General features: G+C 69.9%; 49 protein-coding genes. 25 read left to right on the plus strand and 24 right to left on the minus strand.

Going from position 1 to position 48,419, the window contains the following annotated elements:
- Nucleotides 1-187 precede the first annotated feature (187 nt).
- From J2851_RS33710 to J2851_RS33750, 9 genes are all read right to left on the minus strand, one after another.
- Nucleotides 188-550 (minus strand): RidA family protein, encoded by a 363-nt coding sequence (locus J2851_RS33710; protein ID WP_209772996.1) that lies wholly within the window; start codon nt 548-550, stop codon nt 188-190.
- Between the two features lie 31 nt (nt 551-581).
- Entirely contained in the window at nt 582-1,709 is a 1,128-nt protein-coding gene (locus J2851_RS33715) for an NAD(P)/FAD-dependent oxidoreductase (RefSeq protein WP_209772998.1), read from the minus strand.
- A 13-nt stretch (nt 1,710-1,722) separates the two neighbouring features.
- Nucleotides 1,723-3,141: an FAD/NAD(P)-dependent oxidoreductase gene (locus J2851_RS33720; protein WP_307420892.1), complete on the minus strand. Its 1,419-nt coding sequence runs from the start codon at nt 3,139-3,141 to the stop codon at nt 1,723-1,725.
- Nucleotides 3,138-3,434, minus strand: coding sequence for a (2Fe-2S)-binding protein (locus tag J2851_RS33725; RefSeq protein WP_209773000.1), 297 nt, complete (start codon nt 3,432-3,434; stop codon nt 3,138-3,140). Before J2851_RS33725 ends, J2851_RS33720 begins: the two co-directional genes overlap by 4 nt.
- Complete coding sequence (locus J2851_RS33730; protein WP_209773010.1) at nt 3,415-4,545, minus strand: NAD(P)/FAD-dependent oxidoreductase; 1,131 nt, start codon at nt 4,543-4,545, stop codon at nt 3,415-3,417. The genes J2851_RS33725 and J2851_RS33730 overlap by 20 nt, the downstream gene beginning before the upstream one ends.
- Before the next feature lie 8 nt (nt 4,546-4,553).
- Nucleotides 4,554-5,354 (minus strand): ABC transporter permease, encoded by an 801-nt coding sequence (locus J2851_RS33735; protein WP_209773013.1) that lies wholly within the window; start codon nt 5,352-5,354, stop codon nt 4,554-4,556.
- Entirely contained in the window at nt 5,351-6,283 is a 933-nt protein-coding gene (locus tag J2851_RS33740; protein WP_209773025.1) for an ABC transporter permease, read from the minus strand. The genes J2851_RS33735 and J2851_RS33740 overlap by 4 nt, the downstream gene beginning before the upstream one ends.
- A complete protein-coding gene (locus tag J2851_RS33745) occupies nt 6,280-7,332 on the minus strand; it encodes an ABC transporter ATP-binding protein (RefSeq protein ID WP_209773027.1) in 1,053 nt (350 codons plus the stop codon). The genes J2851_RS33740 and J2851_RS33745 overlap by 4 nt, the downstream gene beginning before the upstream one ends.
- Before the next feature lie 168 nt (nt 7,333-7,500).
- Nucleotides 7,501-8,535, minus strand: a complete 1,035-nt coding sequence (locus J2851_RS33750; protein ID WP_209773036.1) for an ABC transporter substrate-binding protein — start codon at nt 8,533-8,535, stop codon at nt 7,501-7,503.
- Nucleotides 8,536-8,736: 201 nt separating this feature from the next.
- Here J2851_RS33750 and J2851_RS33755 point away from each other — a divergent pair, with 201 nt between their 5' ends.
- The 3 genes from J2851_RS33755 to J2851_RS33765 all read left to right on the plus strand — a co-directional run bounded on the left by J2851_RS33755 (nt 8,737) and on the right by J2851_RS33765 (nt 11,498).
- On the plus strand, nt 8,737-9,651 hold the full coding sequence (locus J2851_RS33755; protein ID WP_209773038.1) for a LysR substrate-binding domain-containing protein: 915 nt from the start codon (nt 8,737-8,739) through the stop codon (nt 9,649-9,651).
- 598 nt (nt 9,652-10,249) lie between these two features.
- On the plus strand, nt 10,250-10,498 hold the full coding sequence (locus J2851_RS33760) for a CBU_0592 family membrane protein (RefSeq protein WP_209773040.1): 249 nt from the start codon (nt 10,250-10,252) through the stop codon (nt 10,496-10,498).
- Between the two features lie 13 nt (nt 10,499-10,511).
- Nucleotides 10,512-11,498, plus strand: a complete 987-nt coding sequence (locus J2851_RS33765; protein WP_209773043.1) for a M23 family metallopeptidase — start codon at nt 10,512-10,514, stop codon at nt 11,496-11,498.
- Between the two features lie 5 nt (nt 11,499-11,503).
- Here the strand turns inward: J2851_RS33765 and J2851_RS33770 are convergent, their stop codons facing one another.
- Both J2851_RS33770 and J2851_RS33775 read right to left on the minus strand, forming a co-directional pair.
- Nucleotides 11,504-12,070: a GNAT family N-acetyltransferase gene (locus tag J2851_RS33770; protein ID WP_246501115.1), complete on the minus strand. Its 567-nt coding sequence runs from the start codon at nt 12,068-12,070 to the stop codon at nt 11,504-11,506.
- 11 nt (nt 12,071-12,081) lie between these two features.
- A complete protein-coding gene (locus J2851_RS33775) occupies nt 12,082-12,435 on the minus strand; it encodes a hypothetical protein (protein WP_209773045.1) in 354 nt (117 codons plus the stop codon).
- A 248-nt stretch (nt 12,436-12,683) separates the two neighbouring features.
- Here J2851_RS33775 and J2851_RS33780 point away from each other — a divergent pair, with 248 nt between their 5' ends.
- Nucleotides 12,684-13,670, plus strand: a complete 987-nt coding sequence (locus J2851_RS33780; RefSeq protein ID WP_209773047.1) for an aldo/keto reductase — start codon at nt 12,684-12,686, stop codon at nt 13,668-13,670.
- Between the two features lie 21 nt (nt 13,671-13,691).
- On the opposite strand, the gene J2851_RS33785 is transcribed toward J2851_RS33780, so the two are convergent.
- Entirely contained in the window at nt 13,692-15,062 is a 1,371-nt protein-coding gene (locus tag J2851_RS33785; protein ID WP_209773049.1) for an ELWxxDGT repeat protein, read from the minus strand.
- Nucleotides 15,063-15,195: 133 nt separating this feature from the next.
- Between J2851_RS33785 and J2851_RS33790 the strand changes: the two genes are divergently transcribed.
- On the plus strand, nt 15,196-15,474 hold the full coding sequence (locus J2851_RS33790) for a hypothetical protein (protein WP_209773051.1): 279 nt from the start codon (nt 15,196-15,198) through the stop codon (nt 15,472-15,474).
- A 22-nt stretch (nt 15,475-15,496) separates the two neighbouring features.
- Here the strand turns inward: J2851_RS33790 and J2851_RS33795 are convergent, their stop codons facing one another.
- The 3 genes from J2851_RS33795 to J2851_RS33805 all read right to left on the minus strand — a co-directional run bounded on the left by J2851_RS33795 (nt 15,497) and on the right by J2851_RS33805 (nt 18,120).
- Nucleotides 15,497-16,357, minus strand: a complete 861-nt coding sequence (locus tag J2851_RS33795; protein WP_209773053.1) for a Crp/Fnr family transcriptional regulator — start codon at nt 16,355-16,357, stop codon at nt 15,497-15,499.
- Nucleotides 16,358-16,531: 174 nt separating this feature from the next.
- Nucleotides 16,532-17,011 carry a hypothetical protein gene (locus J2851_RS33800; protein WP_209773055.1) on the minus strand — a complete coding sequence of 160 codons (480 nt, stop codon included), beginning with the start codon at nt 17,009-17,011 and terminating at the stop codon, nt 16,532-16,534.
- Between the two features lie 197 nt (nt 17,012-17,208).
- Nucleotides 17,209-18,120 (minus strand): LysR family transcriptional regulator, encoded by a 912-nt coding sequence (locus tag J2851_RS33805; protein ID WP_209773058.1) that lies wholly within the window; start codon nt 18,118-18,120, stop codon nt 17,209-17,211.
- A gap of 107 nt (nt 18,121-18,227) precedes the next feature.
- Between J2851_RS33805 and J2851_RS33810 the strand changes: the two genes are divergently transcribed.
- Nucleotides 18,228-19,067: an SDR family oxidoreductase gene (locus J2851_RS33810; protein WP_209773071.1), complete on the plus strand. Its 840-nt coding sequence runs from the start codon at nt 18,228-18,230 to the stop codon at nt 19,065-19,067.
- 32 nt (nt 19,068-19,099) lie between these two features.
- Here J2851_RS33810 and J2851_RS33815 read toward each other — a convergent pair whose 3' ends face one another.
- Complete coding sequence (locus tag J2851_RS33815; RefSeq protein ID WP_209773073.1) at nt 19,100-20,152, minus strand: AraC-like ligand-binding domain-containing protein; 1,053 nt, start codon at nt 20,150-20,152, stop codon at nt 19,100-19,102.
- Nucleotides 20,153-20,717: 565 nt separating this feature from the next.
- Here J2851_RS33815 and J2851_RS33820 point away from each other — a divergent pair.
- The 15 genes from J2851_RS33820 (at nt 20,718) to J2851_RS33890 (ending at nt 33,870) form a co-directional block, all read left to right on the plus strand.
- Entirely contained in the window at nt 20,718-20,915 is a 198-nt protein-coding gene (locus J2851_RS33820; RefSeq protein WP_209773075.1) for a hypothetical protein, read from the plus strand.
- Between the two features lie 293 nt (nt 20,916-21,208).
- Nucleotides 21,209-21,679, plus strand: coding sequence for a DUF2589 domain-containing protein (locus tag J2851_RS33825; protein ID WP_209773077.1), 471 nt, complete (start codon nt 21,209-21,211; stop codon nt 21,677-21,679).
- Between the two features lie 36 nt (nt 21,680-21,715).
- Nucleotides 21,716-22,351: a DUF2589 domain-containing protein gene (locus J2851_RS33830; protein WP_209773079.1), complete on the plus strand. Its 636-nt coding sequence runs from the start codon at nt 21,716-21,718 to the stop codon at nt 22,349-22,351.
- A 71-nt stretch (nt 22,352-22,422) separates the two neighbouring features.
- Nucleotides 22,423-22,680: a hypothetical protein gene (locus J2851_RS33835; protein WP_209773082.1), complete on the plus strand. Its 258-nt coding sequence runs from the start codon at nt 22,423-22,425 to the stop codon at nt 22,678-22,680.
- 23 nt (nt 22,681-22,703) lie between these two features.
- Entirely contained in the window at nt 22,704-23,225 is a 522-nt protein-coding gene (locus J2851_RS33840; protein WP_209773084.1) for a hypothetical protein, read from the plus strand.
- A complete protein-coding gene (locus J2851_RS33845) occupies nt 23,212-23,649 on the plus strand; it encodes a hypothetical protein (protein ID WP_209773085.1) in 438 nt (145 codons plus the stop codon). The genes J2851_RS33840 and J2851_RS33845 overlap by 14 nt, the downstream gene beginning before the upstream one ends.
- 12 nt (nt 23,650-23,661) lie before the next feature.
- The gene (locus tag J2851_RS33850; protein ID WP_209773087.1) at nt 23,662-24,129 is read left to right on the plus strand and encodes a hypothetical protein; all 468 of its coding nucleotides are present in this window, start codon (nt 23,662-23,664) and stop codon (nt 24,127-24,129) included.
- Nucleotides 24,130-24,173: 44 nt separating this feature from the next.
- Nucleotides 24,174-24,959 carry a glycoside hydrolase family 19 protein gene (locus J2851_RS33855; protein WP_209773090.1) on the plus strand — a complete coding sequence of 262 codons (786 nt, stop codon included), beginning with the start codon at nt 24,174-24,176 and terminating at the stop codon, nt 24,957-24,959.
- A 162-nt stretch (nt 24,960-25,121) separates the two neighbouring features.
- Nucleotides 25,122-25,595: a hypothetical protein gene (locus J2851_RS33860; RefSeq protein WP_209773093.1), complete on the plus strand. Its 474-nt coding sequence runs from the start codon at nt 25,122-25,124 to the stop codon at nt 25,593-25,595.
- Nucleotides 25,596-25,688: 93 nt separating this feature from the next.
- Nucleotides 25,689-26,825: a hypothetical protein gene (locus J2851_RS33865; protein ID WP_209773095.1), complete on the plus strand. Its 1,137-nt coding sequence runs from the start codon at nt 25,689-25,691 to the stop codon at nt 26,823-26,825.
- Between the two features lie 88 nt (nt 26,826-26,913).
- On the plus strand, nt 26,914-27,789 hold the full coding sequence (locus tag J2851_RS33870) for a class I SAM-dependent methyltransferase (protein ID WP_209773098.1): 876 nt from the start codon (nt 26,914-26,916) through the stop codon (nt 27,787-27,789).
- 4 nt (nt 27,790-27,793) lie between these two features.
- Complete coding sequence (locus J2851_RS33875; protein ID WP_209773100.1) at nt 27,794-29,404, plus strand: transporter substrate-binding domain-containing protein; 1,611 nt, start codon at nt 27,794-27,796, stop codon at nt 29,402-29,404.
- A complete protein-coding gene (locus J2851_RS33880; RefSeq protein ID WP_209773103.1) occupies nt 29,391-30,074 on the plus strand; it encodes an ABC transporter permease subunit in 684 nt (227 codons plus the stop codon). Before J2851_RS33875 ends, J2851_RS33880 begins: the two co-directional genes overlap by 14 nt.
- Nucleotides 30,075-30,087: 13 nt before the next feature.
- A complete protein-coding gene (locus J2851_RS33885) occupies nt 30,088-33,033 on the plus strand; it encodes an ABC transporter substrate-binding protein (RefSeq protein WP_209773107.1) in 2,946 nt (981 codons plus the stop codon).
- Nucleotides 33,034-33,162: 129 nt separating this feature from the next.
- The gene (locus tag J2851_RS33890) at nt 33,163-33,870 is read left to right on the plus strand and encodes a glutathione S-transferase N-terminal domain-containing protein (RefSeq protein ID WP_209773109.1); all 708 of its coding nucleotides are present in this window, start codon (nt 33,163-33,165) and stop codon (nt 33,868-33,870) included.
- Nucleotides 33,871-34,053: 183 nt separating this feature from the next.
- Here J2851_RS33890 and J2851_RS33895 read toward each other — a convergent pair whose 3' ends face one another.
- Together J2851_RS33895 and J2851_RS33900 are read right to left on the minus strand one after the other, a co-directional pair.
- Entirely contained in the window at nt 34,054-34,395 is a 342-nt protein-coding gene (locus J2851_RS33895) for a hypothetical protein (protein WP_209773112.1), read from the minus strand.
- Nucleotides 34,396-34,684: 289 nt separating this feature from the next.
- Nucleotides 34,685-38,194 (minus strand): indolepyruvate ferredoxin oxidoreductase family protein, encoded by a 3,510-nt coding sequence (locus J2851_RS33900; RefSeq protein ID WP_209773114.1) that lies wholly within the window; start codon nt 38,192-38,194, stop codon nt 34,685-34,687.
- Nucleotides 38,195-38,392: 198 nt separating this feature from the next.
- On the opposite strand from J2851_RS33900, the gene J2851_RS33905 reads away from it, so the two are divergent.
- Complete coding sequence (locus J2851_RS33905; RefSeq protein ID WP_209773117.1) at nt 38,393-38,869, plus strand: Lrp/AsnC family transcriptional regulator; 477 nt, start codon at nt 38,393-38,395, stop codon at nt 38,867-38,869.
- An 80-nt stretch (nt 38,870-38,949) separates the two neighbouring features.
- The gene (locus J2851_RS33910; RefSeq protein WP_209773119.1) at nt 38,950-39,723 is read left to right on the plus strand and encodes an FkbM family methyltransferase; all 774 of its coding nucleotides are present in this window, start codon (nt 38,950-38,952) and stop codon (nt 39,721-39,723) included.
- 210 nt (nt 39,724-39,933) lie between these two features.
- On the opposite strand, the gene paaE is transcribed toward J2851_RS33910, so the two are convergent.
- The 6 genes from paaE to J2851_RS33940 form a co-directional block, all read right to left on the minus strand.
- Nucleotides 39,934-41,013 (minus strand): 1,2-phenylacetyl-CoA epoxidase subunit PaaE, encoded by a 1,080-nt coding sequence (gene paaE, locus J2851_RS33915; RefSeq protein ID WP_209773123.1) that lies wholly within the window; start codon nt 41,011-41,013, stop codon nt 39,934-39,936.
- An 8-nt stretch (nt 41,014-41,021) separates the two neighbouring features.
- Complete coding sequence (gene paaD, locus J2851_RS33920; protein ID WP_209773125.1) at nt 41,022-41,561, minus strand: 1,2-phenylacetyl-CoA epoxidase subunit PaaD; 540 nt, start codon at nt 41,559-41,561, stop codon at nt 41,022-41,024.
- A gap of 4 nt (nt 41,562-41,565) precedes the next feature.
- On the minus strand, nt 41,566-42,321 hold the full coding sequence (gene paaC / locus J2851_RS33925; RefSeq protein ID WP_209773130.1) for a 1,2-phenylacetyl-CoA epoxidase subunit PaaC: 756 nt from the start codon (nt 42,319-42,321) through the stop codon (nt 41,566-41,568).
- Between the two features lie 13 nt (nt 42,322-42,334).
- Entirely contained in the window at nt 42,335-42,622 is a 288-nt protein-coding gene (paaB, locus tag J2851_RS33930; protein ID WP_209773133.1) for a 1,2-phenylacetyl-CoA epoxidase subunit PaaB, read from the minus strand.
- Between the two features lie 14 nt (nt 42,623-42,636).
- Nucleotides 42,637-43,638 carry a 1,2-phenylacetyl-CoA epoxidase subunit PaaA gene (gene paaA, locus J2851_RS33935; protein ID WP_209773136.1) on the minus strand — a complete coding sequence of 334 codons (1,002 nt, stop codon included), beginning with the start codon at nt 43,636-43,638 and terminating at the stop codon, nt 42,637-42,639.
- 291 nt (nt 43,639-43,929) lie between these two features.
- A complete protein-coding gene (locus tag J2851_RS33940; RefSeq protein WP_307420906.1) occupies nt 43,930-45,975 on the minus strand; it encodes an ATP-binding response regulator in 2,046 nt (681 codons plus the stop codon).
- A 139-nt stretch (nt 45,976-46,114) separates the two neighbouring features.
- On the opposite strand from J2851_RS33940, the gene J2851_RS33945 reads away from it, so the two are divergent.
- Nucleotides 46,115-47,152: a chemotaxis protein CheB gene (locus J2851_RS33945; RefSeq protein WP_209773139.1), complete on the plus strand. Its 1,038-nt coding sequence runs from the start codon at nt 46,115-46,117 to the stop codon at nt 47,150-47,152.
- Nucleotides 47,153-47,232: 80 nt separating this feature from the next.
- Complete coding sequence (locus J2851_RS33950; RefSeq protein ID WP_246501116.1) at nt 47,233-48,216, plus strand: chemotaxis protein CheB; 984 nt, start codon at nt 47,233-47,235, stop codon at nt 48,214-48,216.
- Nucleotides 48,217-48,419 lie beyond the last annotated feature (203 nt).

Consider the following 48,419-nt stretch of genomic DNA (forward strand, 5'->3'; position numbering starts at 1 on the left):
TGGGTCCGGCCGCCCGGCGCCCCCCCCCGCCCCCCCCCCCCGGCCCCCCCCCCCCCCCCCCCCCCCCCCCCCCCCCCGCCCGAAGGGCGACACAGCACTGCAATGAGCGTGCGTTTCCGGCCTGCGGCCGCCCCCTCACCCTAACCCTCTCCCCAGAGGGGAGAGGGAATTTAGGAAGGGCGTCGCCTTACCGCGCGGCGATCACCTGGATCTCGACCAGCAGGTCGGGGTTGGCGAGCTTTGCCTCCACGGTGGCGCGGGCGGGGGCGTTGGCGCGGTCGACCCAGGCGTCCCAGGCGGCGTTCATCTTCGCGAACGCGCTCATGTCGGCGAGGTAGACGGTCGCGGTCAGCAGCTTGCTCTTGTCCGTGCCGGCGCGCTCCAGCAGCACGTCGATCTGGCGCAGCACGTCGCGGGTCTGGGCCTCCACGTCGCTGGTCACGCCGCCCATGGCCTCGAAGTCGGCGATCTGGCCGCAGAGGTAGACGGTATCGTTGTGGATGACCATCTCGCTCATCCGCGGGCCGCAATCGAAACGCTGAATCGGCAAGGCTCTCACTCCTGAATGCAAAGGGGATCCGTCAGGCCGCGACCGCGTCGCGGCGGAAGCGCTGGATCCGGAAGGGCTCGATGGGCAGGTCGGTCTGCCCCTGCGTTATTAGGTCGGCGGTGATCCGCCCGACAATGGGGCCGAGCTGGAAACCGTGCGCGGAGAAGCCGAAGGCGTGGTACACGCCCTCCTCCGTGCCGCTGGGGCCGATCACCGGGATGTCGTCGGGCATGCGCGCCTCGATCCCCGCCCAGGCGCGGACGATGGTCGCGCTGCGCATGACCGGGAACAGGTCCCACACCGTGCGGGCGTTGGTCCGGATCTGGGCGAAGTCCAGGTCGGTCCGGTTCTCGTCGCGGTAGGCGCGGCCCAGCAGCCCGCCGCCGATCAGCACCGTCCCGTTCGGGAACTGCTTGAAGGACAGCGTCCGTCCCGTGGCCCCGACCACCGGCTTGATGAAGGGCGGCACGCGCGCGGTGATCATCAGCATGGGCGCGATAGCCTCCAGCGGCACCGGCTCCCCCAGTTGGGCGGCGATGCGGTCGGCCCAGGCGCCCGCGCAGTTGACGAGGATCGGTGCGGCGTGGCGTGCCCCGTCCGACGTCTCGACCGCCCAATTTTTGCCGTCGCGGGCGATCTTGGTGACCGTCACCCCTTCCACGAAGCGCGCGCCCAGGCTCTCCGCCTTGCGCTTGAAGGCGAAGGTGGTGCGGTAGGGGATGGCCGCGCCGTCCCGGCGGGAGACCAGCGCGCCGACGCAGTGCTCCGCGATGGCCGGGACGAGGCGGCGCAGCTCCGCCTGGTCCACCACCTCCTCGTGCGTGAAGCCCAGCGCGCGGAGCTGGTCGGCGCGGGCTTGGCAAATCGCCAGCTCCGCCTCCGTCTCCGCGACCTTGACCTGGCCGTGGCTTTCGAAGCCGCAGTCGTCGTCCACGAGGTCCCGGATGCCGTGCCACAGCGCCATGGAGGCGACGGTCAGCGGCACCTCCGCCACATGGCGGCCGAGCTGGCGCACGCCGCCCGCGTTCACGCCGGAGGCGTGGCGGCCGATGTGGTCCTTCTCCAGCACCAGCACCTTCACCCCGCGAAGGCTGAGGTGCAGGGCGGCGGAGCAGCCGTGCAGGCCGCCGCCGATGACGATGACATCCGGGCTCGACATAGGGCGCCTGTCCTCAGTGGTGCATCACGGCGGCGATCTCGTCCTCGGCCTTGGGCAGGGAGGCGAGTTCGGCCAGCGTGATCGGCTTCACCGGCGGGCGCAGGCGGTAGTAGCCGACCTCGGCCGGAGAGACGCCGCGGGCGTCGGCGATCACCTCCACCACCGTCGGGCCGCAGAGGCGCCCCTGGCAGGGGCCCATGCCGCAGCGCAGGAAGGACTTGGTCTGATTCGGACCGCTGACTCCCAGCTTCACCGCGTCGCGGACCTGTTTGGCGGTCACCTCCTCGCAGCGGCAGACGATGGTCTCGTCCTGCGGCACACGGAAGTCCTTGGCCGGGCTGTAGAGCGTGTCGAGGAATTCGCGCCCGCGCTGCGCCTTGTCCAGCGCCTCCCGGTGCGGGGCGGCGTCGCGGTCGCGCGTCGCGCGGTCGAGAACGCCGAGGCGGTGCAGCGCATCCAGCGCCGCCAGACGGCCGCGATGCTCCGCCGCCAGCGCGCCGCCGATGCCGGCGCCGTCGCCGGCGATGGACACGCCCTCCACCGAGGTGGCGCCCCAGGCGTCCACGGTGGGGACCCAGCAGCGCTGCGCCTCGTCCCAGTTCTGGGCGCAGCCGGTGGCGTTGGCGAGGTTGATGTTGGGGATCACGCCATGATGCAGCAGCAGCGTGTCGGCCGGAAGGCGCTGCTCCGCCCCGTCGCCCTGGCGGTAGAGGACGGACTGCACGCGCCCATCGCCCTCGGCCTTCAGGCTGGTGACGTTGCCGATCACCTTGACCTTGCGGCGGACCTCCAGCAGCAGCTTCAGGCCCTTGGCCACATAGCCGGAGCGCGCGAAGGCGCCCATGTGCGGCATGGCCTGACGCCAGTTCTCCCGCGGGGTGGTGTCGAGGATCACGTCGATCCGCGCACCGGCACGCAGATACTGCCAGGCCAGCAGCCACAGGAGCGGCCCCGTCCCGGCCAGCACCACGTTGCCCGAGGCGACGAGGCCGGAGGTCTTCAGCAGGATCTGCGCGGCCCCCGCGCCCATCACGCCCGGCAGCGTCCAGCCCGGAATCGGGAAGGGGCGCTCGATGGCGCCGGTCGCCAGGATGATGTGGCGGGCCGGCAGCACGCGCGCCGCACCGTCGCGCGACAGGCCGATGTCCAGGCTGCGCGAGACGCTCCACACCGTGGAACCGGGCGCGTAGTCGGCGCCGCTGTCGCGGAACGGCCCGACGAGGTCGGCGCCGTGCCAGTAGTCGGAGCCCAGCACGCTGGGGTTCTTCACCGGCGTCTGCGTGACGGCGCGGTAGATCTGGCCGCCGGGGGCGCGCTGCTCGTCCAGCAGCACCGTGGACAGGCCGCGCTGGGCGGCGAGCGTCGCGGCGGCAAGGCCGGCCGGGCCGGCACCGATCACGGCGAGGTCATAGCGAGGCTTCAGGTCACTCACCGTTCGATCTCCCGCTTGCCGTTCTGGGTCTCGACCCGCATGCCGGGGCGCACCCGCACCAGACAGCCCTGCTGGTTGCCGACGTCGTCGATGGTCACCAGGCAGTCGAAGCACACGCCCATCATGCAATAGGGCGCGCGCGGGGCGCCGGACACCGGGGTGGCCCGGCAGGTCTGCACGCCATTGGCGATCAGCGCCGCGGCGACGCTGTCGCCCGACAACGCCTCGGCCGCGCGGCCGTCGATGGTGAAGGACACGCGCTCTCCGGACGCGTTAGGCAGCCGCTGGAACATGGAACCTCCGGGCGCTGAAAGCCGTGAACTCGTCCGGCAGGCCGCCGGCCGCGATGTGCGGGGCCAGCGCCAGCGCGTGGTTGGCGGCGAGCGTCACGCCGCTGTGGCAGGTGGCGACGAAGGCGCCGGGCATGCTGGTGGACTGCTCGTAGATCGGGAAGCCGTCCGGCGTCAGCACGCGCAGCGCCGCCCAGGTCCGCACCACGTTCAGCTTGCCCAGCAACGGGAAGATGCGGATGGCGCGGTCGGCGATGGTGGAGGTGACGCCGTTGCGCACCGTGGTGTCGAGCCCGACGTCCTCAAAAGAGTCGCCGATCATCACCCCGCCCTCGTCGGTCTGGCGGATGAAGCCGACCGGGAACTTCAGGAAGGGGGCGGTCTTCTCCGTCACGATGATGTGGCCGCGCTCCGGCCGCACGGGGGCGTCCAGCCCGACCATCGGCGCCAGCCGGCGGCCGTCGTGCCCGGCGGCGATCACCACCTTGCCCGACCGCACCTCGCCCGAGGCCGTGACCATGCGGAAGCCGCCCTCACGCTGCTCGATCCGCTCCACGCGGTGGTTCGGCAGGTAGGCGACGCCGCTGAGGCTGATGCCGGTGTGCAGCGCGCGCAGCAGCTTCAGCGAGTTGCAATGGCCGTCCAACGGGCAATAGCTCGCCCCGACCACGTCCTTACCGATGAAGGGCATCTCCTTCGCCACGGCGGCGCGGTCCATCATCTCGTAGTCGTAGCGGACGACGTTCGGCTGGTTGTGCAGGCGCTTCAGCTGGTTGGCGCGGTGCTCCATCTCCGCCTCCGACAGGAGGGGGAGGAAGCCGCCGGGCCGTTCGTAGCAGACGTCGATGCCGGTCTGCTCGCGCAGCTGGGCGGAAAAGCCGGTCCAGTTGTCGGCGGACCGCTTGGTCCAGCCGGCGTATTCCGGCAGCCCCAGCCCCTTGCCCTGCACCCAGACGAGCGCGAAGTTGCCGCGCGACGGGCGGACGGCGATGTCCCCCTCGTCCAGGATCGCCACCTTCTGCCCGTGCTGGGCGAGGCCCCAGGCGATGGCCGATCCGACCAGCCCGCCGCCGATCACCGCGACGTCGTAGTCGGACCTCGTTGTTTGGGTCATGGTGAAGGTCACTCCTGTCCGCGGCCGACCAGCAGCCGCTCAAGCCCGTAGAGCCGATCCAGCACCAGCATCGCGCCCACCGTCATGAAGATCAGCGCGGCGGAAACCGCAGCCACCAGCGGGTCGATGTTGTCCTGGATGTAGAGGAAGAGGCGGACCGGCAGGGTCGTCGTTTCCGGCGAGGCGATGAAGACGGTCATCGTCACCTCGTCGAAGCTGTTGATGAAGGCCAGCACCCAGCCGCTCGCCACGCCCGGCAGGATCAGCGGCAGCGTCACGCGCCGGAAGGTCGTCCAGGAGGTGGCGCCGAGCGAGGCCGCCGCGTTCTCGATGGACCGGTCCATACCGGTGGAGGCCGCCAGGATCAGCCGCAGCGCGAAGGGAAGGATGATGACCACGTGGCTCAGCACCAGCCCGGCGAAGGTGCCGCCAAGGCCGATCTGCGTGAAGAAGCGCAGGAAGGCGATGCCCAGCACGATGTGCGGCACCATCAGCGGCGACAGGAACAGCGCCGTGATCGCCTCCCGCCCCGGGAACTGGTGGCGGGCGATGGCGAGTGCCGCCGGGATGGAGAAGCCGACCGCCAGCGTGGAGCTGATGGCCCCCAGCACGAGGCTGTCGCGGAAGGCGCGCACGAATTCCGGGTTGTCGGCGATGGCCTTGAACCAGCGCAGCGATAGACCTTCCGTCGGCAGCGACAGGTAGCCCTGCGAGGTGAAGGCGACCACGCAGACGATCAGGATCGGCGCCAGCAGGAAGCCCAGGAACAGTGTGTGGAAGATCAGCGCGATGGGGCCGTTGCGGTTCATTCGAACACCTGCTTGTAGCGACGCTCGATCAGCCGGTTGCAGCCGACGATGATGACCACGTTGGCGATCAGCAGCAGGATCGCGACCGCGGCACCGAGAGGCCAGTTGAGCGTGTTCAGGAACTCGTCGTAGGCCAGCGTCGCCGCGACCTTCAGGCGCCGCCCGCCGATGATGGCCGGGGTGGCGAAGGCGCTGGCGGCCAGCGCGAAGACGATGATGGAACCGGACAGGATGCCCGGCACGACCTGCGGCAGCACCACGCGGCGCAGCACCGTGAAGGGCTTGGCGCCCAGCGACAGGGCCGCGTTCTCCACCTGCGGGTCGAGCCTTTGAAGGGAGGCCCACACCGACAGCACCATGAAGGGCACCAGCACGTGGGTCAGCGCGATGACCACGCCGGTTTCCGTGTACATGAACTCGATGGGCGTCGCGATCAGCCCGATGCCCATCAGCGCCGTGTTGATGATGCCGGTGGAGCCGAACAGCAGCGCCCAGCCCAGCGTGCGCGACACCACCGAGATCAGCAGCGGACCCAGCACGACCAGCAGGCAGAGGCCGCGCCACGGCGACTTCATGCGGCGCAGGACGTAGGCCTCCGGCGCGCCGAGCACGGCGCAGAGCAACGTCACCAGCACGGCGATGCGGAAGGTCCGCAGGAAGATCTCGTGGAAATAGTCGTCGGTGACGATGTCGGTGTAGTTGCCGAGCTGCCAGACGTCCTGGATGCCGGTGTAGAAGCCGAAGCTGTTCAGCGACAGCAGAAGCGTCATCGCCAGCGGCACGACCAGCAGCACCGCGTAGAGCGCCAGCGCCGGCAGGCTGAGGAGGTAGGGCGCCCAATTTCGGCGCTCCGGCTTGTCGGGCGGCGGTGCGGCGGTATCGGCCGCCGGGTCCATGCTGAGGGCGTTCTGGCTGTCCACGGCGGTCATGCCCCACCCGCCGTGCCGGCCATCACCCGCATGTCCTCCGCGCGCCAGCCGACCGTCACCCGCTCGTTCTCGGCGGGGAGGATCTGGCCGTCGTGCTGGCGGATGACCGTCAGGGGGCCGGCGTCGGTCTGGATCTCGAACAGCCACTGCGTGCCCTGGAAGACCCGCGCCCGGACGAAGCCCGGCACGCCGGCACCGTCAACAAACGTCACCTTCTCCGGCCGGACGGTCAGCACGCCGGGGCCGGCGGGCAGCTCCGCCGCGACCGGCCAGGCGGTGCCGGCCACGTCGATGCGGCAGCCGCCGCCATCCTGGCGCAGCGTGCCCTGGAGCAGGTTGGTGCGGCCGAGGAAGTTGGCGACGAAGGCGCTGGCCGGGTTGTCATAGGCATCCTGCGGGGCGGCGACCTGCTCCACCTTGCCCTTGTTCATGATCACCACGCGGTCGGACAGGGCCATGGCCTCCGCCTGGTCGTGGGTGACGAGGATCATGGTGGTGCCGACGGTGCGCTGGATGCGCCGCAGCTCGATCTGCATCTCCTCGCGCATCTTGGCGTCGAGGTTGGACAGCGGCTCGTCGAGCAGGAGCAGGCTCGGCTTGATGACCAGAGCGCGGGCGAGCGCCACGCGCTGCTGCTGGCCGCCGGACATGCGCCGCGGGTAGCGGTCGCCGAAGGCGCCCAGACCCACCAGCTGCAAGGCGTCCTTGACCATCCGGTCGCGGTCGGCGCGGGGGATGCTGCGCATCTCCAGCCCGAAGGCGACGTTTTCCGCCGCGGTCATGTGCGGGAAAAGCGCGTAGCTCTGGAAGACGATGCCGAGGCCGCGCTCGTTCGGCTTCTTGGCCAAGAGGTCGGCGCCGTCCAGCGTGACGCGCCCGCCGCTGGGGTCGAGGAAGCCGGCGATCATCTGCAAGGTCGTGGTCTTGCCGCAGCCCGACGGCCCGAGCAGGGAGATCAGCTCCCCCTTCTCCACCGTCAGCGACAGGTTGTCCACGGCCAGCCACTGGCCGAACCGCTTGGTCAGCTTGTCCAGGACAAGGTAAGGCATGGTTCCGTCTCCGCCTCTGGCCCTTCTCCCCTTGTGGGAGAAGGGTTGGGATGAGGGGTCGTTACGCCCGGCAGGGCGGAAAAAAACCGAAGTTCGCCAATTGCCGACGTTTCACCCTCACCCCAACCCCTCTCCCATCAAGGGAGAGGGGCTTTCGAAAAATGCGCGTCAGCGCTCGATTTCGCGGGTCCAGCGCTTGTTCCAGGCCTCGCGGTTGGCGTTGATGGTGTCCCAATCCACGACCAGCAGCTTGCCCATCTGCTCCGGCCCGTAGGGGATGCCGGTCTGCTGCTCGGGCGAGAGGGTCACCTTCTTGTTCACCGGGCCGAAGCCGGCGCTGACGGCCATGGCGGTCTGCACCTCCGGCGTCAGCATGTGCTGGATGAACTGCTGGGCCTCCGCCGCCTGCTTGCTGCCGGCGATCTGGCAGGCCGCCGAGGCCAGCACGATGCCGCCTTCCTTCGGGTAGACGAAGGCCGCCGGGAAGCCGGTGTCGGCCAGCGCCTTGGCGCGGCCCGAGCCCCAGACGGCGATGTCCGCCTGGCCGCTCTGGAACAGCTCGGTCATCTTGCCCGGCGACGGCTCGTAGGCGAGCACGTTCGGGTTGACCTTGTCCTTGAACTCCTTGAAGCCCGGATCGATGTTCTTCTCGCCGCCGCCGTTCAGCCGCGCCATCATCACCAGCGCGTGCAGGCCGTAGGAGTTGTTGATCGGCGGAACGACCAGCTTCTTCTTGAACTTGGCGTCCTCGATGTCCTTCCAGGAGGACGGGGCCGGCCACTTGTTCTCGTCGAAGACCTTCTTGTTGTAGACGATGCCGGTGCCGACGGCGCCGAAGTTCACCGCCTTGCCCGACGGGATCCGGGCGAGGTCGTACAGGTCGTCGTAGATCGGCGCCTTGGCGAGGTCGGAACAGAAGCCCAGCGCCACGGCCTGGTACATCGGGCCGTCGTCCAGCATGACCACGTCGATCTGCTGGTTGCCCTTCTGCGCCTGGAGCTTGGCGAGGTTGTCGGTGGAGTTGCCGGCGACGTATTCGATCTTCACGCCCGTCTTCTGCTCGAAGGGCGGAATGACGTCCTTGCGCATGGTCTGTTCGAAGGAACCGCCGTAGGCGGCGACGTACAGCGTCTTCTGCTGGGCCTGAGCCGTGCCGCACCACACGGCGGCGGTCGCCATCAAGCCGTAGACCAATGCCCGCATCTGCCCTCTCCTGTTCCGGTTCGTTCGTTGCGTCTGTTCGCCGTGACTCGTTCGTTGCGGCCGTTCGCCGCGGTGCGCACTTTGTCGCACGACCCAGAGCGTTGCGTCCCGACGGCATAATCGTCAAATCGAAATGTTGGGGGTGTCCATGACGAAATGTTATGCTGCAACGCATCCGCAGCATTCCGACCGGCCCTTACGATGCTCAACCCGCGCCAGATCGAAGCCTTCCGCGCCGTCATGCTGACCGGCGGAATCACCGCGGCGGCGGAGCTGCTGAACATCTCGCAGCCCGCGGTCAGCCGCCTGATCGCCGACCTGCAATACGCGCTGAAACTGACCCTGTTCGAACGCCGCGGCTCGCGCATCGCGCCGACCAGCGAGGCGCTGTCGCTGTACCAGGAGGTCGAACGGTCCTTCGTCGGGCTGGAGCGGATCGAGCAGGCGGCCCGCGACCTTCAGGAACGCCGCACAGGCACGCTGCGCATCGGGGCCATGCCGGCGCTCGCCATCGGATTCCTGCCGCGCTTCGTCGCACGCTTCCTGGACCAGCGGCCGCGCGTGGACGTGTCGCTGTGGGGCAGCAGCTCGACCGTCATTCTGGACTGGGTGGCGGCCGGGCAGTGCGAGCTTGGCTTCGTCCAGACGCCGGTGGAGCACACGACGGTGCTGAGCGAGAAGCTGCCGCCCGTCCCCGTGGTCGCCGTCGTGCCAAGCCAGCATCCGCTGGCGGAACGCAGCCACCTGACGCCGGAGGATTTTGCGGGAGAAGCCTTCATTTCCCTCGGCCCATCGACGCTGCTGCGCTACCGCATCGACGCGGTGTTCGCCGACCATGGCGTGACGCGGACGATGCACGTGGAAACGCAGCTGACCATGATCGCCTGCGCGATGGTGGCCTCCGGCGTGGGCGTGGCCATCGTCGATCCCTTCACGGCGGAGGAATACGCCGGGCGCGGCATCGCCATCCGCCCGTTCGTGCCGACGATCAATTTCGAGATGGCCGTGCTGCATTCCGCCCAGCGCTCCCTGTCCACGCTGGCTCAGGATTTCCTGAGCGGGTTCCGCTCGGCCGTCGCCACCTCCGGCCGGAGGGAACGGGGTGCGCACGGCTGACGCGCATTCCAAGTTCCCTCTCCCCTCTGGGGAGAGGGTTAGGGTGAGGGGGTTGCGCTTTTGCCGAATACACCACCACGCACAGCCCCCTCACCCTGCCCTCTCCCCAGAGGGGAGAGGGTTAAGAACGGCCGCGTGCGAGCGCTTTGTCCGTTGACGCGATCAGACCGCTTCCAGCGGGGCGTTCAGCAGGGTGCCCGGCACGATGATGCCGCCGCGCTCCCCCGGCGTGACCGTGCCGAAACGTTCCGCGAAGACGGGCGGCAGCGGGCGCAATCCGGCCGCGAGCCAGAGCCGCAGCAGGTGCCGGCGGCGACGGCGCGCTCCACCTCCGCAACCTCGGCGGCGGTCAGGGGCCTGACCCACGCGCCGTCCGCGGCCATGTCCGGGCCGTACCAGGCGGCTGGCCCGGTGATCTCCGGCGGCAAGTCCTCGGCCGGCGTGGCGTGCGGCATGGGGGCGTCTCCATTCTCGTTCTTGGTTCGTAACGATTGTGCAGTTTAGCACGCGGCACGGCCCGCCCGGCAAAGGCCACTTCCCCCCGACGGGCGGAAAATGTGATGCTGACGCCCGGCGGGGAGGCTTTCGGGACCGTGTGATGAGCGTGGCGAACGTTGTCGGATTGATCGGGGTCGCGGCCTATCTGTCGGCCTACGGCCTGCTGCAACTCGGCCGGCTGAAGGTCGAGGACAGCCGGTACGCGCTGCTCAACGGCGTCGGCGCCGTGGCGATCCTGTATTCGCTGGCGTTCGACTTCAACATGCCGTCCTTCATCACCCAGTCCGCCTGGCTGCTCTTCACGATCGTCGGCTACGCGCGGTCGCGCTCCAAGCCGGCGCAGCCGTAATACAGGGTTCCGCATGTTTCGCCATCTGACCGTCGCCGCCCTGGTCCTGCTCGCCCCGCTCGCGCTTGCCGCGGCGGGGGAGCCGCGTTTCGAACTGCCGATCGACTGCCGCGTCGGGGAGGTCTGCTTCGTCCAGAACTATGTGGACGAGGATCCCGGGCCGGGCTGGCGGGACCACGCCTGCGGGCGGCTGAGCTACGACGGGCACGACGGCACGGACTTCCGCCTGCCCGACTACCGCATGATGGACCGGGGGGTGCCGGTGCTCGCCGCCGCCGCGGGCACCGTGCTGCGCGTGCGCGACGGGATGGAGGACGTGAACGCCAGGATCGTCGGCCGCGACAAAGTGACGAACGTCGGGGCCGGCAACGCCGTCATCATCGACCACGGCGACGGCTGGCAGACCGCCTACCTGCACATGAAGCGCGGCAGCGTCGCCGTGACGCCCGGCCAGCGGGTGGAGAGCGGGCAGAAACTCGGCCTCGTCGGGCTGTCGGGGCTGACGGAGTTCCCGCACGTCCATTTCGGCGTGCGCCACAACGGCAAGGTGGTCGATCCCTTCGTCGGGGAGGAACCGCCCGCCGCCTGCGGCCAGCCCGGCCATGCGCTGTGGAGCGCCGCGGCGGCCAAGGATCTTGCCTACAAGCCCACGGCGGGGCTCGGCGCCGGCTTCGCGGTCCGCATCCCGGAGGACGAGGCCGCGCGCCATGGCGAGTACGACGCCGACCGGTTGACCGCCGACGCCCCGCTTCTGGTGATGTGGTCGGACATCATGGGTGCCAAGGCCGGCGACAGCCAGCGCGTGCGGATCGAGGCGGCGGACGGCCGCGTGCTGTTCGAGCACACGACCGCGCTGACCGGCGACAAGGCGGCCTGGTTCGGCTACCAGGGGCTGAAGCGCCCGGCCGGCGGCTGGCCCCGGGGGCCCTACCGCGGCACCGTCACGCTGATCCGCGGCGGCGAAGCGGTGGTCACCCTGGAGCGCAGCATCGCGCCATAGGACGTTTACAGGCTTGCGCGGCGCGCCCGCCACTGCTCGCGCGTCTGGCCCCAGATCTCGATGGGCGCGGCCTCGAAGGGCGCCGGAAGGCGGCCGGGGCCGCGCAGGTCCGACCCGAGCCGGCGCGCCACGGCCTGCGACGGGGCGTTGTCCGGGTCGATGGAGTGGATGACCTCCGTCCAGCCCAGCACGTCGAAGGCCCAGTCGATGGCCGCGGCGGCGCCCTCGGTCGCGTAGCCCTTGCCCCAGGAATCCCGCGACAGGCCCCAGCCGATCTCCGGCCCCGGCCAGCCCTCGGGCATCCAGGGGCCGAGGCGGCCGACCCAGCGCCCGGTCGCCTTCTCGATGACCGAGAACATGCCGAAGCCCTGCATCGACCAGGCGCCGGCCATGGTCAGGAAATCCCGCCACGCCTGGGAGCGCGCCTGCGGGCCGCCGACGAAGCGGGTGGCCTCCGGGTCGGACCGCCAGGCGGCCCAGCCCTCGAAATCCTCCGCGCGCGTGGGACGGAGGACCAGCCGCGCGGTTTCCAGCACCGGTTCCGCCATGGTCCCAAGCAGAGTCTGGGGCATGGTCCGGGGCCTTACCCGACCAGGGCCGACTTGACGAGCACGGCGGCGCTTTCCGTGGAATCGCGCTTGTCCAGCTTCTTCGCGACTTCCTCGATATCGGCCAGCGGCATGACGCGGCGGGCCCGCTTGGCGACGTCGGTCAGCCGGCGCTGCGCCAGCCGGACGCGGTCGCCCAGCTCGGTCAGCGCCTGGTAGGCCTTGCGGCGGGCGGCGGTGTCGATGCTGCCGCTCGTCTCGGTCGCGCGTTCCGTCGCGGCCGCCAGCTCCTTGCACGCCTGCAGGTACGCGGTGATGGCCTCGGTGATCTGGCGGCGGGCTTCGGACTTGGGGTCGATGGGGGTGCTGCTCGACGCGGACACGGACACTGGACTCGGCTCCTGGCTGTTGCTTGTGCAATTTCCTAAAGACAGTCGGCGAAAATGGGAAGTCTGCAGCCATATGTCGAGCGTCATTGATCGGCAGGACAGTCGCGCGGGCCGCATGGCTGGCTGTTCGGGGAAGGGCAGCGCGCCGGCCGACACCGGGGCGCTTGGAACGGTGCCGCCGTCCGCCATGTTGATTGGGCCAGGTTTTTGGAACACCCGCCGCCGGGCCGAGAGACACGAGGATCACCATGCCCAACACCCAGCATTTCGCCCCGCCGGGCCCGCTCGGCTTCGGGGGCGCGCCCCTCGGCAACATGTTCGAGGAGGTGCCGGACGACGTCGCGGAGGCGACACTGGTCGCCGCCTGGGACGCCGGCATCCGCTATTTCGACACGGCCCCCGAATACGGCCCCGGCATCTCCGAGCACCGTTTCGGGCATGTCCTGCGGAACTATCCGCGGGATGAGTTCGTGCTGTCCACCAAGGTCGGCCGGCTGCTGCGCGCCGACGCCAGCAAGGGCGGCAAGCACGGTCCCTTCGTGAAGGGCCTGCCCTTCCGCGTCGACTACGACTACACCGCCGACGGCGTCCGCCGCTCCATCGAGGACAGTTTGCAGCGGCTGGGCATGGCGCGGATCGACATCGCCTACATCCACGACTGCGCGGAGGACGCGCACGGCGACCGCTGGCTGGAGGTGTTCGACACCGCCATGAAGGGCGCCGCCGTCGCCCTGACCAAGCTGCGCGAGGAGGGGGTGATCCGCGCCTGGGGCCTGGGCGTGAACCGGGTGGAGCCCTGCGTGATGGCGCTGGAGCGGGCGGATCCGGACGTCTTCCTGCTCGCCGGGCGATACAGCCTGCTGAACCAGCCGGCGCTGGACGAACTGTTCCCCCGCTGCCAGGAACGCGGCGTGCACGTCGTGGTGGGCGGCCCCTACAACTCCGGCATCATCGCCGGGGGGAAGAACTTCGAATACCAGGAGGCGTCGCCCGACAAGGTCGCGGCCCGCGACCGGCTGGCGGAGATCGCGAACCGGCACGGCGTGGACCTGCGCGCGGCGGCGCTCCAGTTCTGCGCGGCGCACCCGGTGGTGGCCTCGGTCATTCCCGGCACGAAGAACCCGCCGCGCGTGCAGGAGAACGTGCGCCTGATGAACGCGCCGATCCCCGCCGCCTTCTGGCAGGAGCTGAAGCAATCCGGCATCCTGCCGCAACAGGCGCCGACGCCGGCGTGACCCTGACCAGACCGGCGAGCCTCAGATCGGCGTCACCGAGTGCGGGTCGAAGGACGGAAAGGCCGGGTCGGCGCTGCCGATCCGGGTTACATGCGACCCGCCGGCGTCGACCGAGAACAGCACGCGGTCCTGGTTCAGGTCGGTTGCGCTGAAGAACAGCCTGTTGTCGACCACGCTGAGGTCGGAAGGCGAGGACCAGCCGTCGTTGGAGGCGACGTCCCTGACCCTGTGGGTGCCGGCGGCGGTGCCGTCGCTCATCCACAGGTCCGGGGTGCCATGCCCTTCCGCCGCCGTGAAGAACAGCTCCTTCCCGAGCGCGGTCAGGTCCCCGACCCCGGAACTCTCGCTGCCCGGCGTGATGTCCTTCACGAGGTGCGTGCCGTCCGTGGTGCCGTCGGAGAACCACAGCTCCCGCCCATGCACGCCGTCGTTGGCGGTGAAGAACAGGTCCTTGCCGGCGGCGGTCAGGTTGTTCGGGTTCGTTTCCGGCAGGGCGGCGAAGGACTTCACCGTCTGCGTGCCCTCCGGCGTGCCGTCCGACTTCCACAGCGCGAAGCCTGTGTTGAAGAACAGCGTGTTTCCGGCGGCTTCCAGGTTGGTGAAGAATCCGCTGTGCGGGTCGTCGTACAGGTCGTTCTTCAGCAGGACGGTGCCCTGCGGCGTGCCGTCGGTCTTCCACAGGCCGATGTTCAGACCGCCCTGCCGCGAGGTCAGGAACAGGTCCTTGCCGACGGCGGTCAGGTGCTGCGGCGCCTGGCTGTAGGGCGTCGGCGGGTCGAAGCCGCCGGGGATGAAGTCCTTGACCAGCGTGGTGCCGGATGCCGTGCCGTTGGTCTTCCACAGCGCCACCCCGTGGGTGCCGTCGTTGGCGCTGAAATACAGATCGCGCCCCACCGCCGTCAGCTCGGTCGGGAAGGCGCTGGCCCCGCCGGGCCGGAGGTCGGTGACCATCCGCGTCCCGGCGGCGGTGCCGTCGCTCGTCCACAGCTCGGTCCCGTGCGTGCCGTCGTCGGCGGTGAAGTAGAGCCTGCGGCCGACCGCGGTCAGCTGGCCGGGATCATAATAGGCGCCGGGCGGCTGGATGTCCTTGACCAGCGACGTGCCGGACCGCGTGCCGTCGGTCTTCCACAGCTCCACCCCATGCGTGCTGTCGTCGGCCGTGAAGAAGACGGACTTCCCGACCTCCGTCAGCTCCTGCGGGTCCGAGGAGTCCGATCCCGGCGCGATGTCCTTCACCCGGCGCGCGGAGCGGCCGTCGGTCGCCCAGATCTCCCGGCCATGGGCGGAGTCCCATCCGGTGAACACCGCCCGGACGTGCGCCGGGTTGGCCGACCTGGCTTCGAAGCAGCGGGCGCTGTCTTTTGTCCTGCTGGGAGTGTGCTGGCGGTCCATCGGTTCCTCCTCCGCGGCGGGCCAGCATGGCGCCGGAGGGCACGCGCGAACTTGATCTGGTTTAATGCGGCAGTCCGCCATGGGTCGAAAATCGCAGGGAGCAGCGCCCACTTCCGACAGCCGCGAGAGTGCCATGAACACCGAGACCGCCGCACACACACTCGTCGAACGCCCGGCCGTGACCAAGGACGCGATCGCCGGCCTTGTGGACTCGCTGGCCAAGTCCGCGGCCCAGGACGGCACGGACGGCGTGATCCTGGCGGCCTACCTGCGGCACCTGTACGGCGGCCCCGATCCGGAGCTGATCCACGAGATCGGCCGGCGGCATCTGGACGCCTTGAACAAGGGCCTGCGGGCGCGCGGCCTGCCCGCCGTCAGCTGCGACGAGCACTGCTTCCGCTTCCTGACCTGAGCCGGCTGACCTGAACCGGGCGTCAGGCGACCGCAGACGCGCCGATGTTGGAACCGGGGTCGGGGCCGATATCGGGATCCAGTTGCGCGATCCGGGCCAGGCGGCCGGGGTCGAGCAGCACCAGATCCCCCTTGCGGAATTCCAGGAGGCGCTCCGCCTTCAGCTGCTTCAGCGTTCGGCAGACGTGGACGGGGGTCAGCCCCGTCGCGTCGGCGATGTGGATCTGGCTGAGCGGCAGGTGCAGGACCGTGTCGGCCCTTTGCCGGTTCCCGTCCGTCCGGCCGTCCCGGTGCGACGTGATGCGCCGGTGCAGGTCGAGCAGGAGGTTGGCGACCCGCCCCAAGGCCGCCTGCTGCCCCAGCGCGCCGACGTGGTTCCAGGCGGCCAGGGCCTCGCGCGTCACGATCGACGCGAAGTTCATGGCAAGCCGGGGGGACTCCGCGCAGACCCGGTAGAACACCGCCCGCTTGATGGCGCAGACCGTCATGTCGGTGATGGCGTCGGCGCTGTAGGCCATGCCGGCGTCCCCGGACCCCTCGAACCCGATCAGGTCGCCGGGCATGGCGAAGCGGATGATCTGCCGCCGCCCGTCCTCGAACAGCTTGTAGATCACCGCCCAGCCCGACTGCACGATCAGGATGTGGTCGAACGGCTCGCCCTGGTGGAACAGCGGGACCCCGGCCTTCCGGGCGCTCGTCCGCGCGCCATGCGGAAACAGGCGGTCGATGTCGTGCCGGTCGACGCGACGGCACACGCTGACGTCGTGGACCGGGCATTGGCCGCAGGACAGCCAGTGCACGGGCGCCGGCCCGAAATCGGGTGCCAACCCGAGATCAGGTGTCCGATCCGACCGTGCGATGCGTGCACCGGCTTCATCACGCATGATGAGCCTCCCAGCAGGGGCAGCATTCGCGACAGGCTTGGCCCGAAAGCCAAAAACCACTGCGAATGAAGGAAATGCTAGGCCGGCGCGGTCGCCCCCGTCCATTCTTCGTACGGGGTAGACCTGGGATATGACATCAGTAACGAATGCGCGGATTGTCTTTCACCAACCGCGTCAAGGCCCCACACCGACTTGCCAGGGCTCCGGCGCCGGCTCCATCAGGGGGCCGGCGACGCCGCCCAGCGACAGGGCGTGCAGGGAGTTGCGCGCGAAGCCGCAAGCCCCCGCGGGCACCGCCGCGACGTCCGGCCGGAAGGCGTAGGGGCGCGGCGCCTCGCGCGTCGCGGCGGTGTCCACCGTCGTGATGGGATAGCCGATCCGGGCCGGCGCGCTCTCTTCCGCCCACACCCACAGGACGCGGGGATCGCTGCGGAACTCGCTGAGCACGGTGGCCAGCGTGGAGCGGCATTCGGCGGGGTCGAGGTTGTGCACGCCCTGGTCGACGACGTCGGTGGCCGCCACCGGGCTCGCCGCGGCGAGCGACCACCAGCCGGCCATGACGAGGCCGGAGACGACCACGCCGGCCGCGGCGGTGGCGGTCAGAAAGTTCAAGTCCTGCCCGGCGTCGTCCCACCGGTTCGATCCGTCCTGCATGCTGATCCCTCGCCTGCGCACCGGCGGCTTTCACGCCCTTCGGCCAAACGGCCGACAAGCCCACGGCGCTGCGTTCCGGGGCACCCGCCCCATCGTCCAAGCCCATCGTCCAGACCTGGAAAATTTATGCTGCAACGCACAAAAGCACACCCTTGGACTCCGGTGGGGAGCCGTGCGGTGAGCGCATGGCCATGGAGTTAGGCGTGGAGTTGGGCGTGCCGTTGGCCATGACGCTGGACATGGGCGATGAAGGCGCGCAGCCCCGCCGACGGAAGGCGCTGGCGCGGGTAGTAGAGGCACAGCCCCGGAAAGGGCGGGGTCCAGTCCGCCAGCACGCGCACCAGCCGCCCGGCCGCGAGGTCCGCGCGCGCCGCGCGCTCGGTGACGTAGGCCAGCCCCGCGCCGGCCAGGGCGGCGCGCAGACTCAGCTCGTGACTGCCGAGCGTCAGGCGGCCGGGCGGGTCGATGCGGATTTCCTCCCCCTGGCGTTCGAATTCCCAGCGGTGGATGGCGCCGCTCGGCATGCGGGTGCGGATGCAGTCGTGGGCGAACAGGTCGGCCGGCACCCGCGGCGGCGGGCGCGTCGCGAAGCACTCGGGCGCGGCCACGACGGCGAACGCCTCCGGCATGTTCAGCGGAACCGCCACCATGTCCTGCGGCACCGCCTCCGCCAGGCGCAGCCCGGCGTCGAACCCGGCCTCGACGATGTCGACCATCCGGCCCTCGCTGACCAGGTCCACGCGCATGTCCGGATAGGTGGCCATGAAGTCCAGCACGATGGGCAGCACCCGCTCCGCCCCGCCCTCCGACGTGTTCAGGCGCAGCAGGCCGGCCGGCGTGTCGCGGAAGCGGTTGACCGTCTCCACCGCGTCGGCAATCTCCCGCATCGCCGGGCGGACGCGCGCCAGGAAATTCTCCCCCGCCTCGGTCAGGGAGACGCTGCGGGTCGTGCGGTTGAACAGCCGCACGCCGAGCCGCCGCTCCAGCCCGGCGACGGCGTGGCTGAGGGCGGAGGGCGACATGCCCAACTCCGCCGCGGCGGCGCGGAAGCTGCGGTGGGCCGCCACCGCGGACAGCGCCTTCAGATCCCCCAGGCTCAGGTCGGTCATTGTGCGAAATCCTGCATCACCACATGCGGCTTTGCGCGGATTATCACACCAATGGGGCGTGCGCATATGGACGGAACGTCAGCAAAGGAGGATCCGTGACAGATTTCATGACTGGGACCGTTCTCATCACCGGCTGCTCGACCGGCTTCGGCGAGGCCACCGCCCGCCTGTTCGCCGCGCGCGGCTGGAACGTCGTCGCCACCATGCGCCGGCCGGAGGCGGGGGCCGACCTCGCGGCGCTGGACAACGTCCTGGTCACGCGGCTGGACGTCCAGGACCCGGCCAGCATCGACGCCGCCGTCGCCGCGGCGGTCGAACGGTTCGGGCGCGTCGACGTGCTGGTGAACAACGCCGGCTTCGGCCTGTTCGGCGTCTTCGAGTCCACCCCGCGCGCCAAAGTGCAGGAGCAGTTCGACGTCAACGTCTTCGGCGTGATGGACGTGACCCGCGCCCTGCTGCCGCATTTCCGCGCCAACCGGTCGGGGGTCATCGTCAACGTCAGTTCCGGCGCGGGCGTCTTCGCCCTGCCGATGATCTCGCTCTACTGCGCGTCGAAGTTCGCGCTGGAGGGCTTCTCCGAATCCCTGTCCTACGAGTTGGCCGACCTCGGCATCGCCGTGAAGATCGTCGAGCCCGGAGGCGTCACCAGCACCAGCTTCGGCCAGCGCAGCGGGCTGGAGGCGTCGCAGGGCGCGGTGCCGCCGGACTACGAACCCTTCGTCGCCGCGGCAAACGAGGTCTTCGCGGGCCTGCGCGCCTCCCGCGCCGACGCCACCAGCGAGGAGGTGGCGGAGGTGATCTTCACCGCGGCCACCGACGGCACCGACCGGCTCCGCTACGTCGCCACCGAGGACATCAAGCCGCTGGTCGCCGCCCGCCGGGAGACGTCGGAGGCGGACTATCTCGCCTTCATGCGCGCCCGCGTCGCCCCCCGCGTGAAGCGCTGACCTCCGGTCAGTTCGTGAAGGCTGACCTCCGGTCAGTTCGTGGCGGCCGGGCTTCGTCGCAGGCTGGCCAGCCAGTGGGCCAGCGTCTCCGCGTCGCGGCGCGCGGGAAGCGAGACCGGGGCGGGCGCCGCCTCCCGCGACCGGGCGCGCGCTTCCCGCGGGCTGAGGCCGAAGCGCCGCCGGAAGGCGCGGCTGAAATGGGCGTCGCTGGTGAAGCCGTGCGTGTAGGCGACCTCGCTGATCGACACCCGGCCGCCCCGGCTCGGCCGGGTGATCTCCATGTAGCAGCGGTCGAGCCGACGGTTCTGGATCAGCGCCGCCACGCCGCCGTCCTTGCCGAACAGCCGGTACAGTGTGGCGCGCGACATGCGGAAGGCGTCGGCCAGCCGGGTCGGCGTCAGCCGGTGGTCGCTGAGGTTGGCGTCGATGTAGTCCAGGATCGACAGGCGGCAGGTCGTCCGCATCATCTGCAGCGAGTCCGGGAAATTGTCGCTGACCAGCGCCGACGTGCGCTCCAGCATCAGCACGGCGGACTTCAGGGCGGCGTCCGCCTCCAGCCGGTCCATGGTCGTCGCCACGGTGGCGAGCGTGGACAGGTGGCTTTCGAACAGGCGCGTCATGGTCAGCCGTGCCGGCAGCACCATGCCGTGCAGCGTGCCCTGCCCCAGGGTGCCGGCGATCAGGTCGCGCGGCAGCAGGAGCATGACGCTGCGGAAGGCCTCCGTCTCGATGACGGTGGGGTGGCCGAGGTCGAGCAGGGCGATGTCGCCCGGATCGATCCGGACCGCCCGGCCGGCGCATTGCGCCTCCGCCCCTCCCTGGAGGAAGGCCTGCACGACGATGTGGTCCAGGCCGGTCGCCGCGGCGTGGCCGATGGACCGGACGAAGCGCTGCCGCTCCCCCGTGCACCGCACCACCAGCGCCCGTCCGAGCCGGGCCACCGACAGCTGGCCACCGAAGGCCCCGCCGTCGCTTATGGGTTCGACGTCGAAAAGCGGTCGGAACACGTCCCGCCACAGCGGCATACGTTCGTTCTCCGGCATTTCGTTCAGGTCGAAATGGAGCGCGCTTCCCTCATTCAACATATCCGAATACACCATGCTTGTCTGAGTTAAGTTGCCCATCCTCACCAAAGAACGCGCACCACTCCCCATTCCCCCCGGTATCGCCGGGCGGTGAATTTGCAATATTATTGGCAGATTTTTAGGACTAGCTTCCGTCTCTAATCAGCGCAACGCGGTCCATCAAGGCAACACCGTACGTATTTCGGCGTATTATGCGCAGGAGAAAATGTCACCAATATTTGAGTAGCTACTTCAATTTAGAAACATTCAAGCAATCATTTTGAGACACAAGGTCAAAACATGCCAATCTTTATGATGTAGAAAATCAGCCGTTCCGCCTCACGGGCACCAACAACGGCGTTTTCTGTCTTTATCATACAAAGGCATGATTTAACCTTCAATCATTATCTACTTCCGTCGATTTGATTGGAGGCATGGCGTGACCCAGCCGCCCGCGCGCGGCGCGGCGATGCGCCCTGGTGCCGTTTCCGGCCACGGAAGGCCGCTTGTGGGGTGGAACCGTCCGAACGGCTTGCCGCAGTCCGGCCGCCCGTCCGCACCGCCACGACGCACCAGGAGACCGACAATGGTTGCAACGCCTTCCGGAATTTCGGGCACTTCTGCGCCCCCGGACACCACCCCGGACACCAGCCCGGCCAGGGCCAAGGTCGAGGGAACCTACCGGCGCGAGCACCGCAGCGAGAGCCGCACCGAAAGTTCCTGCGTCCGGCGGGTCGCCGTCGTGATCGACGGCCAGGCGCGTCCCGTCCCCGACCCGGAATGACCGGCCGCGCCTGCGCGAAAATCCACACCATGGGATGTTGACGCCAACCGCAAAGCGGAATGAGACATCAAGGCCATGGAAAAACCTCGCGCAGTTACACTCCCATGTTAAACAAAAGCCGCAAGACGAAATTCTAGTACTTTAAAAAGAAGCAAGCTGCACATGCGGCTGACGAATCCTTTACTCCAAAGGACGTCCGTCGGCGTGGGTTTGTTTTTGGGTCATGCGGCGATTTTTGCGCGAACGGGCAACCGTTCACGAAGTCCCACCACTCAGAATGAGGAATCGATCCCGTGTCCGGACTTACGCTCCACGACCTGATCCAATCCATCGCCGGCGCCGTCGCCGATGCGCAGGACAAGGTCCAACGGTTCCAGATCGCGACCGTCCGCCAGTATTTCGACGAGAACAACCGCCCGGTCAGCGTGGACGTCCGCCTGCCGTCGCTGGACATCGACGCCGAGCCCGAGGACGAGCGGCTGGTGCATGTGCCGCTGCTGTCGCTGGTCGGGCCGCAGCTTCTCAACATCAAGGACGTCGAGATCCAGTTCGACGTCGCCCTGAACGGGCTTGCCGACAAGGCCCCCTCCGACGGCGACGGCGAAGCGCCGGCCGAGGGCGCCCACAAGTCACTGAGCGTCGATATGGGCGCTCCCCGCGATCGTGGCGCGGGCTCGATGGCCCGCGTCACCCTCAAGGTCGAGAGCCAGGAGCCGTCCGACGGCATGGCAAGGCTGATCCAGCACCTCGACAAGCAAATCTAGCCGATTTGCAAACCTGACCAATGAAAGGGAAAAGCAATGCCTATCAACATGGGTGACCAGTTCCGCGGCCTTCCCATGGGCGACCTGATCGGTGGCCCGCTGATGGCGGCCTGCGAGGCGCAGGTCCGCCTGGCCAACGCGACGGCCGACTTCATCAAGGTCGTCGGCTTCATGCCGCCGACCGCCGACGAGCTGAAGAAGGACAGCCGCGCCGTCGGCGACATCCGCACCGTGTCGTTCAAGTACGACCGTCCGACCGAGGACGGCAGCGGCAGCGAGCGCGTGTCCATCGACGTGCCCCTGCTGGCCGTGGTGAAGATCCCGTCGCTGGCCGTCAACAAGGTGGACATCACCTTCGACATGGAGGTGAAGAACTCCGAGCGGCAGGTCGAGTCCACCGACGCCAAGGCCGAGGTGCAGGCCAGCGTGTCCGGCGGCTGGGGCCCGGTGAAGGCCAGCGTCAAGATGACCGGCTCGGTCGCCTCCCACAAGGAGAACACCCGCCAGACCGACCAGTCGGCCAAGTACCACGTCGAGGTGCACGCCGAGGACAACGGCATGCCCGAAGGCCTGGCCCGCGTGCTCGACATGCTGTCGCAGTCGGTCGCGCCCAAGCAGGTCGAGAAGAAGGAAGGCGACAAGCGGATCGGCTCCGGCGCCCCGGCCGAGTAAGGCCAATTGAGGCCTTCCCCGCGAAGGCCTGATCCCGCGCATGCACATTCTCTCCGGGCAGGCGACCAGACATGTTTGATCTCACTGACGTCGGATACATCAAGCGCATCGTGGTCGGCAGCACCGACCCGGAGAAGCTTGCGTCGGAAGAGGAGGCCCGGTCCGCGGCCGACCTCCTCAACCGATGCCTCGCCGGCCCGCCGCGGGGCCGCATCGTGGGCATCGAGAAGACCTTCAACCTCCTGAACATCGGCGAGCACCAGGTCGTGCTGCAATGCATGATCTACCACGTCGGCTTCGCCCGCCGGCCCCACTGGCTTCAAGAGTAGCGGGGGCGGCGGCGATGATCGGCATGGAGGAGCTTATCCACGTCCTGCGCGCGGCCGCCCGGTCCGTGCGCGCGGACCTGGACCGCTGGGAGGCGGACCGCATCGACCGGCTGTCGAAGATGGACCCCGTCCTGGTGGACTGGAGCGCCGGTCCCGAAGCCGGGTCCGGGGCCGGCCCCCGGATCGGTGACGACTGGGACCTGAACATCGAGATCGCGCCGGAGGACGCCGGCGGGACCGGCCGGCCGGCGCATGTGTCCATACCGATGCTCGCCCTGTTCCGCCCGATGGCGCTGCGGATGACGAAGCTGACGCTGGAACTGCCGGTGGTCGTGGAGGAACACCCCTCCCCCGACGACCCGAACGACACCGTGCTCTCGCTGGGCGCCGCGGAAGGGGCTCCGCAAAACGCGAAGCTGTTCCGGCTCGCCCTGGAACTGGTCGAGGACGGCACCGTGGACGTGTCGCTCGAAGGCCAGCTGCTCGACAGCTTCAAGGACGATGCCGGGGAAGGCGCCAAGGAGGGCGGCCATGAGCAACGCTAACGGTTCCTTCCGCATCGCGCTGTCCAACGACCAGGCCTCGTCCCTGCGCCGCGTCGTGGACACGGAGTCCATCGTCCCCCCGCCGAAGCGGGAACCGGAACCGAGCCCGGAGCCGGAGCCCGCCCCGGCTCCGCCGGAGGCCGCGGCGCCCGACGCCGCCCCTCCGGCAGCGGAGCCCCGCCCCGAACCCCGGCCGCAGCCGCGACCGCATCCGCTCCCGCCGCCGCAGCCCGACCCCGCCCGACCCCGCCGCACCCCCGTCCCGCGGCGGGCCGCCGCAAGGGGCCGGCGGAAAAAGGGCTCCCCCATGACGCTGGTGGCGGTCCTGCTGGCGCTGGCGGCGGCGGCGTCGGTCGCGATGCGCACCCTTCCCGACGACTGGCCGGAACGGCTTCCGGCCTTCATCCAAGACCTTCAACACTGAGGAGACATTTCCATGCGACGCACCCTGATCGCCGGCGCCGGCCTGATGCTGGCCCTGGCCGTGAGCACCGCCGTGCCCGGTATCGCCCCGGTTTCCGCCCAGGTCCCGACGACCAAGCCCATCGAGGGCGTCTGGAGCGGCGAGGTCGTGAAGGAGGGGCGCCCCGTGCCTGTGCCGATGACCATGATCATCACCGACCAGCCGCGCGGCAGCCGCGCCGGCGACATCGTCTGGGGCGCCCCCTGGGTCTGCAAGTCGACACTGCAGTTCTCCGGCGTGAACGACAAGACCTTCCTGCTGACCCTGGACAGCGGCAACGGCCCGCACTGCGACTCCCTGCGGAACGGCCACGCCCAGGTCACGCCCGAGGGCACCGACAAGGCCGACATCCTCGTCTACGACGCGAAGAACAAGCTGGTCCACAAGACCCGCGTGGAGCGCACCGCGCGCGGCCAGGGCGCGGCGGCGAATCCGGGGTGATGACGCCGGGCTGACCCAACAAGACCAACAGGAGGCTTCTCGCGATGTGCATCACGGGTTCCGTCGGCCAGAACGGCCGCAACGACAAGGGCGACGTCAAACGCATCCAGCTTCTGCTCAACATGAACGCGGCGGCCTGCGGGCTGGAAAAGCCGCTGGTGGCGGACGGGCTGTGCGGCTCCGGCACCATCGGCGTGCTGAACGCCTTCCAGCGCCACGCCGGGGTGATGTCGAACGGCCGCGCCGAGCCGGGCGACCAGACCATGAAGGCCTTCCAGGACCGGCTGCCGCGCGGCCTGACCAAGGAAAAGCTGTGGACCATCATGACCGGTGCGACCGAGGCGCACATCAAGCGCTACCACGAGCCGCTGCTGAACTGCCTGGAGCGCAACGGCATCGACACCCCGCTGCGCGTCGCCCATTTCCTGGCGCAGGTCGGGCATGAGTGCGGCGACTTCCGCTACCAGGAGGAGATCGCGGACGGCAGCGCCTACGAGGGCCGCAAGGATCTGGGCAACACCCAGCCGGGCGACGGCAAGCGCTTCAAGGGGCGCGGGCTGATCCAGCTGACCGGCCGGTCCAACTACACCCGCTACGGCGAGGCCATCGGCCGCGACCTGGTGACCGGCGACAACGCCCGGCAGGTGGCCGACGACCCGGAACTCGCCATCGACGTGGCCTGCTGGTACTGGACCAGCCGCAAGCTGAACCAGTGGGCCGACGAGGACAACGTCCGCGAACTGACCCGCCGCATCAACGGCGGCTACAACGGCCTGGAAGACCGCGAACTCCGCCTGGCCCGCGCGAAGTGGGTCCTGGCCATCGGCTGACGCCGCCCCGGCGTGACGCGCGCCGGGTCATTCCTCCCTTCCGCTCACCACCCGCTCCCTGGGGAGCGCACGCCCACCCGGACCCCGGCCACGCCCGGAGTCCGGGAACGGGGGCGCGCGACCCGGCCGGCGCGCCCGCAAGGAACGCCCGAAAGGACTGCCATGAAGATCGACCTCAACACGCTCACCGCCCGCCTCGACGAGTGGGCCCGCGCGCGCTACTTCGACGACATCAGCGCGCACGGGGCCGGCTGGTCGCGCTGGCTGCAGACGGACTTCGCCGCCTGGATGCGCGACCGCTTCCCGAAGGCGGACATCCAGCGCGACGTCCGCGTGCTGGCCGACGAGGGTCCCGGCATCGACCTGCTGCTGAACGCCCAGTCCCCCGCCGCCGAGCGGATCGCCGTCTTCGTCCTGTGCCAGACCGCGGAGGATTCCAACTTCCTGGCCAAGGCCGACGAGGCGATCAACCGGCTGTCGAAGATCGCCACGGCCGCGGAGCACCGCGGCTGCTCCATCCACCTGCTGGCCGGCGTGATCACCGAGGTGCCGAGCGAGGGCCTGCGCCAGCGCGGCTTCGCGGGCATCCACAACGGCAACGGCATGCACCTGTACATGAAGCAGGTGAACGCCTGATCCGCCGCGGGCCGGGCGTCGCTCCCGGCCCGCGCGCGATCCCCTCCGGCGGACCCATCGCCGGACCCCATCGCCGGACAGCTAGGAACGGACATGGCCCGCGATTTCGGACGCACCAACACTTATCCGTCTGCCCCCCAAGCGTCTGCCGACGACGCTTCGGCGGACACGGCCGACTTGGCGCCGCCGATCATGCGGTCCCAGCTGCTGGACGAATGCGACGCGATGGTTCAGTACGCGCTGGGATCCGGCATGGCGCTGCCGCCGGACCTCCACGCCGGCCTCGCCCTTCTGGACGCCGTGCGCAGCGGGGCCATGGACACGCTGTCGTCCGCCGAGGTGGTGGAACTGGCGGTGCTGCACGGCCAACTGGCCCAGCTGGTGGCGCCGGCCAAGCCGCACACGCTGTACCTGATGCAGACCGACCCGGCGCGCGATTCCTGGGTCTCCATCCTCGGCCCGCTGCCCAACATCCGGCGCCTGATGCTGGGGGCGGTGGTGTTCGTGGCGATGTTCATCGGCACCAGCCTGTCCCCGAACCTGAACAAGGAGACCATCGCGGGCAGCATCTATTCCCTGAGCGGCACCGTGCTGATGGTGAACCTCGCCTTCATCATCGCGGCGGCCGGCATCGGGTCCTGCTTCCACGTGCTGTTCGCCGCCCACAAGTTCGTCAGCGAGGGGACCTACGAGCCGAAATACGAGTCCACCTACTGGATGCGCATCGCCATGGGCGTGATGTCCGGGCTGATCCTGGCGGAGATGGTCGGCATCGACTTCCAGGACGGCAAGACCATGGGCAAGCCGATCCTGGCGCTGCTCGGCGGCTTTTCCGCGACGCTGCTCCACCGCATCCTGAACCAACTGGTCACCAAGGTGGAATCGATGTTCCCGACCGACGGCGGAGCCCAGGCGAAGTCGTTCGACGGCCCGTCCGGTGGTGGCGTCGGCGGCGACCGGCCCGCTTCGCTGCCGCCGCCGGCCGAGTTCCAGGCGCCCGCCGCCGAATCCGCGCCGCCTGCGCTGCCCCCGCCCTCCGCGCCGCCGCCGGCTCCCACGCCCGCACCGGCACCGCCCGCATCGGCACCGCCCGCATCGGCACAGGAGGAGTCGGACGCTCCGCCCCCGGCCTCCTCGTCCGCTCCTCCGCCGGCCCCGACGGAAGACCGGCCGGCGGACGGGAAACCGGCCGACGCGAAGGAGCAAAGCGGGTCCTGGCTGCGGCCCTGATCGAACCCACGCCCGACACCACCGGCGGCGCGCCCCACGGCGCAGGCCCACTGCGCGGGACGCCGCCGCCGAAACACCGGAGAGTTCCATGAAGCCCACCCCGCCCGTCGACATCACTCACAACTACGACGAGTATTACAGGACCGGACTGTACAAGCACCGCTACCCCACGCCCAACGAGGAGGTCTTCGCCCTGGTCGTCCGGTCGGTCGAGGAGGTCGGCAACCGCGTCCTGGATTTCGGCTGCGGCAACGGGCGCTACGCGGCCCCCCTGCTGGACCACACCGACGCGCGGGTCATCGGCTACGACATCAGCCGCGTGGCGCTGGACGATCTGGGCGCCCGCTGCCGGGAGTACCGCGACAACGGCCGCCTCGTCCTGATCGACGGCGACCTGGACAACTTCACCCGCGAGGCCGAGCCGCAGGCGCCCTTCGACCTGGCCCTGCTGATGTTCGGCGTGCTGGGCCATGTGCCGACGCGCGCGGGCCGGCTTGAGACGCTGCGCCGGGTGGCGTCGCTGCTGCGGCCGGGCGGGCGCCTGATCGCCTCCGTCCCCAACGCGCGGCGCCGCTTCCACGCGGAGCAGGCAGCCAGCCGCGAGCGGATCGAGCGCGGCGAGCTGGAGCCGGGCGACATCACCTACACCCGCCAGGCTGAAGACCAGGAAATCACCCTCTACTACCACCTCTACACCCCGGAAAGCTTCGTCGAGGAGCTGGAGGAGGCCGGCTTCCTCGTGACGGCGCTGGAGGCGGAAAGCGTGCTGCCGGAAAGCGGGGTCGTGTCGTCCCTGCTGCTCCGGGGCATCGACCGGCTGCTCGGCGCGGTCCTGCCGGTGCGCTTCGCCTACGGCTTCCTGGCGGTGGCCGAGCGCGACGCGGCGGTCGCGCCCGAACGGGCCCCGCACGATTCCGGCCAGCCCGTCACGACCCCCAGCCCCGTCCCGGCGGAGGCGGGCTGACGCCATGGGCTTACGATCGATCGCGGCCCTTTTCCTGATCCTTCTGTGCGGCCTCTCCAGCGGGGAGGCCGCCGCCGACCGTCTGGACCTGATCCGCAAGCGCGGCACGCTGATCGTCGGCGTGAAGGGGGATTACCCGCCCTTCGGCATGCTGGACATCGACGGCGGGCTCGTCGGCTTCGAGCCGGACCTCGCCTGGGAGATCGCGAAGGCGCTGGACGTCCAACTCCAGCTCGTCGGCGTGACCAGCGCCAACCGCTTGCAGAAGCTGGAAGAGGGCAGCGTCGATCTGATCATCGCCACGCTGGGCGACACGGCGCAGCGGCGCCGGATCGCCACCATCATCGAGCCGAACTACTACGCCAGCGGCGTCAACCTGCTGATGCCCCACGGCAAGCCGGTTTCGGACTGGACCGACCTGCGCGGCCAGAAGATCTGCGCCACCCAGGGGGCGCTGTTCAACCGCCCCATGGCGCAGCGCTACCTGCTCGACCTCCAGCTGTTCAACGGCACGCGGGACGCCAAGCTGGCCCTGCGGGACGGGCGCTGCGTCGGCTGGCTGTACGACGACACGGCCATCGCCGGCGACCTGACCCGCCAGGAATGGGCGGGCTACGGCATGCCCCTGCCCTCCTCCATGGTGTCTCCCTGGGGCATGGCGATCGCGCTGGACGCGCGCGGGACGGCCTTCGAGCGGGCGCTGTCGGACATCGTCGCGGGCTGGCACCGCTCCGGCCTGCTGATGGAGATCGAGCGCCGCTGGAACCTGAAGCCGTCCGCCTTCCTGTTCGACGCGCACGAGCTGTGGCGCCGCCGGACCCCCGGCGGGAAGCTGCTCTGCGCGCGGCAGCCCGACGGCGAGTGGCCGGCGGAGTGCCGCAACAAGGCGATCCTCACCTCGACGGACGTCGGCGGCCTGCAGCGCATCGGCCTGCTGGTGAAGGAGCAGACCGGCCTCAACGTCACGATCGCCTACGACGACTACGACCGCAGCCACTTCCTGCACGGCCTGCTGGTCACGCTGGAGCTGGTCGCCCTGTGCCTGGCCGGCAGCCTGCTGGTCGGCGTCGCCGGCGCGGTCGCCATCGACGCCCGCGTCCCGCTGCTCAGCCGCGCGGTCAAGGGGCTGGCGACCGTCGCCCGGATGACGCCGCCGCTTTTGCAGATCTACGTGGTGTTCTTCGGCATCGGCGGCGTGGTGGTCCAGACTTACGGCTGGACCTTCGACGGGATGGCGGTCACCGCGCTGTGCCTGTCGCTGTACGCCGGTGCCGCCAACATCTTCGCCTTCCTGGAGGCCGCCGCCCATCTGCGAGAGGGCGATGCGGCCTTCCGCCTGCGCCCGTCCTCGCTGCGGTCATCGCTGCCGGCGGCGGTTCGCGTCGCCTACGGGCCGCTGGTCGCCACGCTGGTCAACGTGGTCAAGGCCACCGGCATGGCCAGCGCCATCGGCGTGCCGGAGCTGATCTCCGCCTCCACCGCCATCGTGGCCGACCAGGGCAACGCCGACGTCATGATGAACGTCCTGATGGTGACCTATTTCCTGATCGTGCTGCTGGTCGTGCGCCTGTTCGGCATGCTGGAACGCAGGATGGTGCGCCATGGAACCGCTTGAGACCGCGCGGGCGCTGGTCGCCTGGACGCCCTTCCTGGCCGGCGGCTTCGTCTGGAACATCGTGATTTCCCTGACGGCGATGGCGATCGGCACGGCGCTGGGATCGGTGCTGGCCGTGATGCGCACGGCGGCGCGCCCGGTGCTGGTGCGGGCCAGCCTGGCCCTGACCGCCTTCACCCGCAACGTGCCGACCTTCGTGGTGCTGTTCTACCTGGCCTTCGTCATCCCGGTGGAGTTCGAGATCGATAACATCGTCTACCCCTTCCCGGCCTGGGTGAAGGCCTCCATCGCGCTGGCCATCGCCGTGGTCGGCTTCGTGTCGGACAACCTGTCCACCGCCATCCGCGCGTGGCGCGGCGGCAACCGGGGGGCGGCGCTTCTCTTCATCCCCGGCTGGACCTCCTACTTCGTCATCATCGTGATGGCGTCGTCCACCGCGTCGGTCATCGGCGTCGGCGAGATCGTGTCCCGCTGCAACACGGTGATCGGGGCGACCGGCCGCAACGGCCTGATGCTATGGGTCTACCTGTACGCGATGACCTGGTTCTTCCTGTTCTGCTTCCCCCTGAACCTGCTGATGGCGCGCGCCCGGCGGCGGCTCCAGACGCGGATCGCCTCCCCGGTGAAGGCCACCGACGTCGCGGCGGCCAAGGCCACGGACACCGACTGAAAGACCCGACGTCATGAAGGCGAAGAAAAATGCACGCTCCCTGAACCCGACCACGGCGGTTATCGCCCTGCTCATCGCCGCCCTGGCGTGGAGCTGGTTCGGGGCGGAGGCGATGCCCCCCGGGGTGGCCGGGCTGCTGGACGCGGTCGGGCTGGGCAAGGGAAGCGGCCGGAAGGCCATCACGCTGGCCGTGGTGACCGACCACCCCCAGCCCGGCGGCACCGGGGCCACCATGGTCAACGGCGTGCGGCTGCTGGTGGAGGACGTGAACCGCGCGGGCGGCATCGACGGCCGGCCCCTGCGGCTGGAGGTGTTCGACGACGGCGGCGAGGTGGAGACGAGCAAGGCCGCCGCCGCCAAGCTGGTGCGCGACAGCGACGCCGTCGCGGTGATCGGCCACCGGCTGAGCGCCGCGACCAAGGCGGCCGGCCCCGTCTACGCCGCGCACGGCATCGCCGCGGTCTCCCCCGCCTCGACCTCCACCGACGTGACGGAGGGGAACGAGTGGCTGTTCCGGACCGTCTTCAACAACGAGTTCCTGGGCCGCTTCCTCACCCAGTACATCCACGCGGTGTTCAAGCCCGGCGAGTTGCTGATCGCCGCCGGCCACCACAGCTACGCCCGCCAGCTGATCGCGCTGATCCAGTCGGAAGCCAAGGGGCTGACCATGGGCGTGGCCGACCCGGAGTTCGTGGAGGCCGGCAACGGGCCGGAGACGCGCGCCGCCATCGGCCGCCTGATCGAGCGGCTGCGCCACACCACGGGGCCGCGGGTCCTGTTCATGGCGCTCTACCCGGAGGAGGCGGTGCCCGTCGTCCAGGCGGTGCGCGACGCCGGGCTGGAGGACGTGACGCTGATCGGGCCGGACTCGCTGGACCGCATCGACTTCCCCCGCCTGTTCCAGTCCTTGCCCAGCGAGCGCCGCACCCCCGGATTCTACTCCAACGGCATCACCATCGCGTCCTCCGTGGTCTACGACACGGCGGGGCGCGCCGCGGGCTTCTTCCGGGAGCAGTACGGGCGCCGCTTCGGCCAGTCGCCGGACTGGCGCGCCGCGCTCGCCTACGACGCCGGCCGCGCGGTGGTGGAGGCGATCCGGCAGAGCGGCGGGGCGGCAAACGTTCCCCCCGCCACGCTCCGCCGCAACATCCGCAACGGGCTTGACGCGATGAACAGCGTGGAGACGGCGGTGGAGGGTATCGCCGGCCCCGTCTTCTTCGACGACCGCGGCAACGCCAGCCGCCCGGCGGCCATCGCCCGCTACCAGAACGGCGAGCTGGTCTCCGACTTCGCGCAGTTCCAGACCCTGCGCAAGCTGCCGCATGGCGCGCGGCTGCCGGACATGGTCAAGGCGGGCCAGGTCATCAACGTCGGCGACCGTCTGTTCGAACGGACCCAGGTGGCCTTTTCCGGGCTTCTGCTGCACGACGTGGCGAAGGTGGACCTCGGCGCCTTCACGGCGGAGTTGACCGGCGAGGTCTGGTTCCGCTTCGCCCGCCCCGACCGGGATCCGGCCCGTGACCCGGCGACCACCGAGCCGTCCGACATCGTCTTCCTGAACGCCGTCGGCCCCGTCACGCAGGAGGTCCAGGCCGAGGAGACGACCGAGTCCGGCATCGTCTACCGCCGCGTGCGCTTTTCCGGGACCTTCCGCATCGACTTCGTGCCGGGCATGCGCTCCTACCGCCACCCCACCATCGGGGTGGAGTTCCGCCACCGTCTGCTGCCGTCCAACCGGCTGCTCTACGTCGCCGACCTCGCCGGCATGGGCATGACCGACGGCGCCGGCTACACGCAGTCGCTGCGCGAGCTTGCCCCGGCGCTGGAGGCGCAGGGCTGGCAGGTGCGGGAGGCGACCGTATTCCAGGGCGTGGCCTCGGTGTCCACGCTGGGCGACCCGCGCCACATCAGCCAGGACAAGGGCGTGGCGTCCTATTCCACCTTCGCCGCTGTGGTCCGGCTGGACGAGATCGCCAGCCAGTCGCTGGTCAACGTCCTACCGCAGCAGCACGGCCTGATCCTGGCCGGCGGGCTGGGGATGCTGCTGGTGGCCGGCGTCGCCAACCGGTCCATCCGCGCCCCGCGCGCGCGGCTGACCCTGTTGGCGGTGGAGATAGCGACCGCCGCCGTCGTCCTGTCGGTCGCCCGCGCCTACAGCATCGAGAGCCTGCAGGAACGCCTGCCCTTCGTCTATCTCGACAACATCGAGCGCGGGTTCCAGGCCGCCTGGTGGCTGCTGGGCGCTTATGGCCTGGACGTCGCCATCAAGCGCTTCCTGTGGGAACCGCTGGAGCGGCGGACGGAGCGACGAGTGCCGGCGATCCTGCGCCATTCGGTCTCGTCGGTGATCCTGCTGCTGTGCCTGTTCGGGATCATCGCCTTCGTCTTCAACCAGCCGCTGACCAGCCTGCTGGCGACCTCGGGTCTGATCACCCTGATCATCGGCATGGCGATCCAGACGAACCTGTCCAACATCTTCGCCGGCATCGTGCTGAGCCTGGAGCGGCCCTTCTCGCTCGGCGACACCATCAAGTTCGGCGACCAGGATCCGGCCCGCGTCGCCGACATGTCCTGGCGGACCACGCGGCTGGAGGACGGGTTCGGCTACGTCCGCTGCATCCCCAACAGCAAGGTCGCGGAGACGGTGCTGGTGAACTACTCCCGCCGCTCCCCGCTTGGCGACGTGCAGCACGTGACGCTGCCGCCCGACGTCGCGCCGGAACGCGCGGTCGCCGTGCTGCGCGGCGCGCTGGCCCAGTGCCGCTCCATCCTCCAGGACCGCAGCGCGGACGTGGCCTTCATGGGCATCCACACGGTGGACCGCAACGCCGTGGGCCGCTACGCCCTGACCTACACCCCGGCTCCCGGCGCCACCCGCTGGACCGCCGCCGAGGAGGTGTCAGCCCGCGTCCAAGACCGCCTGTCGGCGGAGGGTTTGCCGTTGGTCGAGGGGCGGTGAGGGCCGGCGACGGAATGCGGCCTCTGGTGCAGATCGGGGGCTTGGCTTTTGCCGTCCGCGACGACACCTCATGCCGGCAACGGCGCGGGCCCCGCCCGGTGTGAACGGCTTTGTCCTGAGGAGCATGAAATGACCGATCTCTCCGCCTTCCCCATCACGGCGCGCTGGCCGGCCAAGACTCCGGATCGGTTGCAGCTCTATTCGGCGCCGACGCCGAACGGGGTGAAGGTGTCCATCATGCTGGAGGAAATCGGGCTGCCGTACGAGGCGCACTACGTCGCCATCATGAACAACGAGACCTGGACGCCGGACTTCCTGTCGCTCAACCCGAACGGCAAGATCCCGGCGATCATCGACCCGGACGGGCCGGGCGGCAAGCCGCTGGCGCTGTTCGAGTCCGGCGCCATCCTGCTGTATCTGGCTGAGAAGACCGGGAAGCTGCTGCCCGCCGACCCGGCGCGGCGGTACGAGACGATCCAGTGGGTGTTCTTCCAGATGGGCGCCGTCGGGCCGATGTTCGGCCAGTTGGGCTTCTTCCACAAGTTCGCCGGCCGGGAGATCGAGGACAAGCGCCCGCTGGAGCGTTACCGCGCGGAATCGCAACGCCTGCTCGGCGTGCTCGAACAGCGGCTCGACGGGCGTGACTGGATCATGGGCGACGACTACAGCATCGCCGACGTCTCGCTGCTGGGGTGGGTGCGCAACCTCGTCGGCTTCTACGGGGCCGGCGACCTCGTCGCCTTCGACAGCCTGAAGCGTGTGCCGCAGTGGCTGGAGCGGGGCTTGGCCCGGCCGGCGGTGCAGCGCGGCCTGACCATCCCCGCGTCCGGGGCATAGGCGGAGGGCGTTACAGCAGGGCGGCGCCGCCGAGCGCCGCGGCGAAGACCACGGCGCAGGCGAGCCAGGCCGAGACGACGTCCTGGGTGTTGGCGATGTGTTTGCGATAGGTCTGCATGGTGTGATGTCTGTTCTGTCTGGTCGGGCAACACCGCGGGTGAAGGGCAGCCCCGCGGGACGGGTTCAGCGCGCCACCATCTGCGACGAGGAGGCGACGGCGCTGTTGGTGGCGCTGTCGGGAGCGCTGCGCAGGCCCAGTTCGCCGCGGGCGAAGTTCAGGTAGGACTGCGCCTGGGCGGTCTGGCCCTGGCGGTGCAGGCTGTCGGCGACGCCCAGGTAACGCTGGACGATCAGCCGCTCCTCGCGGCCCAGGCCGGCCGGGGCGTTGTTCTGGATCGTGGCGTTGGCCTCGTTCAGCTGGGCGGCGAAGCCGGCGTCGCCGACCGACTGCGCAAAGGAGAGGGAAGAGAATGACGTAAGGGCAGCCGCCGCGATGACGGCGGCGGACAGGGTACGCGTAATCATGACGATCCTCGTTTCTTCAGTTCGATACCGGCGTCCTTGCAGAGGAAGCGCCGAGATCGCCGCGGTCCAGTTGCGACTTCATTCGCATTGTTGAAGGACGGTTGGGAGGACTTGTGCCCGCCCGGCCGTCCCGCCGCGGTGTCGAGGCGTGATTTAGAGGGCCGCCGTCATTCCGGCCAATGAAACATCGCAAACGTCGCAATGCACGGCGTGCATAGTGCCTCCGGACGGCCGCCAAGCCCGCGGTTTCCAAGGCGTTCCGCGGACTTGGGGAGCTGAGACAGGGCTGCTATGCGGCAGCATAACGGTCCGGCCGGTTGATTTCCGGCGTTTGCCGCCCCGCTTCGGCCAGTTTGGCACGCAGTCGGTCCAGGGACCGCCGGTAATCCTCGACGGCCTTCTGCTTCACCGGGCCGAAGCCGCGGATCTCCATGGGCAGGGCCGCCATCTCCACCGCCACCGCGTGCCCGGCAGGATTCAGGCTGGCGGCGAGGTCGGCGACCAGCGCCTCGTACTCCGCCACCAGCGCGCGCTCCATCCTACGCTCCGCGCTGTGGCCGAAGGGGTCGAAGACCGTGCCGCGCAGCCGGCGCATCCGGGCGAGCCCCTTCAGCACGGGCAGGATCCAGGGCCCGAAGGCCAGCTTCTTCGGCTCCCCCCAGCCGTTCAACCGACGCGCCAGCAGCGGCGGGGCCATGTGGAAGACCGGCGTCCAGTCGCCCTCGAACATGCCCTCCAGGGTCTTGCGGAAGGCACCATCCGTGTGCAGGCGCGCGACCTCGTACTCGTCCTTGTAGGCCATCAGCTTGAAGCCGGCCCGCGCCACCGCCTCGGCAAAGGCCGTGGACCCGGTGCCGAGCCGGGCCTCCGCCGCACGGGCGCGCGCGACCAGCGCGCGGTAGCGGTCGGCGTAGGCCTTGTCCTGGTAATCGGTCAGGAAGGCGGCCCGCCGCTCCACGATCTCGTCGAGCGTCCGGGCCTTTGCCGGCTCCGGCGCCAGGAAGGCCTGGATCGCGGCGGGATCGTGGGCGAGCAGGCGCCCGTAGGCGAAGGCCCGCCGGTTGGCCCGGACGGCGACGCCGTTCAGCTCGATGGCCCGCTCCAGCGCCGCGAGGCCGACGGGGAGCAGCCCCTTCTGCGCGGCGTAGCCGAGCAGGAGGATGTTGGTCAGGATCGCGTCCCCCATCAGCGCCGTCGCCACCCGGTCGGCGTCCACCGCCTCGACGAGGTCCGGCCCGACCGTACGGCGCAGCCGGCCCAGCAGCCCGCCGCCGTCCGGCAGCACGTCGCGGTTGCGGGTGAAGGCGCCGGTCGGCACGACGTGGCTGTTGGCGACGACCCGCGTCCGCCCCGGCGCCATGGTGCGCAGCGCGTCCGGCGCCGTCGCCACCACCATGTCGCAGGCGAGCACCAGCTGCGCCCGGCCCGGATCGACGCGCGCCTGGGTCAGCCGGCCCGCGTCGCCGGTCACCCGCAGGTGGCTGTAGACCGCCCCGCCCTTCTGCGCGAAGCCCATGAAGTCGAGGACGGAGGCCGCCTTGCCCTCCAGATGCGCGGCCATGGCGAGCACGGCGCCCACCGTCACCACGCCGGTGCCGCCGACCCCGGTTACCAGGATCTCCGCCACGCCATCCGCGCCATCGCCCGTCATGGCCACCGGCGGTTCCGGCAGGCGGGCCAGCGCCTCGGCGAAGCGCTCCTCCACCGCGCCGGCGTCGCGCTTGCGGAGTTGGCCGCCCATGACTGACACGAAGCTGGGGCAGAAGCCCTCCACGCAGGAAAAGTCCTTGTTGCAGCTGGACTGGTCGATGCGGCGCTTGACGCCGAATTCGGTTTCCAGCGGCTGGACCGACAGGCAGTTCGACTTCTTGGAGCAGTCGCCGCAGCCCTCGCAGACCAGTTCGTTGATGACCACGCGGCGGGCCGGGTCGGGAAAGGTGCCGCGCTTGCGCCGGCGCCGCTTCTCCGCGGCGCAGGTCTGCTCGTAGATCAGGGCCGTGACGCCCGGCACCTCGCGCAGGTCGCGCTGCACGGCGTCCAGTTCGTCGCGGTGGTGCACGGTGACCCCGGCGGCGAGCGCCTGAGAATCCGCGAACTTCTCCGGCGCGTCGCTGACCAGCGCGATGCGCCGGACGCCCTCGGCGCGCAGCTGGTGCGTGATGGCTTCGACGGAGATGGGGCCGTCCACCGGCTGGCCGCCGGTCATCGCAACCGCGTCGTTGAACAGGATCTTGTAGGTGATGTTCACGCCGGCGGCGACCGCTTGCCGAATGGCGTGGGAGCCGGAATGGAAATAGGTCCCCTCCCCCAGATTCTGGAAGACGTGGCCGCGCTTGGAGAAGGGCGCCTGCCCGACCCAGTTGGCCCCCTCCCCGCCCATGGGGGTCAGAGATTCCGTCTTGCGGTCCATCCAGGAGGCCATGAAGTGGCAGCCGATGCCGGCGAAGGCCTTGCTGCCGTCGGGCACGCGCGTGGAGGTGTTGTGCGGGCAGCCGGAGCAGAAATAGGGCGTGCGCACATCCGGCCCCGCCTCCACCTTGGCGGCAGGCGCCAGCCGGTCGAGCATGGGGGTGTAGTCCGTCCCGGGCACCCGGCGCTGGATGCGCCCGGCCAGCGCCAGCGCGACGATCCAGGGCCGCAGCTCCCCCGTTCCGGGCAGCAGCGGAGCGCCGGCCTCGTCGGTCTTGCCGACGACACGGGCGGGGCGGCTGGCCACGTGGAACAGCAGGTCCTTCACCTGCCCCTCGACGACCGGCGCCTTTTCCTCGACGACCAGCACCTCCTCCGCACCGCGGAGCACGTCGAGCAGGCCGGTGCGCTCCACCGGCCAGGACAGGCCGACCTTGTAGACGCCGAGGCCGAGGCGGGCGGCCTCCGCTTCCCCGATACCCAGCACGGCCAGGGCCTCCATCAGGTCCAGGTGGGCCTTGCCGGTGGTGACAACGCGCAGCCAGCCGTCCCGCGCGCCGAACACCCAGCGGTCCAGCGGGTTGGTGCGCGCGAAGGCGCGCACCGCCTCCACCTTCGCGGCCAGCCGCTGCTCGATCTGCAAGCTTGGGAAGTCCGGCCAGCGGTAGTGCAGGCCGCCGGGGGGCGGGGTGAAGTTTTCGGGAACGCAGTAGCTGGCGCGCGGCGGCGGCAGGTCCACCGTGGCGGCGCTTTCCACCGTCTCCGAAATCGCCTTGAAGGCGACCCAGGCCCCGGAAAAGCGCGACAGCGCGTAGCCGTAGAGGCCGTAGTCGATGTAGTCCCGCACGCTCGCCGGGTTCAGGATCGGCATGGACCAGGCGACCAGCGACCCGTCGCTCTGGTGCGGCATGGAGGAGGACACGCAGCCGTGGTCGTCGCCGACCACGACCAGCACGCCGCCGTGCGACGAGCTGCCGTAGGCGTTGCCGTGGCGCAGCGCGTCGCCGGACCGGTCCACGCCCGGCCCCTTGCCGTACCAGAGACCGAACACGCCGTCGACCCGGCCCTCCCCGCTCGCCTCCACCTGCTGGCTGCCCAGCACGGCGGTGGCGCCCAACTCCTCGTTCACGGCGGGCTGGAAGACGATGCCGTTGGCCTTCAGGTGATCGCTCGCCTGCCACAAAGCGAGGTCGAGCCCGGCCAGCGGCGACCCGCGGTAGCCGCTGACGAAACCGGCGGTGTCGAGGCCGGCCTGACGGTCCCGCTCCCGCTGCGCCAACAACAGCCGCACCAGCGCCTGAGTCCCGGACAGGAAAACGCGCCCATCCGATCGGGTGTAGCGATCCCCGAGGTGGTAATCCATATCGACCGGACCGAAGGATCCGTCCATGGCGTCTCTCCCATCTCTTGGTCTTGGTACGGCGCTTGGTGTGGCGCGCCTTTTTTCGTCACAACGCACGGTCCGATTGGCCGAACCGTATCCAGGATATTCCTTCGCTCCGGGAAAATTGTTTCTCAGTTTGCTGGAATCCGGCTAATCTGGGAAAATCCGTAAAGCAAATTGTCGATTCCGGAAAGGAATGCGCCGGTGACCATCGCCCTCGACCCGTACGAGAAGGCCATCCTCTCCGCCCTGCAGAAGAACGCCCGCCTGACCATGCAGGAGCTGGCCGCCGCCGCCGGCCTGTCGGTCAGCCCCTGCTGGCGGCGCATGAAGTCGATGGAGGAGGTCGGCGTCATCCGCAGCTACACGGCGGTGGTGTCGCCGCAGAAGCTCGGCCTGACCGAATGCGTCTTCGCCAATGTCACGCTGGAGCGCCATGTGGACGGTGTGGTGGAGCGGTTCGAGGCCGCCGTCCGCGACTGGCCGGAGGTGCTGGACTGCTTCGCCGTCACCGGCGACGCCGACTACATCCTGCGCATCGTGGCGCCGAGCACGCAGGCCTATGGGGAATTCCTGTCGCGCCGGCTCTTCAAGGTCCCGGGCGTCGCGCATGTCCGCTCCAACGTGTCCCTGCGCGAGGTGAAGTCCGACACGCCCGTCCCGCTCGACCATCTGCCGTGAGTGGATACGCGAGCCGACCCTGTGCTATGCACGCATCGGTCGCCACCAGGGCCGGCCAGAGACAAAGAGGCTGATGCGAGATGGAGCGGATCCCGTTCGCCGTCGTGGTGCCGACCCTGTACGGCCCGATGATCGTCAATCGGCACGACATCAACCAGACCAACGCCCTGTTCAAGACCGGGCGGGCCATCGACCATGCGGAAATCGACCTGCTGGCGCAGATCCTGCGGCTGTGGGGGACGGACCTGACGGTCCTCGACGTCGGCGCCAACTTCGGCACCTATTCGCTGGCGCTGGCCGACGCGGTCGGCGCGGGTGGCAAAATCCACGCCTTCGAGGCGCAACGGATCCTCTTCAACATGCTGGCGGGCAGCGTCGCGCTGAACGGCCGCACCAACATCCATTGCCACAACATGGCGGTGGGCGACCGCGAGGGCACCATCCCGCTGCCGCAGTTCGACTATGACCAGCCGCTGAACTTCGGCAGCGTCGAGCTTGGCCCGGTGCAGCGCGAACGCCTCAGCCAGGAGCGGCGGAACGACCCCGCGCGGGCCGAAGAGGTGCCGCTGACCACCATCGACCGCTTCGCCTTCCAGCGGGTCGGGCTGATCAAGATCGACGTCGAGGGCATGGAGATGGCCGTGCTCGACGGCGCGGAGGACACGATCCGGCGCTGCCGCCCGGTGCTGTTCGTCGAGTTCCTGAAAAGCGACGCCGAAGCGCTGCGCCGCCGGCTGGAGGGGCTGGACTACACGGTGCAGGTCATCGCCATGAACTACCTGTGCATCCCGCGCGAGGCCGCCGGCCGCATCGCGATCCAGTTCACGCCGCCGGGCCAGCCGCAGCCGGGGTGAGAGCCTGTGAGTTTATGGGCGATACCTTTTCACCGTCATCCCCGCGAAGGCGGGGATCCAGGAAACTCCGCACATAAGTGCTTGATCGGACTGGATTCCCGCCTTCGCGGGAATGACGGCTGAGGGACGTGCATCGTGGGTTCCAATGCGTCGCAATCCGAACTTCGAGCCTCTCTCAGCAAGGTTCCGATAAACTCACAAACTCTGCCCCTACGGCGCGTCGAAGTCCACCACCACCCGGCCGGTCAGCGGGCGGGACTGGCAGGTGAGGATGTAGCCGGCCTCCACCTCCCACGCTTCCAGCGAATAGTTCTGCGCCATGTCCACCTTGCCCTCCACCAGCTTGGCCCGGCAGGTGCAGCACACGCCGCTCTTGCAGGAATAGGGCAGGTCGGCGCCGTGTCGGTGCGCGGCGTCCAGGATCACGTCGCCGCCGAAGGGCATGGGGAAGCTTTTCCGCTTGCCGTCGAGCAGCACCGTCACCTCGCAGGCGTCCCCCGCCGCCGCTTCCACCGGTTTAGGGGGCTCGCGGCGGACCACGGTGGAATCGGTGGTGAACAGCTCGACATGGATGCGCACCGGGTCCGTGCCGTGCGCGGCCAGGGCGTCGCGCACCGCCTCGATCATGCCCTGCGGGCCGCAGACGAAGACGGCGTCCAAGGCTTTCGGGTCGACCAGCGTGCGGCAGACCTCATCCACCAGGGCGGCGTCGATGCGGCCGGCGAGCAGGCCGGACTCGTCCGGCTCCCGGCTCAGCGCGTGGTGGACGGACAGGCGGCCGAGATGGCGGTTCTTCAGGTCCTCCAGCTCCTCCCGGAACAGGATCGAGGACACCGTGCGGTTGCCGTAGACCAGCACGAAGCGGCTCCTGGGCTCGCGCGCCAGGACCGATTTCAGGATCGACAAAACCGGCGTGATGCCGCTGCCGGCGGCGAAGGCCAGGTAGGTGCGCGCGGCGGCGGGGTCGAGCGGCGTGGTGAAGCGGCCCATGGGCGTCATCACGTCCAGCACCGCGCCGGGCGTCAGGTTCTCGTTGGCGTGGGTGGAGAACAGCCCGCCCGGCACCCGCTTGATCGCCACGCGCAGTTCCCCGTCGTCCAGGCCGGAGCAGATCGAGTAGGACCGCCGCACCTCCTCCCCGCCGATGGTGGTGCGCAGCGTTAGGTGCTGGCCGTGGACGAAGGCGAAGGCCGGCCGCACCGCGTCGGGCACCGCGAAGGCGACGGAGATCGTGTCCTCGGTCTCGCGCCGGACGTCGGTGATGGTCAGGGGGTGGAAGGTGGGCGTCATGGTGGCCCTCAGATGCACTTGAAGGAATCGAAGGGCTCCAGGCAGGACCGGCAGCGGTGCAGCGCCTTGCAGGCGGTAGAGCCGAAGGCGCTGATCACCTCCGTGTCGGTGGAGCCGCAGCGCGGGCAGGCGATGCGCTCCTCCGGCGCCACCAGCGCCCGCTTGCCGGCCCCGCGCGGCGGCGGGGCGATGCCGCTCTCGCGCAGCCGGTCCAGGCCGGCCGGGCTGATCCAGTCCGTCGTCCAGGGCGGGGCGACCTCCGTCACCACCTCCGCGTTCGGGAAGCCCGCCGCGTCGAGCGCGCGGGCAACCTCCAGCGCGATGATCCCGGTCGCCGGGCAGCCGGAATAGGTGGGCGACAGCCGCACCCGCAGGCGCCCGCCCTCCCCCGCTTCGACGCCGCGGATCATGCCGAGGTCGACGACGCTGAGCACCGGAATCTCCGGGTCCATGACGGTGCGCAACGCCTCCCAGGCGGCGCCCACTGCGGCACCGTCCCCCGGTCCCGGTCCCCACACCCCCTGGTCCGCCGCAAGGTCCGCGATCATGGCGTCACCATGTGGCGCCCGGATAGGCGCGCTGGAGGAACTGCATTTCCGCCAGCAGGTAGCCGAGATGCTCGCCGTGCCGGCCGATCCGACCGCCGCTGGTTCCAATGATCGCCGGGCGGGCGGGCAGCGTCGCCTCCGCCAGGACCGCGTCCACCCGCGCCTCCCAGGCCGGCCGCAGGGACGCGGGGTCGGGCGCCACGCCGGCCGCCGCCAGCGCCTGTTCCACCGCGTCGGCCTCGAACATCTCAGCCGTAAAGCGCCACAGCCGGTCGAAGGCGTCCGCCATGCGGGCGCGGCTGTCCTCCGTGCCGTCACCCAGTCGCACCACCCATTCGCCGCTGTGCCGGAGGTGATAGCGCTTCTCCTTCACCGCCTTGGCGGCGATGCCGGCGAGGCGATGGTCGGCCGAGACCATCAGCTTCTCGTACAGCTCCAGCGCCCAGGCGTCGTGCAGGAACTGGCGGGCGATGGTGTGGCCGAAGTCGCGGTTGGGCTGCTCCACCAGCAGGTGGTTGCGGTAGTCGTAGACGTCGCGCAGGAAGGCGAGCGCGTCCTCGTCGCGCCCCTGTCCCTCCACCTCCCCCGCGTAGGACAACAGCAGGCGCGCGTGGCCGACGAGGTCGAGCGCGATGTTGGTCAGCGCCACGTCCTCCTCCAGCTCCGGCGCGTGGCCGCACCATTCGGACAGGCGGTGGCCGAGCACGAGGCTGGTGTCGCCGAGGCGCAGCAGATAGTCGAACAGGGCGTTGTCGGTCATCACAGGCTCCCCGTCAGATGTTCTTCACCTCGGGCGGGATGTCGTAGAAGGTCGGGTGGCGGTAGACCTTGTCGTCCGCGGGGTCGAAGAAGGACTCCCGGTCCCCCGGTTCCGACGCGGTGATGGCGGCGGACGGGACGACCCACAGGCTCACCCCCTCGCCGCGGCGGGCGTAGACGTCGCGCGCGTTCTCCAGCGCCATGCGGGCGTCGGCGGCGTGCAGGCTGCCGGCGTGCTTGTGGCTCAGCCCGTTCTTGGGCCGGATGAACACCTCGAACAGCGGCCATTCGTTGCGGGCCATGTTTCCCCCTTTGCTTAAGCCGCCGCGGCCTGGGCGCGGGCTTCCTTCTTCCGCGCGTGGGCCAGCGCCGCCTCGCGCACCCAGGCGCCGTCGTCCCAGGCCTTGCGGCGGGCTTCCAGCCGTTCGCGGTTGCAGGGGCCGTCGCCCTTCAGCACCCGTTCGAACTCGCTCCAGTCGATGGCGCCGAAGCGGTAGTGCCCGGTGGCCTCGTCGAAGGCGAGGTCCGGGTCGGGCACGGTCAGGCCCAGGAACTCCGCCTGCGGCACGGTGGCGTCGACGAAGCGCTGGCGCAGCTCGTCGTTGGAGAAGCGCTTGATCTTCCAGCGCATGCTCTGGGCGGAGTGGGCGGACTGCGCGTCGGAGGGGCCGAACATCATCAGCGACGGCCACCACCAGCGGTTCAGCGCGTCCTGCGCCATGCGTTTCTGCGCGTCGGTGCCGCGGGACAGCGCCAGCATGATCTCGTAGCCCTGGCGCTGGTGGAAGCTTTCCTCCCGGCAGATGCGCACCATGGCCCGCGCGTAGGGGCCGTAGGAGCAGCGGCACAGCGGCACCTGGTTCATGATCGCCGCCCCGTCCACCAGCCAGCCGATGGCGCCGATGTCGGCCCAGGTCAGGGTCGGGTAGTTGAAGATGCTGGAATATTTGGCCTTGCCGCTGAGCAGGTCGCCGACGAGGTCGCCGCGCGAGGCCCCCAGCGTCTCCGCCGCGCTGTAGAGGTAGAGGCCGTGCCCGCCCTCGTCCTGCACCTTGGCGAGCAGCGCCACCTTGCGGCGCAGGGTCGGCGCGCGGGTGATCCAGTTGCCCTCCGGCAGCATGCCGACGATTTCCGAATGGGCGTGCTGCGAGATCTGGCGGATCAGCGTGCGGCGGTAGCCGTCGGGCATCCAGTCGCGCGGCTCGATCTTCTCCTCCGCGTCGACCCGCGCCTGGAACCGCTCCTCCGGCCCGGTCGGCGTGTCCGCCGGGGGCGCACGGTCGGAATCGGATTTCACGTCCAGGCCTTGCGTGTACACCGGCGCCTCCCCTTCCGCGCGCCCGCCCGGGATGGGCGGATTGTCGCCCCAGCGAACCGTCCGTCACACAATATGATACACGGTTGGGATTTTCAAAGGCGCTTTTGTATCGCTTGGGGAGCAGCCGCCAGGGCGCTGCGGTATTGCACGGAGGAAGCCACGCCTCCACCGTCATCCCAGCGAAGGCTGGGATCCAGAACGCTCCGCGTCGACGTGTTCGAATAGCCCTGGATCCCAGCCTTCGCTGGGATGACGAGGAAGGATGAGTGGAAGGGTGATCCCGACCGGCTCTCAGCCCGCCGCTTCCGGTCGGGCGCGCCGTGAACGCGTCGCCGCGCGGGTGGGGCGCGGCGGGGTATTCCCATTTTGAATCCCGCCCTGCATCGCTTCGCCCAGCGCGCCCATGAGTTCCGACGGCTCGATGGGCTTGTGCAGCAGGCGGCAGCCGATGGACATCGCCTCGCGCAGGCGTTCGGGGGCGGTGTCGCCGGTGATGATGATCCCCGGCACGTCCCAGCGGCTGCGCACCAGTTCCACCACCTTGCGGCCGGTGCCGCCGCCCGGCAGGCGGTAGTCGGTCAGCACCGCGTGCGGCCGGCGGCGCAGGCGCGGCAGCTTGGCGGCCAGTTCCTCCGCCGAGGACACGGCGTCCACGCGCACGCCCCAGCGCTTCAGCATCATGGTCAGGCCGCGGCGGACCTGCTCGTCGTCCTCCACCAGCAGGATGGAGCGCCCGCGCAGCCACGGCGCGATGGCCGTGTCGGCCGCTGCGGCCGCCGGGCGTGCCACGTCGGGGCCGGTGGCGTGCGGCACCAGGACGGAGAAGAGCGAGCCGCGCCCGACCTGCGAGCGCACCGTGACCTCCAGCTTCAGCAGCCGCGCGATGCGGTTCACGATGGACAGGCCGAGCCCGAAGCCCTGGGTGGCGGCGCGCGCCGGGTTGTGGAGCTGGCGGAACTCCTCGAAGATGGCCTCGCGCGCGCTTTCGGGAATGCCGGGGCCGGTGTCCCAGACCTGGAACTCCACGCCGTTCCGGCGGCGGCGCACGCCGACGAGCACCCGCCCACGGTCGTCCCGGCGCCCGTGGGCGATGGCGTTGGCAATCAGGTTGCGCAGCACGCGCTCGAACAGGCGCGGGTCGGTGGCGATCGCGGCGGTCGAGTGCAGGAAGCGCAGCGTTACGCCGGACGCGCCGGCCACCGCCGCGAACTCCGCCGCGAGGCGGGCCATCATCTCGTCGGGGAGGATGTTGGCGACGGACACCTCCACCGCGCCGGCTTCCAGCCGCGACAGGTCGAGCAGGCCGCTCAGCATCCCGCTCAGGCTCTCGATGGACGCCTTCAGCAGATCCAGGACCTCGGCGCCCTCGGTGTCGTGCTCCTGGATCGAGGATCGTAGCACGTAGGTGTAGAGCGACGCGGCCTGGATCGGCTGGCGGAGGTCGTGGCTGGCCGCCGCCAAGAAACGCGTCTTGGCGCGGTCCGCGGCCTCCGCCACCTCCTTGGCGCGGCGCAGGTCCTCCTCCAGCGCCTTGCGGTCGGTCGTATCGAAGGCAAGGCCGGTGATGCGCGTCGGCTGGCCCTTCAGGTCGCGCCACACCACCCGGCCGATGTTCGCGATCCACCGCAGGCCGATGCCGGGCCGGCGGACGCGGAATTCCAGGCGGACGTCGTCGCTGTCCGCCGCGACGCTGTCCGCGACCGCCCTTCGCAGGACCGGCCGGTCGTCCGGCACCACGGCGGCGAGCAGCCGGTCCAGCGACGGGCGGTCGCTTCGCGGGTCCAGCCCCAGCAGGTCGTAACATTCGGGCGACCAGACCATGCGGTCGGCGGTCAGGTCCCAATCCCAGGATCCGGCCTTGGCGCATTGCTGGGCGAAGCGCAGCTGCTCCTCGCGGCAGCGCAACGCGGCGTTCGCCTCGGCGAGTTCGGCGGTCCGCTCGGTGACGCGCAGCTCCAGCTCCGCGTTGGCCTCCTCCAGCTGCTGGGCCATCATCTGCAATTCCTCGTAGGAGGCCTGGAGTTCCTCCGTGATGGTGTGCTCCTCGGACCGCACCTTGCGCAGGCGGTGGTCGCTGCGGTCCAGCGCCTCGGCCAGCGCCTTGCTCGTCTCCTCCGACGCGGTCAGGCGGCCGCGCAGCTCCGCGATCTCGGCGCGCTGGGCGGCCAGCTCCGCCTCCATCCCATCGCGTTCCTCGACGAGGGCGTGGATCTGCTCCTGCCCGTCCTCGATCGTCACCAGCGCCTGTTCCAGGCCCTGGTCCAACTCCGTGATGCGCCGGAGCAGCGATGCACGGTCGGCATCCCCATCGTCCAGGACCGAATTTGCTCCCCCCACGTCTCCCCCATGCCATCTTCGCGGGTGCACGATGCCATGTCCGTTCCAACAGGGCACGGGGGGAAAAGTCATACCCGACGCAGAAGGCATAGGACCTCTCCCGAGATTTCGGACCGGCGGGGATGTTGTAGTCTTACACATGGACACGCGAAACATCCTGGCCCTGGGCGCGTCGGCCGGCGGCGTCACCGCCCTCCAGCGCCTGTTCTCCGCGATGCCCGCGGACACGACGGCGACCGTCTTCGTCGTCCAGCACATCGCGCCGACCCGCAACAGCGTGTTGCCCCGGCTGCTGGAAAAGGCCGGCTGGCTGCCCGCCTTCCACCCGGAGGACGGGGAGGAGGTGCGGGAGGGCTGGATCCACGTGGCCCCGCCCGACCACCACCTGCTGGTGCGCGACGGCCGCCTGCTGGTGCGCCGCGGCGCCAAGGAGAACCGCACCCGCCCCGCCATCGACCCGTTGTTCCGGTCGCTGGCCGTGGAATACGGGCCGCGGGTGATCGGCGTGATCCTCTCCGGCACGCTCGACGACGGGGCGGCCGGGCTGCTGGCGGTGAAGCGCCGCGGCGGCATCGCCATCGTGCAGGACCCGGCCAGCGCGGAATGGCCGGACATGCCGCGCAACGCCCGCGAGCACGTCGCCGTCGACCAGTGCGTGACGCTGGAGGAGATGGCGCCGCTGCTGGCGCGGCTGCTCGGGACTCCGGCCCCGCCCGCCCCCGCCCTGCCGGAGGAGATGGCGGTGGAGGCGCAAATCCCGGAGAAGGAGTTCAACACCGTCCCGGCGGACAGCGACCGGCTCGGCACGCCGAGCGTCTTCAGCTGCCCGGACTGCGGCGGCAACCTGTACGAGGTGGAGGACGGGTCGCTGCTGCGCTACCGCTGCAAGGTCGGGCACGCCTATTCGCCGCAGGCGCTGGCGTCCGCCAACCACGACCTGCTGGAACGCGCGCTGTGGGTGGCGCTGCGCGCGCACGAGGACCGGATGATCCTGTTCAAGCGGATGTCCGAGAAGGCGCGCAAGGGCGGCCACGACCGCGTGGCGGAGCGTTGGTCGAACGCCGCGGTCGAGGTGCAGCAGAGCATCACGCTGCTGCGCGGCGTGCTGTCCAGGCCGAACGCGGTGCTCGACGACGCGCTGCTCCCGCCCGACGGCGAAAGCCTGCATCCGGAGTGACGATAGCGGCTTCGCCGCTGGAGTGACGATCGCGGCTCCGCCGCTGTTGTCGCTCCATGGATTGTCGAGCGATCATCGTCATGGGAGCGTCCGCCGGCGGAATCGAGGCCCTGGAAGAGCTGGTCGCCCACTTGCCGGCCGACCTGCCGGCGGCGGTGTGCGTCGTCATCCACATCGGAAGCCGGCCCAGCCTCGCCCCCCGGATCCTCGCCAAGGCCGGCCCGCTGCCGGCCGCGCACGCGGTGGACGGCGAAGCGCCGCGCCCGGGCCGCATCTACGTGGCGCCGCCCGACCACCACCTGCTGGTGGAGCCCGACCGGCTGCGCCTGTCCCGCGGCCCGCGGGAGAACTCCACCCGGCCGGCGATCGATCCGCTGTTCCGCTCGGCCGCGCAGGCCTACGGCCCGCGGGTGATCGGGGTGATCCTGTCCGGCGCCCTGAACGATGGCACCGCCGGGTTCAGCGCGATCAAGCGCCTGGGCGGCACCACGCTGGTGCAGGATCCCGCGGATGCCATGTTCCCCGGCATGCCGCAGAGCGCGCTGTCCAACACCGCCGTCGACCACTGCGCTCCGGCCTCGGCGCTCGGTCCCCTGCTCGGCCGGCTGGTGAGGGCGGCGGATGGTTCCCAGAATCCGACCGGGGACACTGACAACGATGAGGAGGCCGCCATGGAGGGTCAATACGATCTCAAGCCGCCCGCTGCGCTGACCTGCCCGGAATGCGGCGGGGCGCTGCGCGAGACCTCGGTCGATTCGATGCCCGTCTACACCTGCCACATCGGGCACCGCTACGGCCCGGAGAACATGGACGAGGCCCAGGTGCGCGAGATCGAGCGCGCCTTTGAAATCGCACTCCGCATGCTGAACGAACGGGCGGCGCTGAGCCAGCGCCTGGCGGAGACGGCGCGGCAAAAAGGCCGTGCCCTGTCCGCCCAGCGCTGGGAAACGGCCAGCCGCGAGGTGCTGGACCAGGCGCAGCTTCTGATGACCTTCCTCAGCCACGGCTGGCGGGCGCCCTCCTCCGACGGGAATGGCGAGGATGGGAAGGGCAGCGGGGCGTGAGGCGCGCTTAATCCCCTCTCCCCTCTGGGGAGAGGGTTAGGGTGAGGGGGTCCCGCCACTTTGGTACGTCCGGCCCACGCGCACCCCCCCCCCCCCCCCCCCCCCCCCCCCCCGGGGGGGGGGGGGCCCCCCCCCCCCCCCCCCCCCCACGACTCCATCATTGCGTTACAGCCACCCGCGGCGGCGGAAGTACCAGAGCGGCA

Origin of the sequence: Azospirillum rugosum, assembly GCF_017876155.1 — a bacterium.
GTDB lineage: Bacteria > Pseudomonadota > Alphaproteobacteria > Azospirillales > Azospirillaceae > Azospirillum > Azospirillum rugosum.

Coding starts and splice junctions, on each gene's coding strand:
- J2851_RS33725 (WP_209773000.1), bottom strand. CDS start 3,434: ATGTTCCAGCGGCTGCCTAACGCGTCCGGAGAGCGCGTGTCCTTCACC.
- J2851_RS33730 (WP_209773010.1), bottom strand. CDS start 4,545: ATGACCCAAACAACGAGGTCCGACTACGACGTCGCGGTGATCGGCGGC.
- J2851_RS33900 (WP_209773114.1), bottom strand. CDS start 38,194: ATGGACGGATCCTTCGGTCCGGTCGATATGGATTACCACCTCGGGGAT.
- J2851_RS33835 (WP_209773082.1), top strand. CDS start 22,423: ATGTTTGATCTCACTGACGTCGGATACATCAAGCGCATCGTGGTCGGC.
- J2851_RS33875 (WP_209773100.1), top strand. CDS start 27,794: ATGGGCTTACGATCGATCGCGGCCCTTTTCCTGATCCTTCTGTGCGGC.
- J2851_RS33830 (WP_209773079.1), top strand. CDS start 21,716: ATGCCTATCAACATGGGTGACCAGTTCCGCGGCCTTCCCATGGGCGAC.
- J2851_RS33790 (WP_209773051.1), top strand. CDS start 15,196: ATGAACACCGAGACCGCCGCACACACACTCGTCGAACGCCCGGCCGTG.
- J2851_RS33820 (WP_209773075.1), top strand. CDS start 20,718: ATGGTTGCAACGCCTTCCGGAATTTCGGGCACTTCTGCGCCCCCGGAC.
- J2851_RS33810 (WP_209773071.1), top strand. CDS start 18,228: ATGACTGGGACCGTTCTCATCACCGGCTGCTCGACCGGCTTCGGCGAG.
- J2851_RS33755 (WP_209773038.1), top strand. CDS start 8,737: ATGCTCAACCCGCGCCAGATCGAAGCCTTCCGCGCCGTCATGCTGACC.
- J2851_RS33780 (WP_209773047.1), top strand. CDS start 12,684: ATGCCCAACACCCAGCATTTCGCCCCGCCGGGCCCGCTCGGCTTCGGG.
- J2851_RS33910 (WP_209773119.1), top strand. CDS start 38,950: ATGGAGCGGATCCCGTTCGCCGTCGTGGTGCCGACCCTGTACGGCCCG.
- J2851_RS33815 (WP_209773073.1), bottom strand. CDS start 20,152: ATGTTGAATGAGGGAAGCGCGCTCCATTTCGACCTGAACGAAATGCCG.
- J2851_RS33865 (WP_209773095.1), top strand. CDS start 25,689: ATGGCCCGCGATTTCGGACGCACCAACACTTATCCGTCTGCCCCCCAA.
- J2851_RS33785 (WP_209773049.1), bottom strand. CDS start 15,062: ATGGACCGCCAGCACACTCCCAGCAGGACAAAAGACAGCGCCCGCTGC.
- J2851_RS33770 (WP_246501115.1), bottom strand. CDS start 12,070: ATGCCCCAGACTCTGCTTGGGACCATGGCGGAACCGGTGCTGGAAACC.
- J2851_RS33750 (WP_209773036.1), bottom strand. CDS start 8,535: ATGCGGGCATTGGTCTACGGCTTGATGGCGACCGCCGCCGTGTGGTGC.
- J2851_RS33765 (WP_209773043.1), top strand. CDS start 10,512: ATGTTTCGCCATCTGACCGTCGCCGCCCTGGTCCTGCTCGCCCCGCTC.
- J2851_RS33805 (WP_209773058.1), bottom strand. CDS start 18,120: ATGACCGACCTGAGCCTGGGGGATCTGAAGGCGCTGTCCGCGGTGGCG.
- J2851_RS33760 (WP_209773040.1), top strand. CDS start 10,250: ATGAGCGTGGCGAACGTTGTCGGATTGATCGGGGTCGCGGCCTATCTG.
- J2851_RS33885 (WP_209773107.1), top strand. CDS start 30,088: ATGAAGGCGAAGAAAAATGCACGCTCCCTGAACCCGACCACGGCGGTT.
- J2851_RS33845 (WP_209773085.1), top strand. CDS start 23,212: ATGAGCAACGCTAACGGTTCCTTCCGCATCGCGCTGTCCAACGACCAG.
- J2851_RS33850 (WP_209773087.1), top strand. CDS start 23,662: ATGCGACGCACCCTGATCGCCGGCGCCGGCCTGATGCTGGCCCTGGCC.
- J2851_RS33890 (WP_209773109.1), top strand. CDS start 33,163: ATGACCGATCTCTCCGCCTTCCCCATCACGGCGCGCTGGCCGGCCAAG.
- paaE (WP_209773123.1), bottom strand. CDS start 41,013: ATGACGCCCACCTTCCACCCCCTGACCATCACCGACGTCCGGCGCGAG.
- paaB (WP_209773133.1), bottom strand. CDS start 42,622: ATGGCCCGCAACGAATGGCCGCTGTTCGAGGTGTTCATCCGGCCCAAG.
- J2851_RS33715 (WP_209772998.1), bottom strand. CDS start 1,709: ATGTCGAGCCCGGATGTCATCGTCATCGGCGGCGGCCTGCACGGCTGC.
- paaD (WP_209773125.1), bottom strand. CDS start 41,561: ATGATCGCGGACCTTGCGGCGGACCAGGGGGTGTGGGGACCGGGACCG.
- J2851_RS33895 (WP_209773112.1), bottom strand. CDS start 34,395: ATGATTACGCGTACCCTGTCCGCCGCCGTCATCGCGGCGGCTGCCCTT.
- J2851_RS33880 (WP_209773103.1), top strand. CDS start 29,391: ATGGAACCGCTTGAGACCGCGCGGGCGCTGGTCGCCTGGACGCCCTTC.
- paaC (WP_209773130.1), bottom strand. CDS start 42,321: ATGACCGACAACGCCCTGTTCGACTATCTGCTGCGCCTCGGCGACACC.
- J2851_RS33740 (WP_209773025.1), bottom strand. CDS start 6,283: ATGACCGCCGTGGACAGCCAGAACGCCCTCAGCATGGACCCGGCGGCC.
- J2851_RS33950 (WP_246501116.1), top strand. CDS start 47,233: ATGGGAGCGTCCGCCGGCGGAATCGAGGCCCTGGAAGAGCTGGTCGCC.
- J2851_RS33795 (WP_209773053.1), bottom strand. CDS start 16,357: ATGCGTGATGAAGCCGGTGCACGCATCGCACGGTCGGATCGGACACCT.
- J2851_RS33735 (WP_209773013.1), bottom strand. CDS start 5,354: ATGAACCGCAACGGCCCCATCGCGCTGATCTTCCACACACTGTTCCTG.
- J2851_RS33945 (WP_209773139.1), top strand. CDS start 46,115: ATGGACACGCGAAACATCCTGGCCCTGGGCGCGTCGGCCGGCGGCGTC.
- J2851_RS33800 (WP_209773055.1), bottom strand. CDS start 17,011: ATGCAGGACGGATCGAACCGGTGGGACGACGCCGGGCAGGACTTGAAC.
- J2851_RS33860 (WP_209773093.1), top strand. CDS start 25,122: ATGAAGATCGACCTCAACACGCTCACCGCCCGCCTCGACGAGTGGGCC.
- J2851_RS33745 (WP_209773027.1), bottom strand. CDS start 7,332: ATGCCTTACCTTGTCCTGGACAAGCTGACCAAGCGGTTCGGCCAGTGG.
- J2851_RS33870 (WP_209773098.1), top strand. CDS start 26,914: ATGAAGCCCACCCCGCCCGTCGACATCACTCACAACTACGACGAGTAT.
- J2851_RS33855 (WP_209773090.1), top strand. CDS start 24,174: ATGTGCATCACGGGTTCCGTCGGCCAGAACGGCCGCAACGACAAGGGC.
- J2851_RS33840 (WP_209773084.1), top strand. CDS start 22,704: ATGGAGGAGCTTATCCACGTCCTGCGCGCGGCCGCCCGGTCCGTGCGC.